Source organism: Zobellella denitrificans, assembly GCF_002237365.1.
Taxonomy (GTDB): domain Bacteria; phylum Pseudomonadota; class Gammaproteobacteria; order Enterobacterales; family Aeromonadaceae; genus Oceanimonas; species Oceanimonas denitrificans.
Map to the genome: position 1 here is coordinate 1 of NZ_NMUO01000009.1, position 57,428 is coordinate 57,428.

The window sequence follows — 57,428 nt, forward strand, 5'->3', positions numbered from 1 at the left end:
CCCTATACCGCCCAGTGCGGCGGCTGTTCGCTGCAGCATGTGCCGCTGGTCGACCAGCGGCACATGCTGCAGCGAACAGCCGCCGCACTGGGCGGTATAGGGACAAAAAGGCTTCTGCCGCTGCGGGGACGCCCGCAGCACCTTGGCCAGGCTGGCGGTCCGGTACTTGCTGTTCTGTCCGGTCAGCCGCACCCGCACCCGTTCACCGGCCAGCACGCCGGGCACGAACAGGGGCTTGCCCTGGTGGCGGGCCACCCCCACGCCGTGGGCGTTGAGCTCGAGCACCTCGACCTCGAGCGGCGCCTGGGCCTGGACATCGGGCTTTTTGACCTTGAAGAACTGAACCATAAAACGTGGAGCCCTCGAACCGGCTATGTCATCATAAGCATCTGTTGATTTGAGCGCGTATTGTCCCACATTCACCCACTATGACCAAATACGGCCTGCGAGCCCGGGTACTGGCCTTCACCATCATACCGACCCTGATCATCGGCATATTGCTGGCCGGCTATTTTTCCGTGAACCGCTACCAGCAACTGGAAGAAGCCCTGATCCGCCAGGGGGTCAACGTCATCGAGCCCCTGGCCCTGGCCAGCGAACTGGCCCTGACCGGCCGCAACCGGGAAGCGCTCAACCGCCTGCTCAGCAACATTCACCGCAACAACAGCCCCCTGGTCAAATCCATCGCCCTGTTCGACCTGGAAGGCCGGCTGCTGGTCACTTCCAACTACCACCGCGACTTCAACGTCATGCGCCTGCCAGAGGGGCTGCCCCTGCCCCGGGTGACCCTGGTGGAAACCGGCCCCGAGGGCATCATACTGCGCACCCCGGTGGTGACCGACAGCATCCGTGCCGACGCCCTGTGGGAGGAGTCCTCCTCCACCCCCATCGGCTATGTGTCCATGCAGCTGACCAACGATTCTGCCATGCTGGTGCACTACCGGGACAGCTTCTTCGCCGGCCTCATCGTGCTGCTCGGGGTCTGCCTCAGCACCCTGTTCGGGGTGCGCCTGATCAAGGGGGTGTCCCAGCCGATCACCGACATGGTCAGCGCCGTGTACAAGATCCGCGAGGGCCGGCTGGATACCCGGGTCAATGGCGAGTTCACCGGCGAGCTCGAGGTGCTGAAGAACGGCATCAACGCCATGGCCAAGTCCCTGTCGGAATACCATGACGAGATGCAGCAGAACATCGACCAGGCCACCTCGGATCTGCGCGAGACCCTGGAGCAGATCGAGATCCAGAACATCGAGCTGGACATGGCCAAGAAACGGGCCCAGGAGGCAGCCCGGGTCAAGACCGAGTTCCTGGCCAACATGTCCCACGAACTGCGTACCCCCTTGAACGGCGTCATCGGCTTCGCCCGCCAGCTGCAGAAGACCCGGCTCACCTCCAATCAGCTGGATTACCTCAAGACCATCGAAAAGTCGGCCCAGAACCTGCTCGGCATCATCAACGACATCCTCGACTTCTCCAAGCTGGAGGCCGGCAAGCTGAAGATGGAGCAGATCCCCTTCTCCCTGCGCGACACCCTGCAGGAGGTGATGACCCTGCTCGCCCCCAGCGCCCACGACAAGGGGCTGGAGCTGTCGCTGCGGGTGGACGCGGCGGTGCACGACAGCCTGGTGGGCGACCCGCTGCGGCTGCAGCAGGTGCTCACCAACCTGGTGGGCAACGCCATCAAGTTCACCGAGCAGGGCAACGTGGACGTGCGGGTCGACGCCCGTCCCGCCGGCCACCCGGACAAGGCCGGCCTGTGCATCCATGTGCAGGACACCGGCATCGGCATCTCCGACAGCCAGCGCCGCCAGCTGTTCCAGGCCTTCAACCAGGCCGACTCCAGCATCTCCCGCCGCTACGGCGGCACCGGCCTGGGCCTGGTGATCACCCAGAAGCTGGTGCACCAGATGGCCGGCGACATCGAACTCTACTCCGAGCTGGGCGCGGGCTCGGTGTTCAGCTTCACCTTGGAGCTGGGCCGGGCCGCCCTGCCCCTGGCCGAACCCCTGCCCCTGAGTGAGCTCGCCGACAGGACGGTGCTCTACCTGGAAGAGGACAACTTCAGCCGCCGGGCCACCACCGCCCTGCTGCGGGAGTGGGGGGTGCAGGTGCTGCACGAGCCCTATCCGGGCATGCCCATCGACTGCGCCCTGCTGGGCTTCGGCCCCCATACCCTGCCCAGCCAGATGGAGCAGAGCATCCTGCGGCAAAAAGAGTACGACAACAGGGTGGTGGTGCTGCTCAGTTCCACCGATCCCACCCTGATCGACGCCCTGCTCAAGACCGGTGCCAGCCACTGCCTGAGCAAGCCGGTGCACTACCAGAAGCTGGCCCACGCCCTGGTGGAGCAGGCCAGCCCGGCCCCCGAGGCGATGCTGCAGATCACCCTGGCCCCCCCTTCCCACAAGCAGGTACTGCGGGTGCTGGCGGTGGACGACAACCCGGCCAACCTCAAGCTGATCAACGCCATGCTGAGCGAGCAGGTCAGCCAGGTGGAAAGCTGCACCAATGGGCGGGAGGCGCTGAACCTGGCCACCGTCAACCGCTACGACATCATCTTTATGGATATCCAGATGCCGGTGATGGACGGCATCCAGGCCACCCGCGAGATCCGCGCCCGGGGCGGCCTCAACGCCAGCACGCCGATAGTGGCGGTGACTGCCCACGCCATCGAGGGGGAACGGGACCGGCTGCTGCGCCAGGGCATGGACGACTACCTGGCCAAGCCCATCGACGAGGCCATACTGGCCCGCATCATAGAGCGCTTCAGCCACCGGCCACAGGCCCCGGGCCAGATCGACTGGCCCCTGGCGGTCAAACAGGCGGGCGGCAAGGAGCCCCTGGCGAAGGAAATGCTCACCCTGCTGCTGCAGAGCTTCGACGAATTCGCCCCCCTGCTGGACGCCGCCCTGTCCGGGGAGCTGGACGGTGAGCGGCTCTACCCGCCCCTGCACAAGCTGCACGGCGGCACCGCCTATTGCGGCGTGCCCCAGTTGCAGGCGCTGGTGGCCCAGCTGGAGCGGGCCCTGCTGGCCAAGCAGCCGGTGGAGGAGCTGGAACCCGAACTGCTGGAGCTGGAGGAGCGGATGGGGCAGATCCGGGAAGAGGCGAAGGAATATTTATAATCCGGTGAGGGGTGAGGGGTGAGGGGTGAGGAGTGAGGGGTGAGGAGTGAAGGGAGGCGTGAGGAGAAGCCTCACGCCGCTCCCCTCACGCCTCACCCTGACCGACGATCAAACGCCCTGGCGGGCTTCGCGCATCAGCCGCTTCATGTCGCGTACCGCCTTTTCCAGGCCGTCGAAGGCGGCGCGGGCGATGATGGCGTGGCCAATATTGAGCTCCAGCATCTCCGGGATGGCGGCGATGGGCTTGACGTTGTGATAGTGCAGGCCGTGGCCGCCGTTGACCTTGAGCCCCAGATCATGGGCGTAGGAGGCGGAGGCGGCGATGCGCTTGAGCTCCGCCAGCCGCTCGGACTCGCAGGGCGCGTCGGCGTAGTGGCCGGTGTGGATCTCGATATAGGGCGCCCCGGCGGCCACCACCGCATCGATCTGGGCCTTGTCCGCATCGATAAAGAGCGACACCTTGATGCCGGCCTCGGTCAGCCGGGTCACCGCGTCCTTGACCTTGTCGAGCTGGCCGGCCACGTCCAGGCCGCCTTCGGTGGTGACTTCTTCCCGTTTTTCCGGCACCAAGCAGACGAAGGCGGGCTTGATGCGGCAGGCGATATCGAGCATTTCCTCGGTCACCGCCATCTCCAGGTTCATGCGGGTCTGAATGGTCTGAGCCAGGATCTCCACGTCCCGGTCGGTGATATGCCGGCGATCCTCCCGCAGGTGCACGGTAATGCCGTCGGCGCCGGCCTGCTCGGCCACCGCCGCCGCCTGCACCGGATCCGGATAACTGGTGCCCCTGGCGTTACGCAAGGTGGCGATATGATCGATGTTGACCCCTAAATACAATTCACTCACTGCGACTTCCTCTCTTTCCTTTGACAAACAGGGCCCGGCTGCGCAGGGCGCGTCCTCCCAGGTAGGGTCCCAGGGCCTGGCGGCTGAAGCGTTTGGCGGAGACCAGCACCTCGGCCCGGCCGAGTTCGAGCCCGGCCAGGGCGTGGAGGTGCTCCCCCGGGTAGGCGCCCGGCTCGGGTCCCTCCAGGGCCACGAAACCGGCCTCCGGCTGGTAGCGGTACCAGCGATCCGGCAGCACCGTCTCGCCGCTCAGGGCGTCCTGGGTAAAATCCACGCCGTAGCCCAGTATATTTAGCATATAAAACTCGAAATGACGCAGACACGGCTCTATTTCCTCGCCGTTCGCCAGCTTTTTCAGCGTATCCTGATAAACGTCGAACACCTCGTCGAACGGCGTCTGGGTTTCCAGCAGGTAATAGATGAGTTCGTTAAGATAAAGGCCGCTGTACAGGGCCGTCCCCGCCAGGCGGATGGCCGGGCCGGTGGCCTCGGCGCTGTGCAGGTTTTTCAGTTCGCCCTTGCCGGCGAAGCCGAGCCGCAAGGGCACAAAGGGCTGCAACAGCCCCTTGAGGGGAGAACGGGGTTGACGGCTGCCCTTGGCCACCAGGCTCTGCCGGCCCTGCTCCCGGGTGAACACCTCGACCAGCTGGCTGGTTTCCCGGTAGGGCCGGCTATGGATGACAAAGGCGGCCTGGGCCATGGTCAGTCGTCACCATACCCCAGGCTGCGCAGGGCGCGCTCGTCGTCGGCCCAGCCGGACTTGACCTTGACCCACAGTTCGAGGAACACCTTCTGCTCCAGCAACTGCTCCAGCTCGATACGCGCTTCGGTGCCGATCACCTTGAGCTTCTCGCCCTTGTTGCCGATCACCATCTTCTTCTGGCCGCTGCGCTCCACCAGGATGAGGCCGTTGATGTGCACCACTCCCTTGTCGTCCACCTGGTAACGCTCGATTTCCACCGTCACCGAATAGGGCAGTTCCTCGCCCATAAAGCGCATCAGCTTCTCGCGGATGATCTCCGCCGCCATGAAACGGGAAGAGCGGTCGGTGATGTAGTCTTCCGGGAAATAGTGCAGCGACGGCTTGAGCCGCGAGCGGGCCAGCTTGGCGATGATGTCCACGCCGGTGCCCTTCTCCGCGGAAATGGGCACGATGTCGGCGAACGCCATCTGCTGGGACAGCCACTGGATATGAGGCAGCAGTTCGTCCTTGCTCTTGACGTTGTCGATCTTGTTGATCGCCAGCACCACGGGGCAGTGCACCCGGCGCAGCTTGTTCAGCACCATCTCGTCGTCGGCGGTCCATTTGGTGCCTTCCACCACGAACACCACCATCTCCACGTCGCCCAGGGAGCTGGTGGCCGCCCGGTTCATCAGCCGGTTGATGGCCCGCTTCTCCTCGATGTGCAGTCCGGGGGTATCCACGTAGATGGCCTGGTAGGCCCCCTCGGTATGGATGCCCATGATGCGGTGGCGGGTGGTCTGCGCCTTGCGCGAGGTGATGCTCACCTTCTGCCCCAGCAGCTGGTTGAGCAGGGTGGACTTGCCCACGTTGGGGCGGCCGACGATGGCGATAAAGCCGCAGTAGGTTTGTTGTTCGGTCATAGCAGGGTATCCAGGGCCTGCTCGGCGGCGGCCTGCTCGGCCTTGCGGCGGCTGGTGCCCACACCAACCACCGGCTCGGGCAGGCCGTCCACCAGGCAGTGCACGGTAAATTTCTGATTATGGGCCTCGCCGATCACGTCCACCACTGTGTAGGTCGGCAAGGGCTTGCGCTTGGCCTGCAGCCATTCCTGCAGGCGGGTCTTGGGATCCTTCTGGTCCACCCCGGGCTGGATGTCGCTGAGCCGCTCGTCGTACCAGGACAACAGCAACTCGCGGATGCGTTCGATGTCGGTATCCAGGTAAATGGCGCCGATCAGCGCCTCCACCGCATCCGCCAGGATCGACTCGCGCCGGTAGCCACCGCTCTTGAGTTCGCCCGGCCCCAGGATCAGGTAGTCGCCCAGCTCGAACTCCCGCGCCAGCTCGGCCAGGGTCTTCTCCCGCACCAGGGTGGCGCGCATGCGCGACATGTCGCCTTCGTTCACCTTCGGAAAACGATGGTAGAGGGCGTCGGCGATCACCATGCTGAGGATGGAATCGCCCAGGAACTCCAGCCGCTCGTTGTGGCGGGAGCCGGCGCTCCTGTGGGTCAGAGCCCGCACCAGCAGGGTTTCGTCACCGAAATCGTGGCCCAGTTTTTTCTGCAGAATGTTCAGTTTTTTCATCAATGAATGGCGCCTATGCGGCTGAAGCGCACGTCGCTCGGTACCCAGGCGGGCAACCAGCTGTCGGCGCTGCGTTCAAACTCAAAGCTTATCCAGATGGCCACGGCCCGGCCCACCAGGTTCTCTTCGGGCACGAAGCCCCAGAACCGGCTGTCGGTGCTGTTGTCCCTGTTGTCGCCCACCGCGAAGTAATGGCCTTCCGGCACCAGCCACTCGTCCCGGGCCGTGCCGGGCTGGCGATGGTACATGGAAACGCGATCCGGCAGCAGCGGGTTGACCAGGATGTCGTGGGGCTGCTCGGTCAGGTGCTCCCGGTAGCGCTCGAGCGGTATGCCCATCTGGGTAAACTCGCCGCTGCGCTCGAACTCCAGCGGCACGGGGGCGAAGTCGGGGCAGTCATCGCCGTCGCAGGCCGGCTTGATAAACAGCTGCTTGTCCCGGTAGACGAGGCGATCCCCGGGCAGGCCGACGATGCGCTTGATGTAGTCGATGCGGGTATCTTCCGGATACTTGAACACCGCCACGTCGCCCCGCTTGGGCTCGCCGGTGGCGATCAGCCGGGTGTTGGTCACCGGCTCCTTCAGGCCGTAGGAGAACTTCTCCACCAGGATGAAGTCGCCCACCAGCAGGGTGGGCATCATGGAGCCGGAGGGGATCTGGAAAGGCTCGTAGATAAAGGAGCGCAGCACCAGCACGGCGGCGATCACCGGGAAAATGGACTTGGCCTGTTCGATCCAGCCCGGTGCCGCGGCGGCCCTGGCCAGGGCGGACCGGTCCACCTTGTTGCCGTGGGCCAACTGGGCATCGGCAATTCTGCGGGCCCGCTGGGGGGCCCAGATCCACTTGTCACAGGCCCAGATGATACCGGTGACCAGGGTCACCAGCACCAGGATCAGGGCAAAGGTACTCGCCATGGCTACTTGTCCTTACCAACGTGCAATATGGCCAGGAAGGCGTCCTGGGGGATATCCACCCGGCCCAGGGACTTCATCCGCTTCTTGCCTTCCTTCTGTTTGGCCAGCAGCTTTTTCTTGCGGCTGACGTCGCCGCCGTAACACTTGGCGGTCACGTCCTTGCGCAGGGCCTTGACGGTGCTGCGGGCGATAATCTGGTTGCCGATGGCGGCCTGGATGGCAATGTCGAACATCTGGCGGGGGATCAGCTCGCGCATCTTCTCCACCAGTTGGCGGCCCCGGAACTGGGCGTTGTCCTTGTGGGTGATGATGGCCAGGGCATCGACCCGGTCACCGTTGATCATGATGTCCAGGCGCACCATGTTGGCCGCCTCGAAGCGCTTGAAGCCGTAATCCAGCGAGGCATAGCCGCGGCTGGTGGACTTGAGCCGGTCGAAGAAGTCGAGTACCACTTCCGCCATGGGAATGTCGTAGGTCAGCGCCACCTGGTTGCCGTGGTAGACCATGTTGGTCTGCATGCCGCGCTTCTCGATGCACAGGGTGATGACGTTGCCCAGGTATTCCTGGGGCACCAGTATGTGGCATTCGGCGATGGGCTCGTGGATTTCCTCGATGTTGTTCACCGCCGGCAACTGGGAGGGACTGTCGATATAGACGGTTTCGCCGTCGGTCTTGACCACCTCGTAGACCACGGTCGGCGCCGTGGTGATCAGGTCCAGATCGTACTCCCGTTCCAGCCGTTCCTGGATGATCTCCATGTGCAGCATGCCGAGGAAGCCGCAGCGGAAGCCGAAGCCCAGGGCATTGGAGGTTTCCGGCTCGTAGAACAGGGAGGCGTCGTTCAGGGACAGCTTGTCGAGGGCGTCACGGAAGGCCTCGTAATCGTCGCTGGAGATGGGGAAAAGGCCGGCATACACCTGGGGCTTGACCTTCTTGAAGCCGGGCAGCGGCTTGTCGGCGCCATGCTTGGCCAGGGTCAGGGTATCGCCCACCGGCGCGCCGTGGATCTCCTTGATGCCGCACACCACCCAGCCGACTTCGCCGCAATTGAGGCCGTCGGTGTCCTTCTGCTTGGGAGTGAAGATGCCGATGCGATCCACGCCCCACACCTGGCCGGTGCTCATCACCTTGATCTTGTCGCCCTTTTTCAGGCTGCCGTTCTTGATCCGCACCAACGACACCACGCCCAGGTAGGAGTCGAACCAGGAGTCGATGATCAGCGCCTGCAGCGGCGCCTGCGGATCCCCCTCGGGCGCCGGTATCTTCTTCACTATGGTTTCCAGCACCTCGTCCACGCCCAGGCCGGTCTTGGCCGAGCAGCGCACCGCGTCGATGGCGTCGATGCCGACGATGTCCTCGATCTCCTGGGCCACCCGCTCCGGCTCGGCCTGGGGCAGGTCTATCTTGTTCAGTACCGGCACCACTTCCAGATCCATGTCCAGGGCGGTGTAGCAGTTGGCCAGAGTCTGTGCCTCAACCCCCTGGCCCGCGTCCACCACCAGCAGCGCCCCTTCGCAGGCGGCGAGGGAACGGGAGACCTCATAGGAAAAGTCCACGTGTCCCGGGGTATCGATAAAGTTGAGCTGGTACTGGTTGCCGTCTTTGGCCTGGTAGTTCAGGGTCACACTCTGGGCTTTGATGGTAATGCCGCGCTCCCGCTCCAGGTCCATGGAGTCGAGCACCTGCTCCTGCATTTCCCGGTCGGACAGGCCGCCGCAGACCTGGATCAGGCGGTCGGACAGGGTGGACTTGCCGTGGTCGATGTGAGCGATAACGGAGAAGTTACGAATATGCTTCATGATGCAATAAGGAGTCCGTATTCTGAAAAGCGAGAGTCAAGGGCGAGATTCTACTGGATTCGCGGGACCGTGGCCAATCCTTAGTCGATCCTGGTGGTCGGGATCAGGGCGCCCAGGATCACCGGCTCGGACAGGGGGCGGCCCGCTCGGCGGGACAGGCGGGATGCCAGCCAGAAGCCGATGCCGCCGCCTGCGGCGGCGCCCAGCAGGGTACCGCCATCGCCCAGCCCCAGCCCCAGGCTGGCCAGCAGGGCGCCGCCCAGCAGCAGCAGCAGCGGCAGCAGATACAGCAACAGGGCGCTGGTGATCAGGCTGTGCTCGGGAATGCCGATGCGCACCTGCTCCCCCACCTCGAATTCCTGGGTGGTGGCGATAAAGAAGCGGTGCTCGCGCCCCGGCAGGGCCCTGGACACCAGGCCGGTGCCGCACTGGCTGCTTTGCCGGCATTGGCCACAGGCGGACTGGCTGAAACAGGCGACCTCGACGCCGCCCTCGCCCACCGCCACCACGGTGGCCACCTCCTCGATCATGGCTTGACGGCCCTGGGCTGGATCGACTCGGCGATACGGCGGGCGGTTTCGGCGGGAATGTCCCCGACCACGGTGATCTCCACCCGCGCCGGGCTGACCAGGCTGACCAGGTGAGTGGCACCCTGGCGCACCAGCTGTTGCTGGGGTTCGGTACCGGCGGCGGCCTGGGCCACGTAGACGGAGATATCCACCACGCCGTTGGAGGCCATCAGGTAGTCCACCGGCTGTTCGGTCACCGGCAGCTTGTGCTTGTCCTGGGATTTCACCTCGAAGCCCCGGGGCAACCAGCCGGTCTGCCAGGGCAGCGGCTGCTGGGGTGCCGGGTAGACTTCGGCCAGGGACATGGCCGGGGGCAGGCTGGCGGCTTTCAGCTCGCGCAGAAAGGTGGCCGGCTCTTCGCTGATGCGCAGCGCCACCCCCATGCTCTGCTCCACCAGGCCCGCGTCCTTGTCCAGGGTATCCAGCTTGAGCAGCAGGCCGGATTCCTGATCCAGCCAGAGCACATAGCCGTAGTAGTGATCCGCCCTGGGCACCAGCCGCACCACCTGGGCCACCCGGCCCAGCACCCGGCTGCGCCCGGCGATCACCGCATCGTAGTGCGCCAGCAGTTCTGTCAGCGGCATCAGTTGCAGCCGGTTGAACAGACCGGGCAGGCGCGAACGCTTGAGGGTATAACCGTCGTGGCTGGCGTCGAGGAAGCTCACCTCGTCGTCCCGCTGCACGTATTCCCGCGGCCGGCCGTTGAGGTGGGTAAGATGGGTGATCACCTGGCCGTTGAGGTGGCCGCGGGTGAGGCGCTTGGGCTCGAGCTGCCCCTGGCTGGATTCAACCAGGGTCAGTTCGAAATTGAGCTGACGGTAGGCCTGCTGCATCTGTTGCAACAGGGTTTCGGCCGGCCCCGTCTCGGCCATGACAGAAGAGGACAAGGTCCAGGCCAGCGCCAGGACAACGGCACGCAGTCCACTCATGATCAAATCGGGTTACCTTCAGTTCTGGCGCAGCCGTTGCTGCAGCTCATGATCCATCAGCAGGGCATGGATCCTGCGTTGCTGTTCGAGCAGGGCCTGCTCGTTCAGGGACTCCCGTCCGTCCGCCTGATAGTTGAGGCTGACCGGCGCGGCGCCGCCGCTCAGGGGCACGGTATTGAGCACCGGCGCCTGGGGATCGTTCTGGCTGTATTGCTGCACCCCGAAGATCACCGCCGCCGACACCGAGGCCGCCACCGCAAACTGGCCGAGTTGGCGTCCCATGGGCGCCAGCCGCCCGAACAGGGGCCGCAGCACCCTGGCCTGACGCGGTTCCTCCCCGGCCACCTTGGGGGCCGGCGCCGCCACCATGGCCGGCTCCTGCTCCAGGGCCGCGCTGATCTTGTCGCACAGATCGAGGTGCAGGTGCGTCGGCAATTCGTTGCGCATGGCATCGCCATAAAGATGATAACGACCGAAGGTGTCGGACAGCTCATGATCGCGCCCCAGTCGTTCCAACAGCACCTTGTCCTGGATTTCTCCGTCCACCAGTGCCGAGATGTGCTCTTTGTTCGCCATAAGACTTGTTCCCCGTTCAACCCTGAAGTAAAGGCTGGACCCGCTTGTCGATTGCCTCCCGTGCCCGGAAGATCCGGGAGCGGACCGTGCCCACAGGACAGTCCATCACGCTGGCAATTTCTTCATAGCTCATCCCTTCCAGCTCTCGCAAGGTAATCGCCGTTTTAAGATCCTCCGGAAGCGCATCAATGGTCTCGAATACCGCCCGCTTGATCTCGTCCGACAACATGAGGTTTTCCGGTGACGACAGCTCTTTCAGCGCCTCGCCACCGTCGTAATATTCCGCATCGTCAATTTCAACATCGGAGCCCGGAGGCCGCCGCCGCTGGGAGACCAGATAGTTCTTGGCGGTGTTCACCGCTATCCGGTACAGCCAGGTAAAAAACGCGCTTTCTCCCCTGAATCCGGGCAGGGCCCGGTAAGCCTTGATAAAGGCCTCCTGGGTCACGTCCGGCACATCGCCGGGGTTAGACACGTATCGGGACACCAGGTTCGCCACTTTATGTTGATATTTTCTTACCAGCAGACTGTACGCGTTCTTATCGCCACGCTGGACCCGTTCAACCAACTGCTGGTCCGTTAAATGATCGCTCATGCGAGCCGCGTAACCTCCGATTATTCCAGTGCCTTGCCACCGGCCCGTGATAAGCGCACCTTAGTAGACTCTGGGTGCGGGGAAAAGTTCTGAACTCATTTGAGAAAGATGATTCCGGCTGCGCCTGTGCTCAGCTTGGGATAACATAGAAATATTCTCCATTCCGGGCCAATGATACTTTATGAAGGATCCTGTTGAATACCTCTGCGACGTCCTCATCATCGGCAGCGGTGCCGCCGGCCTGTCCCTGGCGCTGAAACTGGCCGACCATGCCAGGGTGCACGTGCTCAGCAAAGGCCCGCTTGCCGAAGGGGCGACCCTCTACGCCCAGGGCGGCATCGCCGCCGTGTTCGACGAAACCGACAGCATCGAATCCCATGTCACCGACACCCTGATCGCCGGTGCCGGCCTGTGCGACGAGGAAGTGGTGGAATTCACCGCCCGCCAGGCACCCGGCGCCATCCAGTGGCTGATCGGCCAGGGCGTCCCCTTCGACACCGAGGAGTCGGCCGAGGGCGAGCCCTCCTATCACCTGACCCGGGAAGGCGGCCACAGCCACAGGCGCATCTTCCACGCCGCCGACGCCACCGGCCGGGCGGTGCAGATGACGCTCACCGAGCAGGTGCAGCGCCACCCCAACATCCACATCCTGGAGCGGGTCAACGCCCTGGATCTGATCACCACCGCCAAGCTGGGCCTGCCCGGCAACCGGGTGCTCGGCGCCTATGTCTGGAACCGCAACAAGGAGCGGGTGGAAACGGTGCGCGCCAAATTCATCGCCATGGCCACCGGCGGCGCTTCCAAGGTCTACCAGTATACCTCCAACCCGGACGTCAGCTCCGGCGATGGCATCGCCATGGCCTGGCGCGCCGGCTGCCGGGTGGCCAACATGGAGTTCAACCAGTTCCATCCCACCAGCCTCTATCACCCGGCCGACAACAACTTCCTGCTGAGCGAGGCCCTGCGCGGCGAAGGCGCCCTGCTCAAGCGCCCCGACGGCAGCCGCTTTATGCCCGATTACGACGAACGGGCCGAGCTGGCGCCGCGGGACATCGTCGCCCGCGCCATCGACCACGAGATGAAGCGCCTGGGCGCCGACTGCATGTACCTGGACATCAGCCACCAGCCGGCCGACTTTATCGTCAAGCACTTCCCCACCATCCATGAGCGCTGTCTCAAGGTGGGCATCGACATCACCAAAGAACCCATGCCGGTGGTGCCCGCCGCCCACTACACCTGCGGCGGCGTCATGGTCGACCGGCAGGGCCGTACCGACATCGAAGGCCTCTACGCCATCGGCGAAGTATCCTACACCGGCCTGCACGGCGCCAACCGCATGGCGTCCAACTCGCTGCTGGAGTGCATCGTGTTCGCCCGCGCCGCAGGCGAAGATATGCTGGCCAAGCTGGCGGACACCCCGGAGCCGCCCATGCTGCCCCTGTGGGACGAGAGCAAGGTGACCAACTCGGATGAAGAAGTGGTGATCCACCACAACTGGCACGAACTGCGGCTGTTCATGTGGGACTACGTGGGCATAGTGCGATCCGACAAGCGGCTGGAACGGGCCAAGCGGCGCATCGATCTGCTCAAACAGGAGATCCAGGAGTACTACGCCAACTTCCGGGTCAGCAACAACCTGCTGGAGCTGCGCAACCTGGTGCAGGTGGCGGAGCTTATCGTGCTCTCGGCCATGGAGCGCAAGGAGTCCCGCGGCCTGCACTTCACCCTGGACTACCCGGAGCAGCTGGCCAATCCCAAGCCCACCATACTGACGCCGGCCAACTATCCGGCCGGCTACCCGCCGCTCAGCACCAGCCGGGACAGGCGCCGGAACACCTCGTCCGGCACCGCGTCCTGGAACAGCCAGAACGGCGGCCAGGGGTCGCCTTCCAGCACCAGCAGCAAAAAGCCGGGCCCGGCCCGGCTGTGGCGGGACAAAACCCCGCTGCGTCCATTGAGGCGGAGCACCCCCTGGTTGAACTCCCCCTCCAGCCGGTAGGCGCCCCCCCTGCGTCCCAGCCACCACAGCGCCAGCAGCCAGCCGGGCAGGAACCAAGGCAGCCGGTCCGCCGCCAGCCAGAGCGAGGCGGGCAGCCAGAGCGTGCTTGCCGCCGCCATCAGGTAACAGCGGTGCAGCAGCGACGGCTCAGCGCTGATTGCGAACCTGGTTGCGTTCAAGGATATAGCCCACCATGGCCTGCAACTCGGCGTCCTTGGAGCGGTCGTGGCCCATGAACCAGGCGAACAGATCCGGATCGTCGCATTCCAGCAGGCGCCGGAACACCGCCTTGCGAGCCTCGTCCAGGGCGTCGTACTCGTGCTCGACAAAGGGGGCCAGGATCACGTCCAGCTCCAGCATGCCGCGGCGGCAGGCCCAGATCAGGCGGGGTTTATCGGAGGTATTGAGCATGGTGGCTTCCAGAAAAATAAAACAAAGCCCATGTTATAAGGTCGAATGAGTACTGACAAATATGTTGGCCATCTTTACCATGAGGGTCACACTTCTTTATAGACAACAGAGGATGTACCCGTGTTGACTATCGCCACTTCCCCCGTACTTTATCCCCTGAGCGACAGGGCCGTGCTCAGCCTGACCGGCGACGACAGAACCAAATACCTGCAGGGCCAGGTCACCTGCGACGTGGCCGCCCTCGAGGCCGGCGACGCCTGTCCCGGCGGTCACTGCGACAGCAAGGGCAAGCTGTGGGCGCCCTTCTGGCTGGCCAACCTGGGCGAGCGGCTGCTGCTGGTATACAACCGCTCGCTGCTGGAACGCCAGTTGCCCGAGCTGAAAAAGTTCGCGGTATTCTCCAGGGTGGAGGTCGAGGACGCCAGCGATCGCTGGCAGGTATTCGGCCTGGCCGGCGAGGGCCTGTCCCACTGGCTCAACAACCATGTGGGTGACGGCAACCTGTGGCAGGGCGGCATCGTCATACCGGTGGCGGCCGAACATGCCCTGCTGCTGTTGCCGCTGGACGCCGAGCTGCCCGAATTGCCGCGAGGCGACGAGCAGGAATGGCTGGGGCTGATGATCCAGGCCGGGCTGCCCGACATGAGCGCCGAACACCAGGGCGAATATATCCCGCAGATGCTCAACCTGCAGGCCCTCGGCGGCATCAGCTTCAACAAGGGCTGCTACATGGGCCAGGAAACCGTGGCCCGGGCCAAGTACCGGGGCGCCAACAAGAAGGCCATGTTCGTGCTGGGCGGCAAGGCGTCCGGCAAGATTGAGGTCAATCAGGATCTGGAACTGCAACTGGGCGACAACTGGCGCCGGGCCGGCACCGTGCTGAGCCACTGGCAGCGGGGCGAGGACTGCCTGCTGACCGCCGTGCTCAACAAGGATCTGGAGGCGGACGCCGTGCTCCGGCTCAAAGATCAGCCGGACAGCCGCCTGCATCTGCAGCCCCTGCCCTACGATCTGGTGGACTGAGCGCCGCTGATGGCCGCGTTTTTCAGCCAGGACGCGGCCTTGCCGAGGGGCCGCTGCTTGTGCCAGATAAGCTCCAGCGCCACCTGCCAGTCGGTCTCGTCGAACGCCAGCCGGGGCGACACCAGCAGCCCCTCGCCCAGGGCCCGGGCGACGATGTGTTCGGGCACATAGGCCCAGCCCAGGTTGCGCTGCACCAGCTCGACGATGACCCAGTGGCTCTCCACCCACCACACCTCCGAGGCCACCCGTAATCGCACCTTCTCCTCGCTGTCGTTGCGGGTCGCCACCATCAGCTGGCGGTGGCGCTTGAGCTCCTCCCAGTCCACCCGCTGACCGGCCAGGGCATGGCAAGGCGCACAGACGATCTTCATCGGCACCCAGCCGAGGGCATGGAAGTTGAGCGAGGAAGGCAGTATCTCCTGGCGCCACATGATGCCCAGATCGACCCGCTCCTCCAGCACCATGCGGCTGACGTCCTCCATCAGCGGAAACAGCAGTTCCAGCTCCACGCTGGGGAATCGGCGGGCGAACTCGTCCATCAGCCGCCCCAGTTGCTCGGAAGGATAGAGTTCGTCCACCGCCAGCACCAGCCGGCTTTCCACCCCCTCCCCCAGGCTCCTGGCCAGGCCGCGAAAGTGCTCGCAGCGCTCCAGGATCACCCGCGCCTCCGCCAGCAGCCGCTCCCCGGCCGGGGTCAGCCGGGGATAGCGGCCGTCACGGCTGAACAGCGGGTTGTCGAGATCGATCTCCAGGTTGGCGACGGCGGTGCTCACCACCGACTGGGCCTTGCCCAGGCGACGGGCGGCGGCGGAGAAGGAGCCGGTCTCCACCGTGGCCACGAAGGCCTGCAATTGTTCCAGGGAAAAGCTCATCTATCTTCAAATCCGATACAAGCTAACTTTTACTCTCGATATTAGCAGATAGAATCGCCATCAAAGCACTTCTTATTGCGGAGGAGACATGATGCGCACCACCAAAGACAGGGTTCGCCACGCCCTGGGATTCGAACTCATCGGCCTGCTGATCTTCGCCCCCCTGGCCAGCCTGGTGTTCGGCTACCAGCTGTTCGACATGGGACTGATGGCGCTGGTCGGCTCCATTATCGCCACCCTCTGGAACTATGTGTACAACCTGCTGTTCGACCATGCCCTGCTCAGGCTGAGGGGAGATGTGCGCAAGACCACGCCGATCCGGATCGCTCATGCCCTGCTGTTCGAGGGCGGCCTGCTGCTGCTGTTCATGCCGATGATCGCCTGGCACCTGGGCATCACCCTGTGGGAGGCGTTCGTGATGGACATCGCCATGGCCAGCTTCTACCTGGTGTATGCCTATCTCTACAACCTGGCCTACGACCGCGTTTTTCCCATTCCCCCCACCATGCGGGCGCCGGCGACCGGCCAGGGATAAAAAAACCGCCGGCCGGCGGTTTTTTCTTTACCCTTTATTTTGGTTCCTGCGCCGGGGCCAGCCCGGCCGCCTCTTCCAGGCTGTCCGGGTTGCCTTCCATTTTGGCCACTATGGTGTTGACCGCGGTGTCGCCCACCACGTTGGAGGCGGTGCAGAACATGTCGTTGATGCGATCCACCGCCATGATGATGGCCATGGCCTCGATCGGCAGCCCCATCTGGTGCAGCAGTACCCCGGCCATCACCACGGCACCGCCGGGCACGCCGCCCACACCCACGGACATCAGCAGCACGGTCACGCCCACGGTCAGCAGATCACCGGCGGGAATGGGGGTACCGGAAATATTGGCGGCGAAGATGGCGGCCAGGGTGATGTAGATGGCGGAGCCGGACATGTTGATGGTGGCGCCGAGCGGCACCCCAAAGCCGGCGATGGCACGGGATACCCCCAGCTTCTCGGTCAGGGTGCGCATGGTCACCGGTATGGTGGCGTTGGAGCTGGCGGTGGACAGGGAGAACAGCAGCTGCTCCCGGGTGGCCTTGCGGAACGCGCCGGGCCGGATACCGGTGGTCAGCCATACCGCCAGCGGATAGGCCACCAGTATCCAGAAACCGAGCACCACTACCACCAGGGCCACGTAGCCGGCCACCGACATCAGGGTGTCCGCCTCCAGGGTGGCGCCCAGGCTTATCATCAGCGCGAACACGCCGTAGGGAGCCAGGGTCATCACCAGGCCCACCAGCTTCATCATCACCTCGTTGGCCATGCGGAAGGCACGGACGGCAGGGGCCGCCGTGGTCCCCAGCCCCTGGATGGCCAGGCCGGTGAGAATGGCCATGAAGATGATCTGCAGCATGTCGCCGGAGGCGAAGGCCTGCACCGGGTTGCTGGGCACTATGCCCACCAGCATGGCGCCGATATTGGGCGTTTCGGTGGTGGCCAGCTCGACGGCGTCGGAGGCACCGTGGGGCAGGCTGGCGCCCAGGCCGGGCTGGAAGATCACCCCGACCAGGATGGCGGCGGCGATGGACAGGATGGTGTTGACAATATAAAGCCCGAAGGTCTTGCTGCCCAGGCGGCCGAAACTGTTGATGTCGCGCAGCTCGCAGATGCCGGTGACGATGGAGATATAGACCAGGGGCACCACCATCAGCTTGATCAGCGACACGAACATGCCGCCCACCCCCTCGGCCAGGCCGACCACCCCGTCATTCAGGAAGGCGACGCCGGTAAAGAGATACTGAATCATGCTGCCGATGATCAGGCCGGCGAAGAGGCCGGCGAAGATGCGGGCAGAGAGAGAACCTTTCATATGTATTCCTCAGCAAGACCTGAACAGATTATCTGTTATTAGTTATTTTTATAGATAAGTTGACCAGCCAGTTAGCAAGTCGGCGGGATTTTACATTTAAAAAACAGCTCGGCAACCCTGGCGTCCGGGCGGGCGGCGGTTGCGTGACCTCACTCACAACATTTGATCATTTACAAAAAAGTTTAATACCCGGGTGGCACCCATAAAAATGCCGGCGATCGGCCGGCGCAGCAGTGCACTTTATCCTCCCTGACGCCCCGATGCCGCCTGCCGGCACCACCATCAGGCGACATCGGGGGCTGAAAGAGGCAGCAGGGATTGCCTCTTTTCTCGATTGCAGCAGACAATCCCCATCTGGTTAGATTTTAAACTGGTCGGAACCCCAGCAAGCCAGCGCCTGCCGTGCCAAGTGAAAATAGAAGCTGCTGCCCCAGGCCAGCAGGGGATCGGGAATGTCGAAACGGCTGTTGTGGTGCCCGCCCACCACCGGGCAACCGAACAGCAGGTGGCAGGCCTGGCCGCCGCCCTCGTTCACCGCCCGGGTCATAAAGGTGGCGTCCTCGCTGGCCGGCACCTGGTAGCTGTCCTGAATGTCCCCGGCCCCGAGGCCGAAGGCCAGCGCCTGTTCCTTGATCCAGGCCGCCAGCGCCGGGTGGTTGGGATGGTTCTCGAAGCGGGTAAGCGGGGTTATCTCTACCGTCACCTCCTGCATCGCCGCCGCCCCCTCGATCACCTGCCGGGCCCGCTGTGCCATGTAGTCGCGGATGCCGTTGTCGGCGCCGCGCACCTCGAAGCGCAGTCGCGCCTCGTCGCAGATGATGTTGTTGGGGTTGTCCGCATGCATGGCGCCCACGTTGACTCGCGAGGCGCCGCCGCCGTGGCGGGCGATGCCGTACAGGGCGGTCACCGCCTGACAGGCGGCCAGCAGGGCGTTGCGGCCGTAGTGGGGGTTGTTGCCCGCATGGGCGGGCCGGCCGCGGAACACCACCTCGAACACGCTGCCGGCAATCCAGGTGGCGTCGCACACCAGCACCGGCCGGTCGACGATGCCCACATGCACCGAATAGAGCCGGTCCGCCCCCTGCAGCTGGGGCAGACGGGCAAAGTGCACCCCGCCCCCGGCCACTTCCTCCGCCGGCTGGAACAGCAGGGTGAAGCGCCCCTTCAGCGCCGCCTTGTGCTCGGCCAGCAGCCGGGCCAGGCCCAGGCCGACCGCCATGTGGCCGTCGTGGCCGCAGGCGTGCATCCGGCCGTCCACCACGGAGGCGAAGCCGGCCCCGCAGGGCGAGTGGTCGCAGCCACCGCTCTCCTGCACCGGCAGGGCGTCGATATCGAAGCGGAAGGCCTGGTGGGGCCCACCGCCGCAGTCGAGTTCGGCCACCAGGCCGGTGAAGCCGCCCGCCATCTCCGCCAGGTAGGGATCCCCCTCCCCCAGCTCGGCCCGGGCGGCGGCGAAGGCCGCGTCCAGCTGTTCCCGGGGCGGCAGGTTGTGGGGCCTGAGTTCACCCCACAGCGGCCGTCCCCAGCGGACGCTGAAGCCCATCTGCGCCAGTTCCCGGCACAGCACCGCCGTGGTCCGGAACTCGCACCAGGACAGCTCCGGATGGCGATGAAAGTCGTGCCGCCGGGCGCGCACATAGTCGAGCACCGCCAGGCCGTGCTCGTCCAGCCGATCGTAATAGGCCATGTTCAGTCCTCCAGGGCGGCGCCGTTGATGTTGAGCGAGTTCTTTCTGCTGAAGGCGCGCAGCCCTTCCGGCGACAGCGCCAGGGAGCCGTTGCCGGAGTGGCGGTGGCCGATCCAGCCCAGGCGGGCGTCGACGAAGTTGCAGCGGTTCACGTAGAGGGTGCCGAAATCGAGCGCCTCGATAAAGGCATTGGCCCGGGCGCGCGAACGGGTGAAGATGGACGCGGTCAACCCGTAGCGGGTGTCGGCGACCAGGCCGAAGGCCTCTTCGTCGCTGCGTACCTTCATCACCGGCAGCACGGGCCCGAAGGTTTCCTCCTTCATGATGCGCATGCCGTGATCCACCCCGGCCACCAGGGTCGGCTGGATGAAGTCGCAGCCCGCCAGGGTCTCTCGCGCCCCGCCGGTCACCAGGGTCGCCCCCCTGGTGGTGGCATCCGCCACCAGTTCCAGCAGGCCGTCGATGGCCGCCCTGCCGCCGAACAGGGGGCCCAGGGTGGTCTCTGGCCGCAACGGGTCGCCATTGACTTCGGCGGCCATGATGGCCCTGGCGCCTTCCACCACGGCGTCGTACAGGGACTCGTGCACGTAGAGCCGCTTGACCGCACAGCAGGACTGGCCGGCATTGTGCAGCCGGCCGATCTTCACCGCCCACAGCAGGGCCTGCTCCAGATCGGCGTCCTCGGCGATGTAGCAGGCGTCGTTGCTGCCGAGCTCCAGCGCGGCCTCGATAAAGGGGGAATCCAGCTGATCGTTGAGCGCCCGCCGGGCGATGCTCTGCTGGATCACCCGCCCGCCCTGCACCGAGCCGGTGAACACCACCTGGTCGATGTCACCCCGCTCGATGATCTCGGCGGACACCTCATAGTCGACGGTGATGTTGAACAGCAGATCCGCCTGATCGCCCAGGGTGTGGAAGGCCCGTTCGAACAGGCGCCCCACCGAGGGGGTGGTGGTGTGCTTGAGCAGCACGGCGCTGCCGCTCAGCAGGGCACAGACCACGCCGTTGATAGCGGTGAACAGCGGGTAGTTCCAGGGGCTGATGATATAGACGATGCCCTTGCCCCGGTAGCGGATGCGGCCCTGGAAGTCGGCATCGTGATAGGCCGAGAGATCCAGATCCGCCAGCGCCCCGTCCTCGGCGAAGCGGCACAGGTATTCCGCCCGCTCGATCATGTAGCGCAGCTCTTCGGCCGCCGCCGTCTTCGGCTTGCCCATCTCCCGGGCGATGGCGATGCTGATCTCGTCCTCTGCCGCCCGGAATACCTCCAGGGCGGCGCGCACCCGGCGTGCCCGCTCCGGCGCCGGTACCCGCGACCAGCGCCGGTAGGCGGCCCGGGCCAGGGCCAGTTTTTCCGCCACCGCGCCGAAGCTGGCCGAGTCCTGTTCGAAGACGGTTTCGCCGGTGAAGGGGTTGTTCAGTCGTACCATCGCCATCGTTGTCTCTCCTTGGTTGTTCTGGTTCCCGCTCGGGCCGATGCCTGCGGTTTACTGTTCCTGTGCGGCCAGTTGTCCCATCCGCGCCACAAAGGCGTCGACATGGGCGCGCTCGATATCGAACGACATCACCAGCCGTGCCTCGGAGCGGCCGGGACTGCTGTCGGCCCGCCAGACATGGAAGTAGGCCTGCTGCTGCAGCGGCGCCAGCCAGTCGTTGGGCAGTTCCACGAACAGCATGTTGGTCTCTACCGGCGCCACCAGCCGGGCCTGGGGCACGGCCTTGAGCCGCTCGGCCAGGTAGGCCGCCATGGCGTTGGCCTGGGCGGCGTTGTGCAGCCAGAGATCGTCCTCGAAATAGGCCAGGAACTGGGCGGCGAGGAAACGCATCTTGGAGGCCAGGTGCATGCCGTGCTTGCGGATCACCGGGTACTGGGCCTGCAGGGCCGGGTTGAGCACCACCACCGCCTCGCCCATCATCAGGCCGTTCTTGGTGCCGCCGAAGGACACCACGTCCACTCCCAGCTCGGTAAAGAGCCGTTTGCAGTCGCCCCCAAGCGCCGCCACCGCGTTGTGGATGCGGGCGCCGTCGATATGCACGTAGAAGCCGTGGGCCCGGGCGAAGTCGCAGAAGGCCCCGAGTTCGTCCGGGCGGTAGACGGAACCGCGCTCGGTGCACTGGGCGAGGGAAATCACCCTGGGCTGGCTGCGGTGCTGGAAGCCGATATCGCCCAGGCGCGGGCGCATGTCGTCGATGCGGATTTTGCCGTTGTGCGCCGGCAGGGTGATCAGCTTGGCGCCGAGGAACTGTTCGGGGGCGCCGGCCTCGTCGATCCACAGGTGGGACTCGGCGGAGCAGAACACGGCCTCGAAAGAGCGCACCAGCCCCTTGAGGGCGATGACGTTGGCGCCGGTGCCGTTGTACACCAGGAAGCTTTCGGCCTGATCGCCGAACAGCTGCTTGAAGGCCCGGTTGGCGCGGGCGGTCAGTTCGTCGGCGCCGTAGCCCAGGGCATGGCCCCGGTTGGCGTCGGCCAGCGCCGCCATGATGGCGGGGTGCACCCCGGAGGCGTTGTCGCTGGCAAACATGGGAGCTTGGGTCATGAATCCTCCAGTGGGCGCCGGCCGGGGCCGGCGCCGTGCGGTCAGTCGATGATAAAGAGCGCCCGCGGGGTGTTGCACAGGCATTCCACCCCGGTCTTGGTGATGCGGATCGACTCGGTGATGGCCACGCCCCAGTCATCGAACCAGACCCCGGGCATGAAATGCATGGTGACGTTCTCGGTCAGCAGGGTGTTGTCGATGGGCCGGAAGCTGATGGTGCGCTCGCCCCAGTCGGGCGGGTAACCGATACCGATGCTGTAGCCGCAGCGGGAGTCCTTGACGATGCCGTGTTTGGAGATCACCGCATCCCAGGCGGCATGCACCTCGTGGGCATAGACCCCTTCCCTGGCGGTGTTGAGCACCGCCTCTATGCCCTCGAGCACGATCTGCACGGTGTCGTAGGCCTTGGGGTTGGGCTTGCCGAGGAAGACGGTACGGCTCTGGGGCGCGTGGTAGCGGGCCTTGACCCCGGAGATCTCCAGGGTAGAGCAGTCGCCCTGCTGGTAGACCTCGTCCCGCCACATCACGTGGGGGCAGGAGGTGCCCACCCCGGCCGGGATCAGCGGGGCGATGGCGGCGTATTCGCCGGCGTATTCTTCCAGCCCCGCCACCGAGGTGGCATAGACCTCGGCAGCCACGTCCGCCAGCCGGACCCCGGGCTTGATCCTGTCGATGGCCTTGGTCATGGTCAGTTCGGTCAGGCGGGCGGCCTGGCGCATGTAGCCGATCTCCGCCTCGGACTTGACGCTGCGCACCCAGTTGACCAGGGCGTCGGCATCCACCAGGGTGGCGTTGGGCAGGTGGTACTGCAGCTGGTTGAGGCTGCGGCCGCTGAAGAAGAAGCTGTCGCCCTCATAGCCTACCCGGGCGCTGCCCTTGCCGCGTTCGGTAAGCAACTGGGCGACGAACTCCATGCAATGGGCGGCCGGGTTCTGGATGTAGTGATCCGAATAGCCGAGGATGAAGTCGTCGGTCAGGTAGCTGGTCAGGCGGGCGCCGTTCACGTCCTGGCCGCGCACCACGCACAGGGGCCTGTCCCAGTCCTGGCTGACCAGGGCGTACTGGGGGGTGTAGAACGACCAGGCGTCGTAGCCGGTCAGGTAGTAGAGGTTGGCAGGCTCGCTGACGATCAGCACGTCGATGCCCTGCTCCAGCATGCTCTGCTGGGTCTTGTGCAGACGGACCTGATATTCTTCGAGGCTGAATGGCTGTTGGTACTTCACAGACGGACACTCCAGGCACGAGGTTGCGGGTGCAACCGGGTATACCGGCAACCGCGGTTGCCGGTGGTTTGATTAAACAGGATTCGGAACGGGCTTACTTGGCGAAGGCCAGATCGCGCAGGAACAGGGCGATCTGCGGAAACAGGATCAGCAGGCCCGCCACCAGCACCAGGATCAGCACGAAGGGCAGGGATCCGCGTACCACATCCACGTAGCGCCGGCGGAACACCGCCACCGCGGTGAAGATGTTGCAGCCGAAGGGCGGCGTGACCGCGCCGATGGCCACCTGCAGGGTGATGATGACCCCCACCAGCACCTTGTCCAGCTCCAGACGGTTAATCTCGGGCAGGAAGATGGGCACCATGATCAGGATGACCACGATGGAGTCCACGAACATGCAGCCGACGAAGAAGGCGATGGAAATCGCCAGCAGCAGGCCGATCTCGTTGGTCTCGTTCAGTCCCAGCCCGGCCATGATCGCCTGGGGGATCTGGGCGAAGGAGATCACCCAGGAGAAGGCGCTGCCCGCCGCCACCAGGATGAACACCACGGCGGTGATAAGCCCGGTGGATTTGGCGATATCCAGCACATCCCTGATCTTCAGCTCGCGGAAGATCACCACCTCCAGCAGCAGCGCATAGAGCACGCACATCGAGGCGGCTTCGGTCGGGCTGAAGATGCCGCCGTAGATGCCGAACACCACTATGACGGGGAAGCCCAGGGGCCAGATGGCATCCCGGGTCGCCTTGAGCCGTTCGGCCAGGCTGGCCTTGGGCACGGTCGGCACTTCTTCCTTGATGGCAAAGAACACCGAATAGATGGAGAACAGCACCAGGATCAGCAGGCCGGGGACGATGCCGGCGATAAACAGCTCGGAAATCGAGGTCTGGGCGATGCCGCCATAGATGATCATGCCGATGCTCGGCGGGATCAGCAGGGCGATGCCGCTGGAACTGATGATCAGCGACAGGGAGAAGGAGTCCTTGTAGCCATTCTGGATCAGCTTGGGGTGTAGCGGCGAGCCCACCGCCACCACTGTGGCCTGGGTGGAGCCGGACACGGCGCCGAACATGGTGCAGGCGGTGGCGGTACTCACCGCCAGGCCGCCCTTGTAGTGGCCGATATAGGCCATCACCATGTCGATAAGCTTGGTGGCCGAGCGTCCCTTGGTCATGATGTCGGCGGCCAGGATAAACATGGGCACGGCGATCAGCGATGCCGGCCGGATACCGGCGAACATCTGCTGGATCATGAACTGGGAATTGCCGAAGCCGTTAAACTGTACGTAAAAGCCGATCAGGGTGGCCACCATCATGGGCACCATCATGGGGAAGCCGATCAACAGCAGCACCACCATGGCCATCAGCATCAAAGAGGTCATATCCATTGGTCCAGCCCCTAAATTTCCGCCACGTTTTCATACTCTTCACTGGTCACTTCACTGGCCAGGAAAATCTCTCTGTTGAACAGGTTCTTGATCCCGGCAACAAAATACTCGAAGCCGGTAATAAACAGGCTGATCGGCACCCACAGATAAATGGTGTAAACCGGAATTTGCAGGGCGGGCAGTACCTGGCCGCGCGGGGCCACCCACAGGATGTATTTCACCGAGAAGTAGCAGATGGTAAAGATGCAGGCCGAGGTCACGAAGGTAATGATGACAATCAGGCCTTTCTGAAGCTTCTTGGGCAGGGCGTCGAAGATGGCCGTCATCCGGATATGGCTGCCATGCCGGGCCGCAAAGCTGGTACCCGCGAAGGTCACCAGGATAATCAGAATGCTGTTCACTTCCTCGGCGAAGAACAGGCTCTGGTTGAAAATGACGCGACCGATAACGTTCGCAATATTGTTGGTCGCCATCAACAGGACGCTGGCAATAAGAATAGCGCCCTCCACCTTATTCAATATGCCGATAAAGTGATGGTAACCCGATTTGATCAGGCCGGGAGACGAGGTAGTCATCAGCAGCTCCTTGAGACTTGGCGCACGGGGTGACACGGGTTGCCCCGTGCCACCCCTGGTTTTTACTTGCCCTTGGCGTCTTGCAGATCCGCTTCCATCTGCTCGAGGATCGCCTTGCCGGATTGGCCGGTCATTTCCACGAACTTGGCCTTGACCGGAGCGGACGCCTCGCGGAAGGCGGCGCGCTTGTCTTCGGCGAGCGACACGAACTGGATGCGCGGCTTGGCTGCCTTGATCTTGGCGATGGACTCGTCCTCCAGCCCCTGCTGGTAGTCGAGGATGTAGTCGGTGGCCTCGGCAATGGCTTTTTGTACCAGCGCCTGATCGTCATCGGACAGGCCGTCATAGAAATCCTTGTTGGCCATCACCGCGGTGGTGAAGATGTTGTGGCCGATGTCGGTGATCACCTCGGTCACCTCGTACATCTTGGTGGACTCGATGAAGAACATGGGGTTTTCCTGGCCCTGGATCATCTTGGTCTGCAGGGCGCCGAACACTTCACCCCAGGGCAGCGGGGTGGGCACGGCGCCGAAGGACTTGTAGGTTTCCACAAGCAGCGGCGAGGTCATTACCCGGATCTTGACCCCGTTCAGCTCGGCCGGGCTCTCGAAGGGCGCCTGGGTGGTGATGTGTACCCGCCCTTCCGGGAACATGCTCAGCAGCTCCAGCCCCTTGTCGGCGTACAGGGCCGGGAAATGTTCGGTAATGACCTTGGAGTTCTTGAAGAAGTAGTTGATTTCACTTTGCTTTTCCGGGATCACATAAGGCATCAGGAAGACCTGGGCCTCGGGGATCAGGCTGCCGGTAAAGCCGGGGGACTGGTCCACGAACTGCAGTATGCCGGCCTGGGCCTGCTCCATCACGTCCACCGACTCGCCCAGGGTGCCGAAGGGGTAGATCTGCACCTTGTGATCCGAGTTGGCCTCGATCACTTCCTTGAACTTGGTGGCGTACACTCCCTGTACTTCGGTCAGGCTTTCCTCGATCGCGTACTTCCAGGTGGCGGCACTTACCTGCAGTGAGGCCAGGGCCAGGGCGGCGACGGACAGCTTGGTGGTCAGACCCGGTGATTTCTTGCTCATATCAGTAGTCCTTCTGATGGTTGGTTCCACGTTACACAAATGTAAAAAGCGACTTCATTGACAGACAGCTTCTCGAACGACCTCCGTTCAATTTGTCCTGACATTGCCTTGTGACAATTTTATAACATTCATACTAACCGGAGCCTGCCGTCGTTTTTTTTCGTGTCGGGCCCGGCCAGCTTGCGACTTCTTCTGTAATCGCCCCTCACAACAGAAAATGTGTGGGCGGCGGCGGCGCGTTGAGCATGTCCGCCAGCAACTGCAGGCCATGACGCACCCGTTGGCGGCTGCTTTCACTGCCCAGGCTGAGCCTGACCCGGCCGAGCCGGCGTTCCGGATCGACCACGAAGGGCTGGTAGCCGGTGATCAGGATATTGGTCTGCAGGGCGGAACTCACCAGCTCATCGGCGCCCCAGCCTTCCGGCAGGCGCAGCCACAGGTGCATGCCGTGTTCGTGGCAGTCGTACTCGAAACCCGACAGTATCTCCCGCGCCAGCCGCTGGCGGACGGCGAACTCCTGCTGCTGGAAGGCGATCTGCCGCGCCAGGCTGCCATCCTGGATCCAGCGGCTGGCCACCTCGAACACCAGGGGGGTGGCCATCCAGCTGGAGGCCGCCAGCCGTGCCACGCAGTGCTGCATCAGGTGGCGCGGGGCCACCAGAAAGCCGCAGCGCAGGCCGGGCGCCACCGTCTTGGTCAGGCCGGTGACGTAGAACGCCTGATCCGGCAACAGGCTCGACAAGGGCGGCAGCCGGTCCGGCTCCAGGGCACCGTAGACGTCGTCCTCGATCACCATCAGGTGATGGCGCCGCGCTATCTCGGCAATGGCCTCGCGCCGCTCCGGCCCCATATGGCAACTGGCCGGGTTGCTCATGCTGGGGGTACAGCACAGCACCTTGATTTTTTTCTTGCGGCAGGCCTCTTCCAGGGCGGCGGGAATGATGCCCTCCCGATCGGTGGGCAGGCCGCACAGGCGCACGCCCAGCATGCGCGAGCGGGCGATCAGGCCGTGATCCACCAGCTCCTCGCAGGCCACCAGATCTCCCGGTTGCAGCAGCACCCCCATGGCCAGCATCAGGCCCTGGGAGGCGCCGTTGCACAGCAGCACCCGCTCCGGCTCCGCCGGCAGTTTCTGGCTGTCCAGCCAGTGGGCGACCGCCTCCAGGTGGGCGCGCTGGCCCTGCACCGGACGCATGGCCCCGATCAGGGCGTCGGTATTGCCCTGGCCGATACGTACCAGGGTGTCGCCGAACAGCCGGGACAACTCGCTGGTGCAGACTGGATGGGCGATGGACAGATCGATGGCCCGGCCCTCGGTATCCTTGTCCTCGACCAGCATCAGCTCGGTTTCCTTGCCGGCGCCGTAGTCGCTGACGAAGGTGCCGCTGCCCACGCAGGCGGTGACCAAGCCGTGCTTCTCCGCATAGGCATAGGCGTTGCTCACCGTCTGCACGCTCACCTGCAGTTGTTCCGCCAGCACCCTGTGGGTGGGCAGGCGGGTGCCGGGCAGCAGCTCTCCACGGGCGATAGCCTCTTCCAGCGCCTTGGCGATGGCCAGGTATTTGGGCATTCCGGTTTTCAATAACGGTTGAATATTAATTGTCATAGTTCAATAAATTCATTGACACAAATAAATGCACTGATGTGTACTAGCGCCCGAAGCAACATACTAGGACAATAAGCGGTACCAATCCAGTCTTTTGGCCGATTGTCATGATTGCAGGGACGAATTGTATTAGTTAGGCGCTATGGGCCCCGGCCCGACGAGGTAACACTCATGGATAACCACAGCCTGAACCCCATCCTGCTTCTGCCAGCCTTGGCGACGGTATTCCCTTCCCTTCTGCGTGAGCGAACGCGAGGCCAGCTTCCGCTGGATCGCTGAGCAGCGGTTGTGTCGGCATCGCCGGCACAACCGCAGTACCCAACTCCAAAAAAACCGCCATCAAGCCGCTGTCTGCCCCCTGGGCCGGCAGGGATTGGTGGTCCCGATTGCCAGACATAGAGATAGCTCTCATGCATAACCATGTACCCAACTTCTCCCTCGAGGAGTACCAGACCCGGCTGGCCAAGGTGCGCGCCGCCATGGAGCGGCACGAAATCCAGACCCTGATCGTGCACGATCCGTCCAACATCGCCTGGCTCACCGGCTACGACGGCTGGTCCTTCTACACCCCCCAGGTGGCGGTGGTGGGGCCGGCCGGCGAGCCGATCTGGTACGGCCGGCAGATGGACTCCAACGGTGCCAAACGCACCGTCTACCTGCAGGAGGAGAACATCACCTGGTATCCTGACTACTACGTGATGAACCCGCCCCTGCACGCCATGGAGTACCTGGCCAACCAGATCCTCAAGCCGCGCGACTGGGCCCGGGGCAATATCGGCATCGAGATGGACAACTACTACTTCAGCCCCACCGCCTACCTGGCGCTGAAGGAAAACCTGCCCGAAGCCCAGCTGGTGGACGCCACCGCCCTGGTCAACTGGTGCCGGGCGGTGAAATCCGAGGCCGAACTGCGCTACATGCGCATCGCCGCCCGCATCGTGGAGAACATGCACCAGGCCGCCTTCGAGATGATCGAGCCCGGCCTGCCCAAGAACCGGCTGGTGGCCGAGATCTACCGGGTGGCGATGGAAGGTCACGAAGGTCATTTCGGCGACTACCCGGCCATAGTGCCCATGCTGCCCTCGGGCAAGGACGCCTCGGCCCCGCACCTGACCTGGGACGAACGCCCTTTCAACAACAACGAAGGCACCTTCTTCGAAATCGCCGGCTGCCACCGCCGCTACCACTGCCCGCTGTCGCGCACCATCTACCTGGGCCAGCCCAGCGATGACTTCCTGCGCGGGGAAGAGGCGCTCAACGCCGCCCTCGAAGCCGGCCTGGCCGCCGCCAAGCCCGGCAACCGCTGCGCCGACATCGCCGATGCCCTCAACGCCGTGTTGTCGGACTACGGCTTCAACCGGGAAGGCGCCCGCTGTGGCTACCCCATCGGCCTGAGCTATCCGCCTGACTGGGGCGAGCGCACCATGAGCCTGCGCAACACCGACCAGACCATACTGGAGCCGGGCATGACCTTCCACTTCATGCCGGGACTCTGGCTGGACGACTGGGGCATAGAGACCACAGAGAGCATGGTGATCACCGAGACCGGGGTGGAAACCCTGTGCAACTATCCCCGCAAGCTGTTTGTAAAGAGGTAACCAGACAATGCAGGCAACCACCATTACCCCCACCGTCGACTTTGAGCGGGACGGCAAGCAGCACGGTTTTCTCAAGCTGCCCTACTCCAGCGATCAATCCGCCTGGGGCTGCATCATGATCCCGGTCACCGTGGTGAAAAACGGCGAGGGCCCCACCGCCCTGCTCACCGGCGGCAACCACGGCGACGAATACGAGGGCATCACCGCCCTGTTCAAGCTGGCCAACAGCCTGGAGCCCGAGCAGGTACGGGGCCGGGTGATCATAGTGCCGGCCATGAACTACCCGGCGGTGCGCAACGGCAGCCGCACCTCGCCCATCGACAAGGGCAACATGAACCGCAGCTTTCCGGGCAACCCGGCGGGCAGCATGACGGAGCGCATCGCCGACTACTTCAACCGCTACCTGGTACCGATGTGCGACTACGCCCTGGACATCCATTCCGGCGGCAAGACCCTGGACTTCATCCCCTTCTCCGCCGCCCACCGGCTGCCGGATCCGGCCCAGGAGGCCGCCTGCATCGAGGGCGCCAAACTGTTCGGCGCCCCCAACGTGGTGGTGATGTTCGAGCTGGACACCGCCTCCCTCTACGACACGGCGGTGGAATCCCAAGGCAAGGTGTTCGTCACCACCGAACTGTGCGGCGGCGGCACCAGCAGCCCCGAGACCATCGCCCTGGCGGACCGGGGGGTGCACAACTTCCTGATCTTCGCCGGTATCACCCGGGGCGACTACCGCCTGCCCGACACCCCGCCGCGCCTGCTCGACATGCCCGACGGCTCCTGCTACATGATGAGCGAGCACCAGGGCCTGCTGGAGCTGTGTGTTTCCCTGGGCGACCGGGTCAGGGCGGGCGATCTGGTGGCACGCATCCACAGCCTGGAGCGCACCGGCCAGCCGCCGGCGGAATACCGGGCCAAACGCGACGGCATTCTCGCCGGCCGCCGCCACCCGGCGCTGATCGACATCGGCGACACCTTCGCGGTGCTGGCGGTCGAGCTCGACGCCTGAACATCACTTAAGATAAGTACTTGAGCAAAAAGGGCTGCTGGTTGCCACCGGCGGCCTTTTGTATACTCAAGCCATCAAGATTGCACAGCAACAAGCAGGAAGCCCCATGCGTCTGGATCGCTACGACATCAAAATTTTGCAAATCCTGCACCAGCAGGGCCGCATCACCAAATCCGGCCTGGCCGAGGCCATCAACCTCTCGGTCAGCCCCTGCTGGGAGCGGGTCAAACGGCTGGAGGACGCCGGCATCATCCAGGGCTACGGCGCCCGCATCAACACCGAAGTGCTGTTCAGGCGCTCGCCGGTGCTGGTGGAAGTCAGCCTCAAGCAGCACAGCGCCGAAGCCTTTAACCGCTTCGAGCAGGCCATGCTGCAGTGCGACCAGGTAGTGGACTGCTACGCCACCGGCGGCGGCGTCGACTATATCCTCAAGGTGATGTGCGACGGCATCGACCAGTACCAGCGGCTGATCGACAGCTGGCTCACCTCCGGGCTCGGCATAGAACGCTACTTCACCTATATCGTCACCAAGACCATCAAGCAGCAGCAGCCCAGGCTGGAATTCGCGGCGGAATACAAGGAGTAGGACGGGGATCAACAGTCTCCAGTTTGTGGACGACCTGTCTGTTATAACCCGGGAAGCCGGCCAAAGGGCCAGCTCCGCCGATACGCCGCGGTAGATGACACTCGCCGCTTCAGCCAGCTGCGAACATTCACTGGATGTTCGGTCAGGCTGAAGCAACTCGTCACGGCGAGACAAGCTCGCCCCAGGTGGGCTCGAAATGCCATCCATGGCATTTCATGGTCGGCGGAGCCGTTCCCTTTGTCCGCCTGTTTTAACATGGGTGTTGCCTGTTTACGTCAGCCCGGGCTGGGACAGTAGTCCGTTATCCCCCACCTTTCTCTCCCCTCCAGAAAAAAACAATTTTTTAACCTCGGTTATCAGAAAAATCGCCCCGCCAACGCCGGGGCAACAAAAAGTATCTCCCCGCCATCGCTCCTAGAATGACCTCATAGCAACAACCTGTACCCAAACAACGAATTGGTGGTGTTTATGAGCCTTACCCTCAAGCATGTATCAGACAGCAAGGTCACCGAAGCCATTATGCCCTATCTCAAGGATCCCCGGCTGGTTCGCGAACTGGCCTATGTCAACGGCAAATGGGTCAACGGCAACGACGATCTGGCCGTGATCAACCCGGCCACCGACGACATCATCGGTCACTGCACCCAGCTGCAGCCGCTGCAGGTCAGCCAGGCCATCGACGCCGCCGAACGCGCCTTCCCGGCCTGGCGGGCACTGCTGGCCGACGAGCGCGCCGCCATCCTGATGCGCTGGCACGATCTCATCCTCGACAACAAGGAAGACCTGGCGGTGCTGATGGTGCTGGAGCAGGGCAAGAGCCTGAGTGATGCCCGCGGCGAAATCGACTACGGCGCCTCCTTTATCCGCTGGTTCGCGGAAGAGGCCCGTCGCGCCTACGGCGAGACCATTCCCAGCCATATTCCCAACGCCCAGCTGGCCACCCTGCGCGAGCCCATCGGCGTGGCGGCGTTGATCACGCCCTGGAACTTCCCCAGCGCCATGATCACCCGCAAGGCGGCGGCGGCCCTGGCCATCGGCTGCACCGTGCTGGTCAAGCCGGCCAACGAAACCCCCTTCTCCGCCCTGGCGCTGGCCGAGCTGGCCGAGCGCGCCGGCTTCCCGGCCGGGGTCTACAACGTGATCACCGGTGACGGCGCCGAGGTGTGCGACGTGCTGTGCCGCTCCGACAAGGTCAAGGCGCTGTCCTTCACCGGCTCCACCCGGGTCGGCAAGCTGCTGCTGGAGCAGGCCGCGGCCACCGTCAAGAAGTGCTCCATGGAGCTCGGCGGCAACGCCCCCTTCATCGTGCTGCCGGACATGGACATCAGCGCGGCCGCCAGGGCGGCGGTGGACGCCAAGTTCCAGACCGCCGGGCAGGACTGCCTGGCCGCCAACCGCATTTTCGTGCCGCGCGCCAGGTATGAAGACTTCCTCGCCGCCTTCGCCGCCGAGATGGCCAAGATCCAGGTGGGCAACGGCTTCGACGAGGGCGTGACCATGGGCCCGCTGATCTTCCGCCAGGCGGTGGACAAGGCCCAGGCCATCGTCGATGACGCCCTCGCCAAGGGCGCCCGGCTGATTGCCGGCGACCAGCGCCAGGCGCCGGGCACCAACTTCTTCATGCCGACCCTGCTGGCCGACGTGACCCCGGAGATGAAGGTATTCCGCGAGGAGAACTTCTGCCCGGTGGCCGGGGTGCTGCCCTACGACAGCATCGACGAGCTGATCCCCCTGGCCAACGACACCGAATACGGCCTGGCCGCCTATGTGTACGGCCACGACATCCGCCATATCTGGCAGCTGATGCGCGGCCTGGAGTTCGGCATGGTGTCGGTCAACTCGGTGAAGATGACCGGCCACCCCATCCCCTTCGGCGGGGTGAAGCAGTCGGGCCTGGGCCGCGAAGGCAGCCGTCACGGCTTCGATGAATACAGCCAGATCAAGTACTACTGCCTGGGTGCCATGCCGACCGTTAGCGGCAGCTGAGACCAGGACTGAACACCCATACCGGATTGAACGCTATCAAGGGAGCGACCACCATGACCATAGATACCAAAAAGCTGCTCGAAATCGACCGCAACACCGTGTTCCACGCCTCCACCCACCTGAAGCAGTACGCTCATGGTGAAGTGGGCGGCCGCATCATCACCGGCGCCCAGGGCATCCGCATCCAGGACTCCGAAGGCGTGGAGCTGATTGACGCCTTCGCCGGCCTGTACTGCGTGAACATCGGCTACGGCCGCACCGAAATGGCCGAGGCCATCTACGAGCAGGCCAAGAAGCTGGCCTACTACCACACCTATGTGGGCCACACCAACGAGGCGCTGATCGAGCTGTCCGACCGTATCATCAAGATGGCCCCCGCCGGCATGAGCAAGGTGTACTACGGCATGTCCGGCAGCGACGCCAACGAAACCCAGCTCAAGCTGGTGTGGTACTACAACAACGCCCGTGGCCTGCCCCAGAAGAAAAAGGTGATCTCCCGGGATCGCGGCTACCATGGCTCCAGCATCGCGTCCGGCTCCATGACCGGCCTGCCGCTGTTCCATGCCCACTTCGACCTGCCGCTGGAGCGCATCAAGCACACCATAGCGCCGGTCTACTACCGCCGCCCCGACGACAACATGAGCGAGCTGGAGTTCTCCAGGTACTGCGCCGCCAAGCTGGAAGAGATGATCCTGGCGGAAGGGCCGGACACCGTCGCCGCCATGATCGGCGAGCCGGTACTGGGCACCGGTGGCATAGTGCCGCCGCCCGAGGGCTACTGGGCCGAGATCCGCAAGGTGCTCGACAAGTACGACATCCTGCTGATCGCCGACGAAGTGGTGTGCGGTTTCGGTCGCCTGGGTGCCGACTTCGGCTCCCTCTACTACGACATGAAGCCGGACCTGATGACGGTCGCCAAGGGCCTGACCTCCGCCTATCAGCCGCTGTCCGGCGTGATCGTGGGCGAGAAGGTATGGAAGGTGCTGGAACAGGGCACCGATCAGTGGGGTGCCATCGGCCACGGCTACACCTATTCCGGCCACCCCATGGGTGCCGCTTCCGCCCTGTGCAACCTGGACATCATCGCCCGTGAAAACCTGGTCGGTAATGCCCGTGACACCGGTGCCTACCTGCAGCAGCGCATGCAGCAAACCTTTGCCGAGCACCCGCTGGTGGGCGAAAGCCGCGGCGTGGGCCTGCTGCACGCCCTGGAGTTCTCCAGCAACAAGGCCAGGCGCGAGCACTTCGATCCCAACCTCAAGGTGGGCCCGCAGATCGCCGCCGCCTGTCTGGAGCAGGGCCTGATCGCCCGCGCCATGCCCCACGGCGACATCCTGGGCTTTGCCCCGCCGCTGGTGGTCACCAAGGGCGAGGTGGATGACATCGTCGAGCGCACCGCCAAGGCGGTGAACAAGGTCACCGACAAGCTGGTCCGCAGCGGTGAGTGGAACGCCAAGTAAATAGACGAAAGCCGGAAGCTTTCAGCTTTCAGCAAATATCACTCAGCCAGGTTCGCCCGCCGAACCTGGCTTTTGCGGTCATCACCACCAGAGAGGCAAAGGATGCCAGCAACGGATGTACTCCCCGACCTGTCGCGGATCTATCGGGCCCGGCAGGCACTGCAAGGCCAGGTGGCGCGCACGCCCCTGATCCGCTCCGAGGCCCTGTCGCGCCGCTTCGCCTGCGAGGCCTGGCTCAAGCTCGAAACCCTCCAGCCCATCGGCGCCTTCAAGCTGCGCGGCGCCACCTTCGCCATGAGCCGGCTCGGCCCGGAACAGCGCCAGGCCGGCGTGGTCACCTGCTCCACCGGCAACCACGGCCGTGCCATCGCCTATGCCGGCCAACGGCTCGGCATTCACACCGTGATCTGCATGTCCCGGCTGGTCCCGGCCAACAAGGTCGAGGCCATCCGGGCCCTGGGCGCCGAGGTGCGCATCATCGGCAATTCCCAGGACGAGGCCGAGGTGGAAGCCCTGCGCCTGGTCGAAGAGCAGGGCATGGTCTACCTGCCGCCCTTCGATCACCCGGACATCATTACCGGCCAGGGCACCATCGGCCTGGAGATCCTGGAGGACCTGCCGACCGTCGACACCGTCTTCGCCGGCCTGTCCGGGGGCGGCCTGGTGGGCGGCATCGGCATCGCCCTCAAGGGCATCAAGCCCACGGTGGAGCTGGTCGGCGTCACCATGGACAGGGGCGCGGCCATGGTGGCCAGCCTGGAGGCGGGCCAGCCGGTGCAGGTGACCGAATACGAATCCTTCGCCGACAGCCTGGGCGGCGGTATCGGCCTGCACAACCGCTACAGCTTCGAGGCGGTGCGCCGGCACATGGACAGGGCCTACCTGGTCAGCGAAGCCGCCATCGCCAGCGCCATGGTGCACTTCGTCGAGCACGAGAAGATGCTGGTGGAAGGCGCCGCCGTGGTGGGCGTGGCCGCCATCGAGCAGCACAGCCTGGACGTGCGCGGCAAGCAGGTGGTGTTCGTGGTCAGCGGCCACAACGTGGCGCTGGACACCTTCGACCGGGCCCGGGCGCTGGCGGCGGCATCGCGCTGACCGACACCCCCCATCAGGACATTCCGCTTTGGAGCAAAACATGAAGATTTATCATAAAGCGCAAATCACCGAGGTCACCGGCCTGACCGACGACGCCCTGGCGGCGGTGGAAGCCGGTTTCGCCGCCCTAGGCCGGGGCGAGGTCACCATGCCGCCGGTGCTCAGCATGAACATCGGCGAGAGCAACGGCGAGGTGGACGTCAAGACCGCCCATATCCGCGGCCAGGAGCGGTTCGCCCTCAAGATAAGCTCCGGCTTTTTCGACAACCCCAAACTTGGCCTGTCCAGCCTCAACGGCCTGATGATACTGTTTTCGGCCAAAACCGGGGTGGTGGACTCGGTGCTGTTCGACGAAGGCTATCTCACCGACATCCGCACCGCCCTGGCCGGCGCCATCGCCGCCAAACACCTGTCGCGGCCGGACAGCGGCTCGGTGGCGGTGATCGGCGCCGGCCTGCAGGCCGAACTGCAGGTTGCGGCCCTGGGCCTGGTGCGCCCGATACGGGAAGTGCATGTGTTCGCCCGCAACCGCGAAAGGATGCTCGCCTACCAGGACACCATGGCACACCAATACGGCCTGCCGGTAACCCTGCACCAGAGCGCGGCCGCCGCCTGCGCCCGGGCCGACATCGTCGTGACCACCACGCCGGCCTCCAGCCCGGTGCTGCACTGGGCCGACCTGCGCCCCGGCACCCACGTGACCGCCATGGGTTCGGACAACGGCCACAAGAACGAGCTGGAGCCGGCGATACTGGCCAACGCCGACGCCCTGGTGGTGGACAGGCGCAGCCAGTCGGAGACCATCGGCGAGCTGCACCACTTCCCCGGTCCTTTTACCAAGCCGGTGTTTGAGCTGGGCCAGGTGATTGCCGAGGGGCTTGGCCTGCGCACCGCCCCCGAGCAGATCACCGTCTGCGACCTGAGCGGCACCGGGGTCCAGGACACCGCCATCGCCAACTACACCGCCGCCCGCCTGGGTGGCTGAAGGGTAACATTAGCGAAACAGAGTCAAAGTGGGCAGGTGGCCGAAACCACCTGCAGCTGGCCGATCCCCTCGGCCCGGATTGCGCAAGGACACGCATCATGCCTCAAGCCCAAGACGCCTTTTCCGCCCTGGAACGGCCCTATACCTTTACCACCCAGCCGCGCCAGGCCCGGGCCCGTATCGGCCTGGTACAACTGGCCAGCGACTACACCCTGGAGAACGACTGGCACCGCCTGGCGGAAGCAGGGATAGAGATCTACAGCACCCGCATGGCCTACAACAGCGTGATGACGCCGGACTCCCTCAGGGCCACGGCGGACAGCATCGCGGACGCCTCCGCCCTGGTGGCCCCTGGGCTGGAGCTCGATGTGATGGCCTTCGGCTGCACCTCCGCCAGCATGCTGATCGGCAGCGACGGCGTGGCCGAACGCCTGACCCGGGATCGTCCCGGCCTGCCCGCCACCAACCCCTGGCAGGCCAGCCTCTGCGCCCTGCGCCACCTCGGCATCCGGCGGCTGGCGGTGCTCACGCCCTATAACACCGAGGTCAACCATTCCCTGTACCGGGGCCTGCAGGACGCCGGCTTCGAGATAGTGGCCTTCGGCGCCTTCGGCCTGACCCTGGACACCGAGATCCCCGCCATCCATACCGACGCCATCATGGCCGCCACCGCCGATCTGCTGGCTGGCTGCCGGGCCGAGGGGGTCTTCTTCTCCTGTACCAACCTGCGGGCGATGGCGATACTGGAAGAGATGGAACGGCGTTTCGGCCTGCCCATGGTGTCATCCAACCAGGCGCTGTTCTGGCACGCCCTGCACCTGGCCGGCCAGCAACCGGAGATCGCCGGCTTCGGCCGGCTGTTGCGCACGCCATCCACGGAGGTGGTGCCATGAATCCGAGGCTCAACGGCATGCTGCTGTCCACCGCCGGGGTGGTGCTGCTGTCGCCGGATATCCTGGTGGTACGCTGGGTACCGCTGGATCACGGCTCCCTGCTGTTCTGGCGGGGGATATTGCTGTTTTTCGGCTTCGGCGCCGTGGCCCTGTACCGCTACCGCGGCCAGCTGGGGCCCAGGCTGCGGGAAGGCGGCCTGGCCGGCCTGGGCTGCGCGCTCAGCTTCGCCCTCACCACCTACTGCTTTACCCAGTCGATGAAGCTGACCAGCCCCACCGCCGCCATGATGATCATCAGCACGGCACCGGTGTTCGCCGCCGTACTGGCCTGGCTGTGGCTGCGGGAAAGCGCCAGCCGCCGCACCCTGATCACCATCGCCATCACCCTGGCCGGCATCGGCATCATAGTGGCGGACAAGGACGGCCACAACAGCCTGGCGGGCAATCTCTACGCCCTGGGCGCCGCCCTGTTCATGGCGGTCAACTTCAATATCGCGCGCCGGGCCGCGCCCCGGGATCTCAGCCCCATGCTGATCCTGGGCGGCCTCTTCGCCTCCGCGCTGGCGCTGCTGCACACGCCGGTTCCGACCCTGCCGGGCGCCACCGAGCTGGGGGTGATGGCGCTGACCGCCGCCTTGCTGATGCCCATCGGCTTCACCCTGCTGCAGCTGGCGCCGCGCTATATCCAGGCCACCGAGGTCAGCCTGTTCCTGCTGCTGGAGGCGGTGCTGGGACCGCTCTGGGTCTGGCTGGTGCTGGGCGAGGCGCCGGGCGAGCGGACCCTGCTGGGCAGCCTGGTGGTCTGCGCCGGCCTGCTGTTCCACTGCCTCGGCCAGTTGCCGAGAAACCGCGCCGGCCTGCCCCCCGCCGCCAGCCCGCCCATGGTTTGAAGACCAGTTATGACTGTTTAGGATCATTTGCAAAGCTTGCTCTGTCACCACTCAGCAAAGAGTCAACAGGGCCACCTCCACCGACACGCTGCGAGCACATCCCTGTGGCGCTCGGCACATGCCGTCCCTGGCATGTGACGGTCGGTGGGGGCAATCCCTGTTGCCTCTTCCAAGCTCCAGCGCTGTCTAACGCCCGAGTCAACAGGCGACAATGAAACGTTGGGGAGGACAACAGTCCTCAAACCGGTTCTAAAAACAAAAAAGCCGGTCGAGGACCGGCTTTGAACTATCCCGCGGTATGCCCGGACTCAGCGCTGTGGGCGCAGGGTCGGGAACAGGATAACGTCGCGGATGGTGTGGGAGTCGGTCAGCAGCATCACCAGGCGGTCGATGCCGATGCCCTGGCCGGCGGTGGGCGGCAGGCCGTGCTCCAGGGCGGTGACGTAGTCCTCGTCGTAGAACATGGCTTCGTCGTCGCCCGCTTCCTTCTGCTCCACCTGATCGCGGAAACGCTGGGCCTGATCCTCGGCGTCGTTCAGCTCGGAGAAGCCGTTGGCGATTTCGCGGCCGCCGATAAAGAACTCGAAGCGATCGGTGATGCTCGGGTCGTTGTCGTTGCGGCGCGCCAGCGGGGACACTTCCGCCGGGTACTCGGTGATGAAGGTCGGCTGGTTCAGGCGGTGCTCGGCGGTCTCCTCGAAGATCTCGGTGATCACCCGGCCCAGGCCCCAGGACTTCTCGACCTTGATCTTGAGATCCTTGGCCACTTCGCAGGCGCCGTCATAGGTGGCCAGTTGCTCCAGGGTCACCTCGGGGTTGTACTTGAGGATGGCGTCCTTCATGCTCAGGCGCGCGAAGGGCTTGCCGAAGTCGAACACTTCCTCACCGTATTTCACCTCGGCGGTGCCCAGTACCTGGGTCGCCACGGTGCGCAGCATCTCTTCGGTGAAGTCCATCAGGTCGCGGTAGTCGGCGTAGGCCCAGTAGAACTCCATCATGGTGAACTCGGGGTTGTGGCGCGGCGACAGGCCTTCGTTGCGGAAGTTGCGGTTGATCTCGAACACCTTCTCGAAACCGCCCACCACCAGCCGCTTGAGGTACAGCTCGGGGGCGATGCGCAGGTACATGTCCAGATCCAGCGCATTGTGGTGGGTGATGAAGGGGCGGGCCGAGGCGCCGCCGGGGATCACCTGCATCATGGGGGTTTCCACTTCCATGAAGCCGTGGCTGTTCATGAACTGGCGGATGGCCGCCATCACCTGGGAGCGCACCTGGAAGGTGCGGCGGGAGTCTTCGTTGGTGATCAGATCCAGGTAGCGCTGGCGGTAGCGGGTTTCCTGATCCGACAGGCCGTGGAACTTCTCGGGCAGGGGACGCAGCGCCTTGGTGAGCAGCTTGAATTCATCCAGGTTGACGTAGAGATCGCCCTTGCCGGACTTGTGCAGCACCCCCTTGACCCCGATGATGTCGCCGATGTCCAGGCCGCCGTACTGATCCTTGATGATCTGCTGGGCTTCCTTGGTGGCGTAGGCCTGGATGCGGCCGGACATGTCCTGCAGGGCCAGGAAGGGGCCGCGCTTGGCCATGATGCGGCCGGCCACGGACACCACCTTGCCCAGGGCTTCGAGGGCGTCCTTGTCGTGCTCGCCGAATTCGGCCTGCAGATCGCCGGCCAGGTGTTCGCGGCGGAAGTCGTTGGGGTGCGCGTTGGCCGGGCAGTCCTTGCGGATCTGCTCGAGCTTGGCACGGCGCTCGGCAATGAGTTTGTTCTCGTCTTGTAGCTGCTCTGTCATGATTAAGCCTTGTTTGAATCTTGTTTTGAGCCCTTCTGCCCGCCAGGGCCGGGGGCAGCCACGCCAACACGCAGCAAGTACATCCATGTATGCTCGACGATGGCATCCCTGCCATCGACGGTTGGCTTAGGCTGCCCCCGCCCCGGCTGACCGGTTCCGGGGAATTACAGCCCGGACTTGAGGCTGGCTTCGATAAACTTGTCCAGGTCGCCGTCCAGCACCGACTGGGTGTTGCGGGTTTCGACCCCGGTGCGCAAGTCCTTGATGCGGGCGTCGTCCAGCACGTAGGAGCGGATCTGGCTGCCCCAGCCGATGTCGGACTTGCTGTCTTCCAGCGCCTGCTTCTCGGCGTTCTGCTTCTGCAGCTCCAGCTCGTACAGCTTGGCCTTCAGCTGCTTCATCGCCTGATCCCGGTTCTTGTGCTGGGAGCGGTCGTTTTGGCACTGCACCACTATGCCGGTGGGCTCGTGGGTAATGCGCACCGCCGAGTCGGTTCTGTTGACGTGCTGACCGCCGGCGCCGGAGGCGCGGTAGGTGTCGACCCGCAGATCCGCCGGGTTGATTTCGATTTCGATGTCTTCATCGATCTCGGGGTACACGAAGGCGGAGCAGAAGGAGGTGTGGCGACGACCGCCGGAGTCGAACGGCGACTTGCGCACCAGCCGGTGCACGCCGGATTCGGTACGCAGCCAGCCGTAGGCGTATTCGCCGCTGAACTTGACGGTGGCGGACTTGATGCCGGCCACTTCCCCTTCGGACAGTTCGATGATCTCGGTCTTGAAGCCGCGGGCCTCGCCCCAGCGCAGGTACATGCGCAGCACCATGTTGCACCAGTCCTGGGCCTCGGTGCCGCCGGAGCCGGCCTGCAGATCCAGGTAGCAGTCGGATCCGTCCTGTTCGCCGGAGAACATGCGGCGGAATTCCAGATCCGCCAGTTTCTTTTCCAGCGTGTCCAGTTCGGCCTTGGATTCCTCGAAGGTGTCTTCGTCTTCTTCTTCCACCGCCAGCTCGACCAGGCCACCGATATCCTCTATGCCCTGATCCAGCTCGTCCAGGGTGCCGACCACCCCTTCCAGGGCGGCCCTTTCCTTACCCAGTGCCTGGGCGCGCTCGGGCTGGTTCCACACATCCGGCTGTTCCAGCTCGGCGTTTACCTCTTCCAGACGCTCTTTCTTGGCATCGTAGTCAAAGGTACCCCCTAAGGAGCTGTGCCCGTTCAGACAGCTCCTTGAGTTTGTTGTACACAGGGTTTACTTCAAACATGGGTCGACTGACTCTCTGTTGTGCTGAGTGAGTGTGTTTGGCGGCTCGCCAAAATCAGGGCGCTTATTCTACCGAAAGCCGGCCCTGAACGCAGCAGGCCATGACCAGATTCCGGGCAACTATCAATATTTAGTTTCGATTAAGTTTTACCGGGCTGCCGTCGATATAATGAGTCACCGCCACCAACCAGAATAAAAAAAGTGAACAACCTTAAATTAAAGCACAAGATTCTGTTAAGTTTTGTCGCTGCCATTGTTATTACCGCCCTGACCCTCAGCGGCCTCGGCTTTCGGGACATGAAGGCACAGCTCTATCAGGGCAGCGAGGCGCTGGTGTCCGGCCTGGCGCAGAAGGAAGCCGAAAAGGTGGCCGAATGGCTGGGCAGCCGCCAGGCCATGCTGGGCGCCGCCGCCAAACAGCTGGGAGACAATCCCCTCTCTCCCCTGCAACTGGTGCAGGAGGCCGGTGATTTCCAGCTCGGCTTTTACGGCACGGCCGCAGGTGTCATGCACGACAGCGACCCCGGCATCGATCGCTCCGGTTACGACCCGCGCAGCCGCCCCTGGTATCAACAGGCGCAACAGGCAAACGGCGCCATCGTCACCCCGCCCTATCTGGACGCCGCCTACAAGGTGCTGGTGGTCACCCTGGCCCGGCCGGTGCAGCAAAACGGCCGTCTGGCCGGGGTGATCGGCGGCGATGTGGCCATCACCAGCCTGATCGAGGACATCAACGCCATCCGCCTGCCGGCCCGGGGCTACGCCATGATGCTCGACAGCAACGGTACCCTGATCGCCCACCGGGATCAGGCCCGGGTGCTGCAGCCGGCCACCGGCCTGGACGCCAACCTCGGCACCGCCAACCTGAGCCGCTGGCAGCAGGACAGCCGCCTGCACCCGGTGACCCTGGCCGGCGAGCACAAGCTGGTTTATGTGCAGCCGGTGCCGGGCAGCGACTGGCAACTGCTGTTCGTGCTCGACAAGGCCGCCCTGGAAGCGCCGCTTGCCACCCTGCTGTGGCAACAGCTGGGCCTGGCCGCCCTGGTGATCGCCGCCGCCGTGGTGCTGATCGGCCTGCTGGTGCAGGTGTTGCTGGCCCCCCTGGTCAGGGTTTCCCGCGCCCTGGCCCAGATCGCCGACGGCCGGGGCGATCTCACCCAGCGCATCCGCCTCAACAGCCAGGACGAAGTGGGCCAGCTGGCCGCCAGCTTCAACCGCTTCGTCGGCAGCCAGGCGGAGTTGATCCGCCAGATCCGCAGCCAGGCCGGGCACCTGGGAGCCAATGCCGAGCAGGCCTCGGTGCGCGCCAACCAGACGGTGACCGAACTCGGCCGCCAGCAGCAGGAAGTGACCATGGTCGCCACCGCGGTGACCGAAATGGCCTCCGCCACCCAGGAGATCGCCCACAACGCCGAACAGACCGCCACCGCCGCCCAGCAGTCCACGGCCAGCACCGAGCAGGGCAAGCAGCTGGTGCACAAGACAAGGGATTCCATCCAGTCCCTGGCACGGGAAATGGAACAGGCCTCCTCGGTGATAGTGCGCCTGGATCAGCACGCCAAGGACATTTCCAGCGTGCTGGCCACTATCCAGGGCATCGCCGAGCAGACCAACCTGCTGGCGCTCAACGCCGCCATCGAGGCGGCCCGGGCCGGGGAACAGGGGCGCGGTTTCGCGGTGGTGGCGGACGAGGTGCGGGTACTGTCCCAGCGCACCCACGCCTCCACCGAGGAAATCCAGGACACCATCAGCACCCTGCAACAGGCCACCAACGAGGCGGTGAAACTGATGGACACCAGCCGCAACCTGGCGGAGCTGAGCGTGGAAGATGCCGAGGCCGCCGCCCAGGCGCTGGCGGAGATCACCACGGCGGTAGGCCTGATCTCGGACATGGCCAGCCAGATCGCCACGGCGGCGGAAGAGCAGAGCCAGGTGACCGGGGAGATCACCCAGAACACCACTGCCATCAAGGACGTGGCCGACGAGCTGGCCGAGGACGCGAGCCAGTCCCTGCAGCAGTCGAAAGAGCTGCACAAACAGGCGGGCGAACTGAACGGCCTGGTGAGCGCCTTTACCCTGTAACAAGGTAAGGGGTGAAGGGGTGGAGCAAGGATCCAAGCCCCATCCCTCACCCCTCACGCGACCTACAGCGGGGCCAGCTGCTCCACCAGCAATTGCAGCTGGCGCCGCCCCTTCCATTCGTTCACGTCCAGCTTGTACACCAGTTCCACCTTCTGGATGGCGGCGTTGGGCCACGTGGCCAAATCCACGTTGAAGGCGATGCCGTCGAACAGGGTGCGCCCCTCGTCCGGACTCAGCACCAGCTTGAGGTGCTTCTCGCCCACCAGCCGCTGCTGGATGATGCGGAACTCGCCGTCGAACAGCGGCTCGGGAAAGGCCTGGCCCCAGGGGCCGGCGAAGCGCAGCTGCTCGGCCAGTTCCAGGGTCAGCTCATGGACCGCCAGTTCGCCGTCGGTGAGGATGTCCCCGGCCAGCAGCTCGGGGCTGACCCAGTCGTCCACCATCCGCTCGAAGGCGTCCTTGAACGGGGCCAGCGCCGCCTTGGTCAACGACAGCCCCGCCGCCATGGCGTGGCCGCCGAACTTGGTGATCAGGCCCGGATGGCGGCTGTTGATGGCCTCCAGCAGATCCCGCAGGTGTACCCCGGGAATGGAGCGGCCCGAGCCCTTGAGTTCGTCCTCGCCCGCCTCGGCGAAGGCGATCACCGGGCGGAAGTAGCGTTCCTTGATGCGCGAGGCCACCAGTCCCACCACCCCCTGGTGCCAGTCGTCCTGGTGCAGCACCAGGCCGGCGGGCAGCTCGCCGTCGTCGATACGCACCCGGGCCAGGCTGGCCAGGGCCTCCTGCTGCATGCTGGCCTCGATGGCCTTGCGCTCCCGGTTGAGTTCGTCCATCAGCGCCGCCAGCCGGCGGGCCTCGTCCAGGTTGTCGCTGAGTAGGCAGGCCACCCCCATCGACATGTCGTCGAGCCGGCCCACGGCATTGAGCCGGGGACCGAGGGCGAAGCCCAGATCCGAGGCGGTCAGCCGGGCCTGGCTGCGGCCGGAGATGTCGATCAACGCCTGGATGCCGGGTCGCACCCGGCCGGCGCGCATGCGCTGCAGGCCCTGGTGCACCAGCACCCGGTTGTTGCCGTCCAGGGCCACCACGTCCGCCACGGTGCCGAGCGCCACCAGATCCAGGTAGTCCGCCATGTTGGGCGCCGTGATCCCCCGTTGCTCGAACCAGCCCTGCTCGCCCAGGGCCGAACGCAGCGCCAGCAGCAGGTAGAAGGCCACCCCCACTCCGGCCAGGTTCTTGGAAGGAAAGTCGCAGCCGTGCTGGTTGGGGTTGACGATGGCGTCCGCCTCGGGCGTCTCCTCGCCGGGCAGGTGGTGATCGGTGACGATCACCTGCATGCCCGCCGCCCTGGCCGCCGCCACCCCACTGATGCTGGAAATGCCATTGTCCACGGTGATCAGCAGTTCGGCGCCCAGGGCCGCCGCCTCGTCCACCACCTGGGGGCTCAGGCCGTAGCCGTAGTCGAAGCGGTTGGGCACCAGGTAACCGACCCGCCGCGCGCCCATGGCGCGCAGGCCGTGCACCATCAGCGCCGAGCTGGTGGCGCCGTCGCAGTCGAAATCGCCCACGATCAGTATGCTGCGCTGCTGCTCCAGAGCCTCGGCCAGCAGCCGCACCGCCTCGGCCATGCCCTTGAAGCCGGGCTTGAGCAGGGCCCCGGCCTGCAGGTTGAGCTGCTCGGGTTGCACCAGGCCACGGCTGGCATAGAGCCGCTGCAGCAGCGGGGAAAGCTCGGCGGGCAACCGATGGGGCACGACTTCACGCCGGCGGATGGGCAATCGGGAACGGACGGACATGGGCAAGACTTGTTTTTAAACGGGCCGACCACACTAACCGCGCCGGGGGGAATTTGCAACGACCCGCCGTAGACAGAGCCGGAAGCGATAAGCTTGAAGCGGGAAGCCATCTCTTCCAGCCTCCGGCTTATGGCTTCCAGCTTCTATCCCCTGGGATGATGCTGCTCGTGCAGGACGCTGAGCCGGTGGTTGGCCACATGGGTGTAGATCTGGGTGGTGGACAGGTCCGAGTGGCCCAGCAGCAGCTGCACCACCCGCAGGTCGGCGCCGTGGTTGAGCAGGTGGGTAGCGAAGGCGTGGCGCAGGGTGTGGGGCGACAGCTCCATGGTGATGCCGGCGCGCAGGGCATAATGCTTGATGCGGTGCCAGAAGGTCTGGCGGGTCATCTGCCGGGCCCGGCGCGAGGGGAACACCACGTCCGACGGCTGCTCGCCCAACAGCACCGGCCGCGCCTCCTTGAGATAGCGGGTCAGCCAGTACAGCGCCTCCTCCCCCATGGGCACCAGCCGCTCCTTGTTGCCCTTGCCGGTCACCCGCACCAGGCCCTGGCGCAGGCTGACGCTCTCCATCGACAGGCTCACCAGCTCGCTCACCCGCAAGCCGGTGGCATAGAGCAGCTCCAGCATGGCCTTGTCGCGCAGCTCCAGGGGGTCGCCCACCTCCGGCGCCTGCAGCAGGCGGGACACCTGCTGCTCGCTCAAATCCTTGGGCAAGCGTTTGGGCAGCTTGGGGCCGGCGATCAGCACGCTGGGATCGTCGGCGCGCAACTGCTCCCGGTGCAGGTACTGGAAGAAGCGGCGCAGCACGCTCAGCATGCGCGCCGTGCTGCTGGCCTTGAAGCCCAGATCCAGCCGGTGCGCCAGGTACTGCTGCAGGGTGAGGCCGTCCACCGCCAGCAGGCTGCCGCCCTCGCCGTCCAGCCAGGCGGCGAAGTGGGTCAGATCGCTGCGGTAGGAAGCCAGGGTGTTGTCCGACAGTCCCTTCTCCAGCCAGAGGGCGTCGACAAATTGTTCCACCAGGGGATGGCTCATGCTTACTCCGGGCTCTGCCCTGTACGCGGGCTTCTGTTATGATAGGGCCCTTGTCTGCTGAGATGACGGAACCCCATGAATATCGGTCTCTTTTACGGCTCCACCACCTGCTATACCGAGATGGCCGCCGAGAAAATCCGCGACCAGCTCGGCGCCGAGCTGGTCGATCTGCATAATATCAAGGATGTGCCGCTCAAGCGCGCCGAAGACTATCCCATTCTGATCTTCGGCATCTCCACCTGGGATTTCGGCGAGTTGCAGGAAGACTGGGAATCCCACTGGGACGAGGTGGACGAGCTGGATCTGGACGGCCGGGTGGTGGCGCTGTTCGGCATGGGCGATCAGCTCGGCTACGGCGAATGGTTCCAGGATGCGCTCGGCCTGCTGCACGACAAGGTCGCCGCCCGCGGCGCCACCCTGGTCGGCTACTGGCCCAACCAGGGCTACGAGTTCGAGGCCTCCAAGGCGCTCACCGACGACGGCCGTTACTTTGTCGGCCTGTCCCTGGACGAGGCCAACCAGTACGACGACACCGATGCCCGCATCCAGGCCTGGGTGGCCCAGATCCTGGAAGAAATCGCGGCTCTGTGAGCCGCCGTTACCCGCGCTCCGTCCGCGGGTAACGCCTCTCTTAATCTTTTATTCCACGTCCTGCCTCAGACCTCCGTTCAGGGGATCAGGGTGCGGGATACCGCCAGATAGGCCTCGCCCCTGTCCTTGACCAGCTGCGGCTGGTTGGTCTCGGAGGCGACATGCACCTCCTCCAGGGTCTGTGCCAGGGCTGCGGTTTCTTCATTGATTTTGGCCAGGGCGTTTTCCAGGGTGTAGGTGAGCTGGTGCACCTCGCTCAGGGCCGCCGGTGTCAGCTCTCCCGCCAGCAGTTCGGCCAGCTTGGCGTTGTACTCGGAGAAGTTGGTCACCGCCTGCTCCAGAGTCTCGGCGGGCTCTCCCTGGTAATGGTCCGGGCGCGTCTCGGCCTGAACATGGGCCGCCAACAGCAGGGTCAGGGCGGAAAAAAGGGACAGCGGAAGGGATTTCATCATGGTTTCCTCGCGTTTGAGTGGAAGGTCCCCATCAAGCTAAATCAAACGATAACCATTATCAATTTTATCCGCATAATGCTTGATCGGGATCAAACGACGACTTTTCCGACCGGTTGTCCTGCCTTGCTTGCCAAAGCAAAAGGGGCGGCTCGATGCCGCCCCTTGGGATCCAGGGTTAACCCTCGCCGGCTCAGGCCAGGGCTTCTTCCCGGGCCTTGCCGATCACCAGGCCGGCCAGGGCGGCGACGGCGGTGGGCAGCACCCAGGCCATGCCGACGCCGAACAGCGGCAGGAAACCAAACAGGCTCATGTTCAGGCCGGCGGCCTGCAGGCCGTCGAGCAGGCCGAACACAAAGGAAACCCCGATGATCAGGCGGAAGGCGAACACCGGCGACTTCATCAGCGGCCGCAGATAGGTCGCCAGCACCAGGGCGATCGCCACCGGATACAGGGCCACCAGGATCGGGATGGACACGCTGATCAGGGTGTTCAGGCCCACATTGGCCACCAGCATGCAGGCCAGGGCGATCAGCACCACCCAACGGCGATAGCTGCCCTTGCCGGTCAGGTTGTGGAAATAATCGGCACAGGAGGAGATCAGGCCCACTGCGGTGGTCAGGCAGGCCAGGGTGACGATGCCCGCCAGTATCCACAGGCCGGGGGTGCCGAACAGGGCCAGTACATAGGCGCTGATGATCTCGCCGCCGTTGCTGGCGGACTCCACCACGCCCAGGCTGGTGCCGCCCAGGATGAACAGGGAAATGTAGACGAAACCCAGGCCGGCGGCGGCGATCAGCGCCGCCAGGGTCAGGTAGCGGGACTGGGCGCGGGTATCGGTCACGCCTTTCTTGCGCAGCACGTCCAGGATCAGGATGGCAAACAGCAGGGACGCGAAGGTGTCCATGGTGTTATAGCCTTCGATAAAGCCCTTCACGAACGGCTGGCTCATATAGGCTTCGGCCACCTCGGGCTGGGAGCCCTGGGGATTGACGAAGACGGCGATGGCCAGCACCACCAGCAGCACCAGCAGCACCGGGGTCAGCAGCTTGCCCACCGCTTCCAGCAGCCGGCCCTGGCTGAGGGAGAGCAGCAGCGCCACCCCGAAGAACACCAGGGTATAGAGGGTGAGGCTGGCCTGGCCCGGATTGTCGAGGAAGGGTTTGATCCCCATCTCGAAGGCCACCAGGCCGGTACGGGGGGCGGCGAAGGCCGGGCCTATGATGATGAAAATGGCGCACGCCATGACCGTCACCACCAGCGGCGGCAGGTAGCGTCCCATGGTGGGCAGGCCACCACCGGCCAGGGCGGCGGCGACCAGGCCCGCCAGGGGCAGGCCCACGGCGGTGATCAAAAAGCCGAACATGGCACTGGTCAGGTTTTCACCGGCCAGGAAGCCGGCCAGGGGCGGGAAGATGATATTACCGGCGCCCAGGAAGAAGGCGAAGGGCATGAACCCCAGGCCCAGGATGTCAAAGGTGGATAAGGATCTGTTCACAGCAAACCTCGTTGCGGTTGCCCGCACTGTGCCAGCTTCGTTTGGAAACTAAGCGAGATGACGATACGACATGCTGCCAGCAAAGAATTGTAAAATACTAAAAACTGGCGAACGTCGAGCTGGCGAGTAGCATAATGATGTGAAAATCAGATTCAAGGCGAAATTTACATCTTCAAATAGAAGGGCGAGACCATTCCCTTATATATGTCGCCATGGTCATTATTTACAGTATTAATGATAATTTCACCCCACTTTAAACAGTGTTTGATTCTGCAAAAGTGCAATAAAAAACGACCAGGCTTTTTTCCCTCGCGGGTCACGACATCCCGCCTTTCGGCAAGATGAAAGCCGAGAGACTCCGCCTGCAGCATGGCCTCCTCCAATGCCTGCACCGGCAAAACCAGGGATAATCCACCATCTTCACCGAGCAAACGTTTGGCATGAGTGAACAGCTCGGCCAGGGTCAGGCTGCCGGTATGGCGGGCGCTGGCCCGGGCCTGGCAATCGAAGCGCTGGCCGTGGCCGAAATAGGGCGGGGTGGACACGATAAGATCGAAGGGCGAAGCCTCGAACGCCTGCAGGCTGCCCTGGACAATATCGACCCGCTCCGGCCAGGGGGAGGCGGCCACGTTCTCCGCCGCCTGGGCGGCGGCGGCCTGGTCCAGTTCCAGCCCGGTGATCCTCACCCCGGGATCGCCGCGCTGGGCCAGCATCAGTGCCACCAGGCCGGAGCCGGTGCCCACGTCCAGGATGCGGCGGGCCCGCCCCAGGGGCGCCCAGGCCCCGAGCAGGATGCCGTCGGTGCCCACCTTCATGGCGCAACGATCGTGATCGACATGGAATTGCTTGAAGGTGAAACCGCGACTGCTCATGACTTATCCTGACAGGTTTTTTTATCCGAGTTCGCCTATAATACCCGCCTTTTAGGCTGACGAGATCGATCATGAGCAGTATGAGCTTCGAGCAACTGGAACTGGATCCCATTCTGGTCCGCGCCCTGGCACGCATGGGCTATGCCAGACCCACCACCATTCAGAGCCAGGTCATCCCCGAAGCCATGAACGGACGGGACATCATGGCCTCGGCCCCCACCGGCACCGGCAAGACCGCCGCCTTCCTGTTGCCGGTCTGCCAGCACCTGCTGGATTTTCCCCGTCGCCAGGCCGGCCCGGCCCGGGCCCTGATCCTCACCCCCACCCGCGAGCTGGCCAAGCAGATCGCCGACGACGCCAAGGCTCTGCTCAAGGACACCGGCCTGCGGGTCGAGACCATCACCGGCGGGGTGGACAGCGAAAAGCACCTGCCCGCCCTGACCAAGACCACCGACATAGTGGTGGCCACCCCGGGCCGGCTGCTGCAATACATAGAAGAAGAGTCCTTCGACAGCCGGGACATCGAGATCCTGATCCTGGACGAGGCGGATCGCATGCTCGACATGGGCTTTATCGGGGATGTGGACCGCATCGCCGCCGAGGCCCGCTGGCGCCGCCAGACCATGCTGTTTTCCGCCACCCTGGAAGGCCGTGGCCTGATGAAGTTCGCCGCCGACATCCTCAAGGAGCCGGTGGAGCTGTCCGCCGAGCCGCCGCGCAGCGAACGCAAGAAGATCAACCAGTGGCTGCACCTGGCGGACAACCCCGAGCACAAGTTCGCCCTGCTGGTCCACCTGCTGCGCCAGCCGGACGTGACCCGCAGCATCGTCTTCGTGAAAACCCGGGAGCGGTTGATGGAGCTGGCCAGCCGGCTGCAACAGGAAGGGCTGGACAACGCCTGGCTGCGCGGCGAAATGGATCAGGACAAGCGCTTCGAGGCGCTGCGCCGCTTTCGCAACGGCAAGGTCAATATCCTGGTGGCCACCGACGTGGCGGCCCGGGGCATCGATCTGCCCGAGGTCAGCCACGTGATCAACTTTGACATGCCACGCACCGCCGACGTCTATGTGCACCGCATCGGCCGCACCGGCCGGGCCGGCCGCAAGGGCACCGCCATCAGCCTGGTGGAAGCCCACGACATGCCGATGGTGGTGAAAGTGGAGCGCTACACCGACCAGAAGCTCAAGCGCCGGATCATCGACGAGCTGCGCCCCAGGCACAAGGAAGCCAGCGTGGCGCCGCGCAAGAAAAAAGAAGCCGACAGCAAGGTGAAAAAGGCCGAGCAACCCAAGCAGAAGAAACGGCTGCGGGATCAGAAGGCCAAGGGCAAACCCAAGTGGGCGAGGGAGAAAAAAGCCGACCAGTAACGGCTCGGGCCGCGGCCGGCGCGGTACCGATGGCGCCAGGCCGGCCTGGCGCCAATAAAAAACCGGCCCTGGAGCCGGTCAAAATGAAGAAGAGTATCTGAAAATTCAGTAGACACGCCTAGTAAGAGGGCGGCCGGAGCAAAAGGTTCCGGCCGCTTTTTATTTTTTATTGCTCTTCCCGCTTGAACACCAGCTCGGTCGGGCTGGACTCGGCCTCGACGAAGTAATAGCCGGCGCTGTCGAAGGCGGTCAGCTGGCTCACCTCGGTCAGCCGGTGTTCGATGATGTAGCGGGCCATCATGCCTCTCGCCTTCTTGGCATAGAAACTGATCACCTTGTACTGGCCATTCTTGCCGTCCTTGAACACCGGGGTGACGATCTGCCCGTCCAGCCGCTTCGGTTTCACCGCCTTGAAGTACTCGTTGGACGCCAGGTTGATCAACACGTTGTCGCCCTGCTCCGCCAGGGCCTGGTTGAGCTTGTCGGTGATGAGGTCGCCCCAGAACTGGTACAGATCCCGTCCCCGCTCGTTGTCGAGCCGGGTGCCCATCTCCAGCCGGTAGGGCTGCATCAGATCCAGCGGCCGAAGCACCCCGTAAAGGCCGGACAGCATGCGCAGGTGGCGTTGGGCGAAGGCGAAGTCGTCCGCGTTCAGGGTCTCGGCGTCCAGCCCGGTATAGACGTCGCCCTTGAACGCCAGTATCGCCTGCTTGGCGTTGGCCGGACTGAAATCCGGCTGCCAGTCGGCGAAACGGGCGGCGTTGAGCCCCGCCAGCTTGTCGCTGATGCTCATCAGCTTGCCGATCTCGGCCGGGCTCAGCCGACGGGCCCGGGTGATCAGCTCAGCGGCATGATCCAGCAGTTCGGGCAGGCTGTATTCGCCAATCACCGGCGGCGTGTCGTAATCCAGGGTCTTGGCGGGGGAAACCACTATCAGCATGAGGGTCCTCTAAGATTCTATCGTCACGTTATCGAGCATGCCCGCATCCAGTCCGCCACCGCCATGCAGCTTGATCATCAGCCGCAGGTCGTTGGGCGAGTCGGCATAGGCCAGGGCTTCGGTGTAGCCTATATGGTGCTGGGCATAGAGGTCAAACAGCGCCTGATCGAAGGTCTGCATGCCGAGCTCCCGGGACTTGGCCATGACCTCCTTGAGCCGGTGCATCTCGCCCTTGCGGATCAGATCCGCCACCAGGGGACTATTGAGCAGTACCTCGAAGGCACCCCGGCGGTGCTTGCCGTCGCGGGTGGGGATCAGTTGCTGGGCCACGATCGCCTTGAGGTTGAACGACAGATCGAACAGCAACTGGCGGTGCTTGCTTTCCGGCACCAGGTGCATGATCCGGTCCAGCGCCTGGTTGGCGTTGTTGGCGTGCAGGGTGGCCATGCACAGATGGCCGGTCTCGGCGAAGGCCAGGGCGAACCCCATGGTCTCCTCCGAGCGGATCTCGCCGATCAGGATCACGTCCGGCGCCTGGCGCAGGGAGCTTTTCAGGGCGGCGTCGAAGGACTCGGTGTCGATGCCCACCTCCCGCTGGGTCACGATGGACTGGCCATGCTGATGAAGGTATTCCACCGGATCCTCGATGGTGAGGATATGGCCGCCCGCATGGCGGTTGCGGTGACCTATCATGGCCGCCTGGGTGGTGGACTTGCCGGTGCCGGTGCCCCCTACGAACAGCACCAGGCCACGCTTGGTCATGGCCACCTCGCGCAACACCTCGGGCAGGTACAACTCCTCGAAGGTGGGGATGCGGCTTTCGATGCGCCGGATGACCATGCCCGCCTTTTCCTGTTGCCAGAAGGCACTCACCCGGAAGCGGCCGGCCTGCTCGTCGGTAATGGCGAAGTTGGCCTCCTTGTGGCGGTGGAAACGCTCCCGCCAGTCATCGTTCATGCAGGACTCCACCAGCGCCAGGGCCTGAGCCTCGGTCAGCGGCTCCCCACCGAGCGGTTGCAGCCGTCCCTGGGTCTTGATGGTGGGGGCTATGCCCACCGAGATATACATGTCCGAAGCCTGCTGTTCCAGCATGGCCTTGAGCAAGGGGGTCAGTTCCATGTCACCTCCGGTTGTCAGATACTCTGGGGATCCACTGCCTTGGCCCGGGCGTCCACCGGCGCCACCATGCCGCTGCTGACCAGCAGCTTGAGGCATTGATCCATGGTCTGCATGCCGTGCGCCATGCCGGTCTGGATCACCGAGTACATCTGGGCCACCTTGTCCTCGCGGATCAGGTTGCGGATCGCCGGTGTGCCCAGCATGATCTCGTGGGCGGCAACCCGGCCGCCGTTCACCTTCTTGAGCAGGGTCTGGGAGATCACCGCACGCAGGGATTCGGAAAGCATGGAGCGTACCATGTCCTTCTCGGCCCCGGGAAAGACGTCGATGATGCGGTCTATGGTCTTGGCCGCCGAGGAGGTATGCAGGGTACCGAACACCAGGTGGCCGGTTTCGGCGGCGGTGAGCGCCAGGCGGATAGTTTCCAGATCCCGCAGTTCTCCCACCAGTATGATGTCGGGATCCTCCCGCAGCGCCGAGCGCAGGGCGTTGCTGAAGGAATGGGTGTCCCGGTGCACTTCCCGCTGGTTGACCAGGCACTTTTTGTTGCCGTGCACGAATTCGATGGGGTCTTCGATGGTGAGGATATGCTTGTTGAAACTCTCGTTGATGTGGTCGATCATCGCCGCCAGGGTGGTGGACTTGCCCGAGCCGGTGGGGCCGGTGACCAGCACCAGGCCGCGCGGGTACTCGGCGATGCGGCGGAAGATATCGGGCGCTCCCAGCTGTTCCAGGTTCCATACCTCGCTCGGGATCACCCGAAAAGCCGCCGCCGCGCCGCGCGACTGATGGTAGGCATTCACCCGGAAGCGGGCCAGGCCCGGCAACTCGAAGGAAAAGTCGACCTCGAAGTTTTCTTCCAGCTCCTTGCGCTGGCGATCGTTCATGATGTCGTACACCAAACGGTGCACGTCCCTGTGCTCCAGTACCGGCAGGTTGATCTTGCGCACCTCCCCGTCCACCCGGATCAGCGGCTGCACCCCGGCGGACAGGTGCAGATCCGATGCATTATGCTTTACACTAAACGCCAAAAGTTCCGTAATATCCATAATAAACTCTCCGTCGCCCCTGGTTACTTATTATATGAATACTATCGTACAGCACCTGACAGAGGTTCACGACAGAATCGCCGCCGCCGCCGGCGCCTGTGGCCGCCGCGAGCACGACATTCAGCTGCTGGCAGTCAGCAAGACCAAGCCCGTCGCCGATATCGAAGCCGCCTACGCCGCCGGCCAGCGCCAGTTCGGTGAAAACTATGTGCAGGAGGCGGTCGACAAGATAATGGCGCTGAAAACCCGCTGTCCGGAGATCAGCTGGCATTTGATTGGCCCGCTGCAATCCAACAAGAGCCGGCTGGTGGCCGAGCATTTCGACTGGGTGCAGACGGTGGACCGGCTCAAAATCGCCCAGCGGCTCAGCGATCAGCGCCCGGTGCACATGCGCCCGCTCAACATCTGCCTGCAGGTCAACGTGAGCGGCGAGGCCAGCAAATCCGGCCTGGCACCGGATGAGGTGGAATCCCTGGCGGAACAGGTCAGCGCCTTGCCGGGCCTGTGCCTGCGCGGCCTGATGACCATCCCCGAGGACACCGGGGATGAGCAGCGGCTCGGGACACAATTGCTAGAGTTGAAGCAACTCTTTGATAGAATGGCGGAAAAATACCCCCAGCTGGACACCCTGTCGATGGGGATGAGCAACGATTTAGAACTCGCAGTGGCCTGTGGCAGTACCCTGGTAAGGGTTGGCACGGCTATATTTGGCTCTCGCAACCCTTGAGTGATCATTGATGGAACACAGAAAACTCGCCTTTATCGGTGCGGGCAACATGTCTCGCAGCCTGATCGCCGGGCTGATCAAGTCGGGTTACCCGGCCGATCTGATCCTGGCCGCCAATCCCTCCCGCCCCAAGCTGGACGCCCTCGCCGCCGACTTCGGCATCCGCACCACCCAGGACAACCTGGAAGCCGCCGGCTGGGCCCAGGCCCTGGTGCTGGCGGTCAAGCCCCAGATGATGGCCGCCATGCTGGCGGAGCTGGTACAGGCCGGCGCCAACTTCAAGGGCAAGCTGCTGATCTCCATCGCCGCCGGCGTCAGTGTGACCCGGCTGGAGCAGATGGCCGGCGGCCACGACAACCTGATCCGCACCATGCCCAATACCCCCTCCCTGCTGGGCTTGGGCATGACCGGTCTCTACGCCAGGTCCCATGTGAGCCAGGTCGATCGGGACTACTGCGGCCAGATGATGGCCGCGGTGGGCAAGATCCTCTGGGTGGCCGAGGAGGATGGCATCAACCAGGTGATCGCCGCCGCCGGCAGCGCGCCGGCCTATTTCTTCCTCTTTATGGAGGCCATGGCGGCGGAGGCTGAAAAACAGGGGTTTTCCGCCGAGGAAGCCCGCCTGCTGGTGCAACAGAGCGCCCTGGGCGCCGCCCAGATGGTGGCCGCCAATCCCGGGCTGACCCTGGCCGAGCTTCGCGCCCAGGTCACCTCCAAGGGGGGGACCACCGCCGAAGCCATTCGCCGTTTCCAGGAAGGGGGACTGGAGCATCTGGTGGCCGAGGCCATGGCCGCCGCCGTCGCCCGTGCCCGGGAACTGGAAACCCAGCTCTAAGGAATAATAATGAACACAGCCTATTACCTGATTAATACCCTCTTCGACCTTTACCTTATGGTGGTGCTGTTGCGCATCTGGCTGCAGTGGGTGCGGGCCGACTTCTACAACCCCTTCAGCCAGTTCGTGGTCAAGGCCACCAATCCGCCGCTGATGCCACTGCGCCGCTTCATTCCCGGTTTCTTCGGCATCGACTTCGCCGCCGTGGTGCTGGCGGTGCTGGTGGCCACCGCCAAGCTGCTGCTGTTCAAGGCCATGAACCTGCTCTACGCGGACTGGAGCACGGTGGTGCTGGTCGGCCTGATCACGGTGCTGAAGAAGGCCGGTGTCATGCTGTTCTGGATCCTGATCGTCCGCGCCCTGATGAGCTGGGTCAGCCAGGGCCGCAGCCAGATAGAATATGTGCTGCACCAGCTCACCGAGCCGCTGCTGGCCCCCCTGCGCCGCATCATTCCACCCATGGGCGGCCTGGATCTGTCGATACTGGTGGCCTTTATCGCCCTGCAGGCGCTGAACTGGCTGCTTGGGGACCTGATTGGGCCACTATGGTGGCAGCTGTGACCCAGGCGGTCCGGCTGGAGCAGGACCGGCTCTATCTCAGCCTGTACCTGCAGCCCAAGTCCAGCCGGGATCAGTTCCTCGGCCTGCACGGCGACGAACTCCGCCTGGCCATCACGGCGCCGCCGGTGGATGGCCAGGCCAATGCCCACCTGCAAAAATGGCTGGCCAAACAGTGCCGGGTGCCCAAGTCCCGGGTGGTGCTGCTGGCCGGCGAGACCAGCCGCCACAAGAAGCTGGTGATCGAGTCCCCCCGGGAAATCCCGCCGGCACTGGCGGAACTCCTGGCCAAGCCGGCCTAAACTAACAATAACGCTCCCAGCCATGTAAGGATTTGCCATGTTCAAAATCATCCTCTCCGCCCTGACACTGCTGTTTGCCTCCCAGGTGACCGGTGCCGAAACCCGGGTCGGCAAGTGGACGGTGCATTACAGCGCCTTCGCCTCCACCTTCCTCACCCCGGAAGTGGCGCGCAGCTACAACATAGAACGCAGCCGCTTCAACGGCCTGGTCAACATAGCGGTGACCGACGCCAATGGCGTTACCCAGCAGGTGAACCTGAGCGGCGAAGGCAAGACCCTGCTCGGCACCGTGCGCCGGCTGAACTTCCAGACGGTGCGGGAAGGCGACTCCATCTACTACATCGCCGAGTACCCCTACCGCAACGAAGACAACGTACTGTTCACCATCGATATCCAGGGCCCGCAGCAGGGCGGCCAGTTCTCCTTCCGCCATACCTTCTATACCGACTAAGGTCTTGCCGGTGAGGCTTCAGGGGTGAGGCGAGAGGGAACCACGTCTCACTCCTTTCCCCTCACTCCTCACTACCTCCCCCTCACTTCTGGCGGTCACGGTGTTATCATGGCCGCCAACGGTATCCCGACAGGAACACAAGGTGAGCAAACAAATCGTCCTGGCTTCCGGCAACGCCAAGAAAGTTGCCGAACTGCAAAGCCTGCTCGGCGGGCTTGGTATGAAGGTGGTGCCCCAGAGTGAATTCGGCGTGGCGGACGCAGACGAAACCGGCACCACCTTCGTGGAAAACGCCATCATCAAGGCCAGGCACGCGGCGCGCGCAACCG

At 64.2% G+C, this 57,428-nt stretch carries 53 protein-coding genes and 1 pseudogene (1 of these 54 running past the window's edge); 22 read left to right on the plus strand and 32 right to left on the minus strand.

Features of this window, described 5'->3' with window-relative positions; translation table 11 throughout:
* Positions 1-348, minus strand: a 348-nt coding sequence (locus CGX12_RS03455) for a TRAM domain-containing protein (RefSeq protein WP_142995568.1), incomplete at its 3' end; no start/stop codon positions are given.
* An 80-nt stretch (positions 349-428) separates the two neighbouring features.
* Between CGX12_RS03455 and barA the strand changes: the two genes are divergently transcribed.
* Positions 429-3,125, plus strand: a complete 2,697-nt coding sequence (barA, locus tag CGX12_RS03460) for a two-component sensor histidine kinase BarA (RefSeq protein ID WP_094038510.1) — start codon at positions 429-431, stop codon at positions 3,123-3,125.
* Between the two features lie 108 nt (positions 3,126-3,233).
* Here barA and pdxJ read toward each other — a convergent pair whose 3' ends face one another.
* The 10 genes from pdxJ to rpoE all read right to left on the minus strand — a co-directional run bounded on the left by pdxJ (position 3,234) and on the right by rpoE (position 11,623).
* The gene (gene pdxJ, locus CGX12_RS03465; RefSeq protein WP_094038511.1) at positions 3,234-3,971 is read right to left on the minus strand and encodes a pyridoxine 5'-phosphate synthase; all 738 of its coding nucleotides are present in this window, start codon (positions 3,969-3,971) and stop codon (positions 3,234-3,236) included.
* Positions 3,964-4,671: a DNA repair protein RecO gene (gene recO / locus CGX12_RS03470; RefSeq protein ID WP_094038512.1), complete on the minus strand. Its 708-nt coding sequence runs from the start codon at positions 4,669-4,671 to the stop codon at positions 3,964-3,966. The genes pdxJ and recO overlap by 8 nt, the downstream gene beginning before the upstream one ends.
* 2 nt (positions 4,672-4,673) lie before the next feature.
* Entirely contained in the window at positions 4,674-5,576 is a 903-nt protein-coding gene (era, locus tag CGX12_RS03475) for a GTPase Era (RefSeq protein ID WP_094038513.1), read from the minus strand.
* Entirely contained in the window at positions 5,573-6,241 is a 669-nt protein-coding gene (gene rnc, locus CGX12_RS03480) for a ribonuclease III (protein WP_254918194.1), read from the minus strand. The genes era and rnc overlap by 4 nt, the downstream gene beginning before the upstream one ends.
* Positions 6,241-7,155, minus strand: a complete 915-nt coding sequence (lepB, locus tag CGX12_RS03485) for a signal peptidase I (protein WP_094038515.1) — start codon at positions 7,153-7,155, stop codon at positions 6,241-6,243. The genes rnc and lepB overlap by 1 nt, the downstream gene beginning before the upstream one ends.
* A 2-nt stretch (positions 7,156-7,157) precedes the next feature.
* On the minus strand, positions 7,158-8,954 hold the full coding sequence (gene lepA / locus CGX12_RS03490; protein ID WP_094038516.1) for a translation elongation factor 4: 1,797 nt from the start codon (positions 8,952-8,954) through the stop codon (positions 7,158-7,160).
* A gap of 80 nt (positions 8,955-9,034) precedes the next feature.
* Positions 9,035-9,484, minus strand: coding sequence for a SoxR reducing system RseC family protein (locus CGX12_RS03495; protein WP_094038517.1), 450 nt, complete (start codon positions 9,482-9,484; stop codon positions 9,035-9,037).
* Complete coding sequence (locus CGX12_RS03500) at positions 9,481-10,452, minus strand: MucB/RseB C-terminal domain-containing protein (RefSeq protein ID WP_094038563.1); 972 nt, start codon at positions 10,450-10,452, stop codon at positions 9,481-9,483. Before CGX12_RS03500 ends, CGX12_RS03495 begins: the two co-directional genes overlap by 4 nt.
* Positions 10,453-10,470: 18 nt before the next feature.
* Complete coding sequence (locus CGX12_RS03505) at positions 10,471-11,028, minus strand: sigma-E factor negative regulatory protein (RefSeq protein ID WP_094038518.1); 558 nt, start codon at positions 11,026-11,028, stop codon at positions 10,471-10,473.
* A gap of 16 nt (positions 11,029-11,044) precedes the next feature.
* Entirely contained in the window at positions 11,045-11,623 is a 579-nt protein-coding gene (rpoE, locus tag CGX12_RS03510; RefSeq protein ID WP_094038519.1) for an RNA polymerase sigma factor RpoE, read from the minus strand.
* Positions 11,624-11,804: 181 nt separating this feature from the next.
* Between rpoE and nadB the strand changes: the two are divergent.
* A pseudogene (nadB, locus tag CGX12_RS03515) lies at positions 11,805-13,400 on the plus strand (L-aspartate oxidase); the annotation flags it as partial.
* Between the two features lie 369 nt (positions 13,401-13,769).
* Here the strand turns inward: nadB and CGX12_RS03525 are convergent.
* Complete coding sequence (locus CGX12_RS03525) at positions 13,770-14,033, minus strand: FAD assembly factor SdhE (protein ID WP_094038521.1); 264 nt, start codon at positions 14,031-14,033, stop codon at positions 13,770-13,772.
* 120 nt (positions 14,034-14,153) lie between these two features.
* Here CGX12_RS03525 and ygfZ point away from each other — a divergent pair, with 120 nt between their 5' ends.
* Complete coding sequence (ygfZ, locus tag CGX12_RS03530) at positions 14,154-15,056, plus strand: CAF17-like 4Fe-4S cluster assembly/insertion protein YgfZ (RefSeq protein WP_094038522.1); 903 nt, start codon at positions 14,154-14,156, stop codon at positions 15,054-15,056.
* Here the strand turns inward: ygfZ and CGX12_RS03535 are convergent.
* On the minus strand, positions 15,038-15,928 hold the full coding sequence (locus CGX12_RS03535) for a LysR family transcriptional regulator (RefSeq protein WP_094038523.1): 891 nt from the start codon (positions 15,926-15,928) through the stop codon (positions 15,038-15,040). The two genes, ygfZ and CGX12_RS03535, sit on opposite strands and share 19 nt — an antisense overlap.
* Before the next feature lie 91 nt (positions 15,929-16,019).
* Here CGX12_RS03535 and CGX12_RS03540 point away from each other — a divergent pair, with 91 nt between their 5' ends.
* Positions 16,020-16,463, plus strand: coding sequence for a PACE efflux transporter (locus tag CGX12_RS03540; protein ID WP_094038524.1), 444 nt, complete (start codon positions 16,020-16,022; stop codon positions 16,461-16,463).
* Between the two features lie 34 nt (positions 16,464-16,497).
* Here the strand turns inward: CGX12_RS03540 and CGX12_RS03545 are convergent, their stop codons facing one another.
* The 9 genes from CGX12_RS03545 to ehuR all read right to left on the minus strand — a co-directional run bounded on the left by CGX12_RS03545 (position 16,498) and on the right by ehuR (position 27,839).
* On the minus strand, positions 16,498-17,775 hold the full coding sequence (locus CGX12_RS03545; RefSeq protein WP_094038525.1) for a dicarboxylate/amino acid:cation symporter: 1,278 nt from the start codon (positions 17,773-17,775) through the stop codon (positions 16,498-16,500).
* Positions 17,776-18,133: 358 nt separating this feature from the next.
* On the minus strand, positions 18,134-19,462 hold the full coding sequence (locus tag CGX12_RS03550) for an amidohydrolase (protein ID WP_094038526.1): 1,329 nt from the start codon (positions 19,460-19,462) through the stop codon (positions 18,134-18,136).
* Between the two features lie 2 nt (positions 19,463-19,464).
* Positions 19,465-20,898, minus strand: coding sequence for an aldehyde dehydrogenase family protein (locus CGX12_RS03555; RefSeq protein ID WP_094038527.1), 1,434 nt, complete (start codon positions 20,896-20,898; stop codon positions 19,465-19,467).
* Between the two features lie 51 nt (positions 20,899-20,949).
* A complete protein-coding gene (locus CGX12_RS03560) occupies positions 20,950-22,002 on the minus strand; it encodes a threonine aldolase family protein (protein ID WP_237332700.1) in 1,053 nt (350 codons plus the stop codon).
* 41 nt (positions 22,003-22,043) lie between these two features.
* Positions 22,044-23,225, minus strand: coding sequence for a M24 family metallopeptidase (locus tag CGX12_RS03565; RefSeq protein WP_198401794.1), 1,182 nt, complete (start codon positions 23,223-23,225; stop codon positions 22,044-22,046).
* Positions 23,226-23,319: 94 nt separating this feature from the next.
* Complete coding sequence (locus tag CGX12_RS03570; protein WP_094038566.1) at positions 23,320-24,606, minus strand: TRAP transporter large permease; 1,287 nt, start codon at positions 24,604-24,606, stop codon at positions 23,320-23,322.
* Positions 24,607-24,623: 17 nt separating this feature from the next.
* Entirely contained in the window at positions 24,624-25,223 is a 600-nt protein-coding gene (locus CGX12_RS03575; protein WP_232513368.1) for a TRAP transporter small permease, read from the minus strand.
* A gap of 26 nt (positions 25,224-25,249) precedes the next feature.
* The gene (locus CGX12_RS03580; protein ID WP_094038529.1) at positions 25,250-26,269 is read right to left on the minus strand and encodes a TRAP transporter substrate-binding protein; all 1,020 of its coding nucleotides are present in this window, start codon (positions 26,267-26,269) and stop codon (positions 25,250-25,252) included.
* A gap of 205 nt (positions 26,270-26,474) precedes the next feature.
* Positions 26,475-27,839, minus strand: coding sequence for a MocR-like ectoine utilization transcription factor EhuR (ehuR, locus tag CGX12_RS03585; RefSeq protein ID WP_198401793.1), 1,365 nt, complete (start codon positions 27,837-27,839; stop codon positions 26,475-26,477).
* A 446-nt stretch (positions 27,840-28,285) separates the two neighbouring features.
* Here ehuR and doeA point away from each other — a divergent pair, with 446 nt between their 5' ends.
* From doeA to CGX12_RS03630, 9 genes are all read left to right on the plus strand, one after another.
* Entirely contained in the window at positions 28,286-29,473 is a 1,188-nt protein-coding gene (gene doeA / locus CGX12_RS03590) for an ectoine hydrolase DoeA (protein ID WP_094038530.1), read from the plus strand.
* 7 nt (positions 29,474-29,480) lie between these two features.
* Positions 29,481-30,482 carry a N(2)-acetyl-L-2,4-diaminobutanoate deacetylase DoeB gene (gene doeB / locus CGX12_RS03595; protein WP_094038531.1) on the plus strand — a complete coding sequence of 334 codons (1,002 nt, stop codon included), beginning with the start codon at positions 29,481-29,483 and terminating at the stop codon, positions 30,480-30,482.
* Positions 30,483-30,588: 106 nt separating this feature from the next.
* Positions 30,589-31,068 (plus strand): Lrp/AsnC family transcriptional regulator, encoded by a 480-nt coding sequence (locus CGX12_RS03600; protein ID WP_094038532.1) that lies wholly within the window; start codon positions 30,589-30,591, stop codon positions 31,066-31,068.
* Positions 31,069-31,536: 468 nt separating this feature from the next.
* Entirely contained in the window at positions 31,537-33,054 is a 1,518-nt protein-coding gene (locus tag CGX12_RS03605; protein ID WP_094038568.1) for an NAD-dependent succinate-semialdehyde dehydrogenase, read from the plus strand.
* A 53-nt stretch (positions 33,055-33,107) separates the two neighbouring features.
* Complete coding sequence (locus tag CGX12_RS03610) at positions 33,108-34,514, plus strand: aspartate aminotransferase family protein (RefSeq protein ID WP_094038533.1); 1,407 nt, start codon at positions 33,108-33,110, stop codon at positions 34,512-34,514.
* Between the two features lie 102 nt (positions 34,515-34,616).
* Entirely contained in the window at positions 34,617-35,609 is a 993-nt protein-coding gene (gene eutB / locus CGX12_RS03615; protein WP_094038534.1) for a hydroxyectoine utilization dehydratase EutB, read from the plus strand.
* 40 nt (positions 35,610-35,649) lie between these two features.
* Positions 35,650-36,594: a cyclodeaminase gene (locus tag CGX12_RS03620; RefSeq protein ID WP_094038569.1), complete on the plus strand. Its 945-nt coding sequence runs from the start codon at positions 35,650-35,652 to the stop codon at positions 36,592-36,594.
* A gap of 98 nt (positions 36,595-36,692) precedes the next feature.
* A complete protein-coding gene (locus tag CGX12_RS03625; protein WP_094038535.1) occupies positions 36,693-37,487 on the plus strand; it encodes a maleate cis-trans isomerase family protein in 795 nt (264 codons plus the stop codon).
* Positions 37,484-38,377 (plus strand): DMT family transporter, encoded by an 894-nt coding sequence (locus CGX12_RS03630; protein WP_094038536.1) that lies wholly within the window; start codon positions 37,484-37,486, stop codon positions 38,375-38,377. Before CGX12_RS03625 ends, CGX12_RS03630 begins: the two co-directional genes overlap by 4 nt.
* 308 nt (positions 38,378-38,685) lie before the next feature.
* On the opposite strand, the gene lysS is transcribed toward CGX12_RS03630, so the two are convergent.
* Positions 38,686-40,170 carry a lysine--tRNA ligase gene (lysS, locus tag CGX12_RS03635; protein ID WP_176441991.1) on the minus strand — a complete coding sequence of 495 codons (1,485 nt, stop codon included), beginning with the start codon at positions 40,168-40,170 and terminating at the stop codon, positions 38,686-38,688.
* A 164-nt stretch (positions 40,171-40,334) separates the two neighbouring features.
* Positions 40,335-41,433 (minus strand): peptide chain release factor 2 gene (prfB, locus tag CGX12_RS03640; protein WP_096778432.1). Its coding sequence is split into 2 segments (ribosomal slippage): positions 40,335-41,357 and positions 41,359-41,433, totalling 1,098 coding nucleotides; the frame shifts between segments, so codons are not numbered across the junction.
* A 200-nt stretch (positions 41,434-41,633) separates the two neighbouring features.
* Between prfB and CGX12_RS03645 the strand changes: the two genes are divergently transcribed.
* Entirely contained in the window at positions 41,634-43,514 is a 1,881-nt protein-coding gene (locus CGX12_RS03645) for a methyl-accepting chemotaxis protein (protein WP_094038537.1), read from the plus strand.
* 62 nt (positions 43,515-43,576) lie between these two features.
* On the opposite strand, the gene recJ is transcribed toward CGX12_RS03645, so the two are convergent.
* Both recJ and xerD read right to left on the minus strand, forming a co-directional pair.
* On the minus strand, positions 43,577-45,316 hold the full coding sequence (gene recJ / locus CGX12_RS03650) for a single-stranded-DNA-specific exonuclease RecJ (protein WP_438273029.1): 1,740 nt from the start codon (positions 45,314-45,316) through the stop codon (positions 43,577-43,579).
* Positions 45,317-45,453: 137 nt separating this feature from the next.
* On the minus strand, positions 45,454-46,341 hold the full coding sequence (xerD, locus tag CGX12_RS03655; protein WP_094038539.1) for a site-specific tyrosine recombinase XerD: 888 nt from the start codon (positions 46,339-46,341) through the stop codon (positions 45,454-45,456).
* 75 nt (positions 46,342-46,416) lie between these two features.
* Here xerD and fldB point away from each other — a divergent pair, with 75 nt between their 5' ends.
* Positions 46,417-46,932 (plus strand): flavodoxin FldB, encoded by a 516-nt coding sequence (gene fldB / locus CGX12_RS03660; RefSeq protein WP_094038540.1) that lies wholly within the window; start codon positions 46,417-46,419, stop codon positions 46,930-46,932.
* Positions 46,933-47,009: 77 nt separating this feature from the next.
* On the opposite strand, the gene CGX12_RS03665 is transcribed toward fldB, so the two are convergent.
* From CGX12_RS03665 to CGX12_RS03675, 3 genes are all read right to left on the minus strand, one after another.
* Positions 47,010-47,384: a DUF6746 family protein gene (locus CGX12_RS03665; RefSeq protein WP_094038541.1), complete on the minus strand. Its 375-nt coding sequence runs from the start codon at positions 47,382-47,384 to the stop codon at positions 47,010-47,012.
* Positions 47,385-47,574: 190 nt separating this feature from the next.
* A complete protein-coding gene (brnQ, locus tag CGX12_RS03670; RefSeq protein ID WP_094038542.1) occupies positions 47,575-48,879 on the minus strand; it encodes a branched-chain amino acid transport system II carrier protein in 1,305 nt (434 codons plus the stop codon).
* Positions 48,880-49,043: 164 nt separating this feature from the next.
* Positions 49,044-49,751 carry a tRNA1(Val) (adenine(37)-N6)-methyltransferase gene (locus CGX12_RS03675; protein WP_094038543.1) on the minus strand — a complete coding sequence of 236 codons (708 nt, stop codon included), beginning with the start codon at positions 49,749-49,751 and terminating at the stop codon, positions 49,044-49,046.
* Between the two features lie 71 nt (positions 49,752-49,822).
* On the opposite strand from CGX12_RS03675, the gene srmB reads away from it, so the two are divergent.
* Positions 49,823-51,118 (plus strand): ATP-dependent RNA helicase SrmB, encoded by a 1,296-nt coding sequence (gene srmB / locus CGX12_RS03680; RefSeq protein ID WP_094038544.1) that lies wholly within the window; start codon positions 49,823-49,825, stop codon positions 51,116-51,118.
* A 166-nt stretch (positions 51,119-51,284) separates the two neighbouring features.
* On the opposite strand, the gene yaaA is transcribed toward srmB, so the two are convergent.
* Genes yaaA through CGX12_RS03695 form a run of 3 tightly spaced genes read right to left on the minus strand, consistent with a single transcriptional unit; the run spans position 51,285 to position 54,229 of the window.
* Positions 51,285-52,058, minus strand: coding sequence for a peroxide stress protein YaaA (gene yaaA, locus CGX12_RS03685; protein ID WP_094038545.1), 774 nt, complete (start codon positions 52,056-52,058; stop codon positions 51,285-51,287).
* A gap of 9 nt (positions 52,059-52,067) precedes the next feature.
* Positions 52,068-53,177 (minus strand): PilT/PilU family type 4a pilus ATPase, encoded by a 1,110-nt coding sequence (locus CGX12_RS03690; protein WP_094038546.1) that lies wholly within the window; start codon positions 53,175-53,177, stop codon positions 52,068-52,070.
* Positions 53,178-53,191: 14 nt separating this feature from the next.
* Positions 53,192-54,229 (minus strand): type IV pilus twitching motility protein PilT, encoded by a 1,038-nt coding sequence (locus CGX12_RS03695; RefSeq protein WP_438273030.1) that lies wholly within the window; start codon positions 54,227-54,229, stop codon positions 53,192-53,194.
* Positions 54,230-54,260: 31 nt separating this feature from the next.
* Between CGX12_RS03695 and CGX12_RS03700 the strand changes: the two genes are divergently transcribed.
* From CGX12_RS03700 to rdgB, 6 genes are all read left to right on the plus strand, one after another.
* Positions 54,261-54,953: a YggS family pyridoxal phosphate-dependent enzyme gene (locus CGX12_RS03700; RefSeq protein ID WP_094038548.1), complete on the plus strand. Its 693-nt coding sequence runs from the start codon at positions 54,261-54,263 to the stop codon at positions 54,951-54,953.
* Between the two features lie 10 nt (positions 54,954-54,963).
* Positions 54,964-55,788, plus strand: a complete 825-nt coding sequence (gene proC / locus CGX12_RS03705; protein WP_094038549.1) for a pyrroline-5-carboxylate reductase — start codon at positions 54,964-54,966, stop codon at positions 55,786-55,788.
* Between the two features lie 9 nt (positions 55,789-55,797).
* On the plus strand, positions 55,798-56,349 hold the full coding sequence (locus CGX12_RS03710) for a YggT family protein (RefSeq protein ID WP_094038550.1): 552 nt from the start codon (positions 55,798-55,800) through the stop codon (positions 56,347-56,349).
* Positions 56,334-56,648 carry a DUF167 family protein gene (locus CGX12_RS03715; protein ID WP_094038551.1) on the plus strand — a complete coding sequence of 105 codons (315 nt, stop codon included), beginning with the start codon at positions 56,334-56,336 and terminating at the stop codon, positions 56,646-56,648. Before CGX12_RS03710 ends, CGX12_RS03715 begins: the two co-directional genes overlap by 16 nt.
* 37 nt (positions 56,649-56,685) lie before the next feature.
* Entirely contained in the window at positions 56,686-57,099 is a 414-nt protein-coding gene (locus tag CGX12_RS03720; protein WP_094038552.1) for a DUF4426 domain-containing protein, read from the plus strand.
* A 142-nt stretch (positions 57,100-57,241) separates the two neighbouring features.
* Positions 57,242-57,428: the 5' end (the start) of an RdgB/HAM1 family non-canonical purine NTP pyrophosphatase gene (gene rdgB / locus CGX12_RS03725; RefSeq protein WP_094038553.1), read on the plus strand. It continues 413 nt past the right edge of the window; the window shows 187 of its 600 coding nt (coding positions 1-187); the start codon lies at positions 57,242-57,244; the stop codon falls past the right edge of the window.

Coding starts and splice junctions, on each gene's coding strand:
- CGX12_RS03600 (WP_094038532.1), top strand. CDS start 30,589: ATGCGTCTGGATCGCTACGACATCAAAATTTTGCAAATCCTGCACCAG.
- lysS (WP_176441991.1), bottom strand. CDS start 40,170: ATGACAGAGCAGCTACAAGACGAGAACAAACTCATTGCCGAGCGCCGT.
- CGX12_RS03720 (WP_094038552.1), top strand. CDS start 56,686: ATGTTCAAAATCATCCTCTCCGCCCTGACACTGCTGTTTGCCTCCCAG.
- CGX12_RS03625 (WP_094038535.1), top strand. CDS start 36,693: ATGCCTCAAGCCCAAGACGCCTTTTCCGCCCTGGAACGGCCCTATACC.
- ehuR (WP_198401793.1), bottom strand. CDS start 27,839: ATGCCCAAATACCTGGCCATCGCCAAGGCGCTGGAAGAGGCTATCGCC.
- CGX12_RS03545 (WP_094038525.1), bottom strand. CDS start 17,775: ATGAAAGGTTCTCTCTCTGCCCGCATCTTCGCCGGCCTCTTCGCCGGC.
- CGX12_RS03610 (WP_094038533.1), top strand. CDS start 33,108: ATGACCATAGATACCAAAAAGCTGCTCGAAATCGACCGCAACACCGTG.
- recO (WP_094038512.1), bottom strand. CDS start 4,671: ATGGCCCAGGCCGCCTTTGTCATCCATAGCCGGCCCTACCGGGAAACC.
- doeB (WP_094038531.1), top strand. CDS start 29,481: ATGCAGGCAACCACCATTACCCCCACCGTCGACTTTGAGCGGGACGGC.
- CGX12_RS03675 (WP_094038543.1), bottom strand. CDS start 49,751: ATGAGCAGTCGCGGTTTCACCTTCAAGCAATTCCATGTCGATCACGAT.
- era (WP_094038513.1), bottom strand. CDS start 5,576: ATGACCGAACAACAAACCTACTGCGGCTTTATCGCCATCGTCGGCCGC.
- CGX12_RS03555 (WP_094038527.1), bottom strand. CDS start 20,898: ATGGCGATGGTACGACTGAACAACCCCTTCACCGGCGAAACCGTCTTC.
- CGX12_RS03535 (WP_094038523.1), bottom strand. CDS start 15,928: ATGAGCTTTTCCCTGGAACAATTGCAGGCCTTCGTGGCCACGGTGGAG.
- CGX12_RS03700 (WP_094038548.1), top strand. CDS start 54,261: ATGAATACTATCGTACAGCACCTGACAGAGGTTCACGACAGAATCGCC.
- doeA (WP_094038530.1), top strand. CDS start 28,286: ATGCATAACCATGTACCCAACTTCTCCCTCGAGGAGTACCAGACCCGG.
- proC (WP_094038549.1), top strand. CDS start 54,964: ATGGAACACAGAAAACTCGCCTTTATCGGTGCGGGCAACATGTCTCGC.
- CGX12_RS03605 (WP_094038568.1), top strand. CDS start 31,537: ATGAGCCTTACCCTCAAGCATGTATCAGACAGCAAGGTCACCGAAGCC.
- CGX12_RS03710 (WP_094038550.1), top strand. CDS start 55,798: ATGAACACAGCCTATTACCTGATTAATACCCTCTTCGACCTTTACCTT.
- CGX12_RS03500 (WP_094038563.1), bottom strand. CDS start 10,452: ATGAGTGGACTGCGTGCCGTTGTCCTGGCGCTGGCCTGGACCTTGTCC.
- CGX12_RS03570 (WP_094038566.1), bottom strand. CDS start 24,606: ATGACCTCTTTGATGCTGATGGCCATGGTGGTGCTGCTGTTGATCGGC.
- barA (WP_094038510.1), top strand. CDS start 429: ATGACCAAATACGGCCTGCGAGCCCGGGTACTGGCCTTCACCATCATA.
- CGX12_RS03525 (WP_094038521.1), bottom strand. CDS start 14,033: ATGCTCAATACCTCCGATAAACCCCGCCTGATCTGGGCCTGCCGCCGC.
- yaaA (WP_094038545.1), bottom strand. CDS start 52,058: ATGCTGATAGTGGTTTCCCCCGCCAAGACCCTGGATTACGACACGCCG.
- fldB (WP_094038540.1), top strand. CDS start 46,417: ATGAATATCGGTCTCTTTTACGGCTCCACCACCTGCTATACCGAGATG.
- CGX12_RS03495 (WP_094038517.1), bottom strand. CDS start 9,484: ATGATCGAGGAGGTGGCCACCGTGGTGGCGGTGGGCGAGGGCGGCGTC.
- lepB (WP_094038515.1), bottom strand. CDS start 7,155: ATGGCGAGTACCTTTGCCCTGATCCTGGTGCTGGTGACCCTGGTCACC.
- CGX12_RS03690 (WP_094038546.1), bottom strand. CDS start 53,177: ATGGAACTGACCCCCTTGCTCAAGGCCATGCTGGAACAGCAGGCTTCG.
- CGX12_RS03620 (WP_094038569.1), top strand. CDS start 35,650: ATGAAGATTTATCATAAAGCGCAAATCACCGAGGTCACCGGCCTGACC.
- xerD (WP_094038539.1), bottom strand. CDS start 46,341: ATGAGCCATCCCCTGGTGGAACAATTTGTCGACGCCCTCTGGCTGGAG.
- CGX12_RS03630 (WP_094038536.1), top strand. CDS start 37,484: ATGAATCCGAGGCTCAACGGCATGCTGCTGTCCACCGCCGGGGTGGTG.
- CGX12_RS03540 (WP_094038524.1), top strand. CDS start 16,020: ATGCGCACCACCAAAGACAGGGTTCGCCACGCCCTGGGATTCGAACTC.
- CGX12_RS03665 (WP_094038541.1), bottom strand. CDS start 47,384: ATGATGAAATCCCTTCCGCTGTCCCTTTTTTCCGCCCTGACCCTGCTG.
- CGX12_RS03560 (WP_237332700.1), bottom strand. CDS start 22,002: ATGACCCAAGCTCCCATGTTTGCCAGCGACAACGCCTCCGGGGTGCAC.
- eutB (WP_094038534.1), top strand. CDS start 34,617: ATGCCAGCAACGGATGTACTCCCCGACCTGTCGCGGATCTATCGGGCC.
- srmB (WP_094038544.1), top strand. CDS start 49,823: ATGAGCAGTATGAGCTTCGAGCAACTGGAACTGGATCCCATTCTGGTC.
- CGX12_RS03580 (WP_094038529.1), bottom strand. CDS start 26,269: ATGAGCAAGAAATCACCGGGTCTGACCACCAAGCTGTCCGTCGCCGCC.
- rnc (WP_254918194.1), bottom strand. CDS start 6,241: ATGAAAAAACTGAACATTCTGCAGAAAAAACTGGGCCACGATTTCGGT.
- CGX12_RS03505 (WP_094038518.1), bottom strand. CDS start 11,028: ATGGCGAACAAAGAGCACATCTCGGCACTGGTGGACGGAGAAATCCAG.
- CGX12_RS03715 (WP_094038551.1), top strand. CDS start 56,334: ATGGTGGCAGCTGTGACCCAGGCGGTCCGGCTGGAGCAGGACCGGCTC.
- rpoE (WP_094038519.1), bottom strand. CDS start 11,623: ATGAGCGATCATTTAACGGACCAGCAGTTGGTTGAACGGGTCCAGCGT.
- lepA (WP_094038516.1), bottom strand. CDS start 8,954: ATGAAGCATATTCGTAACTTCTCCGTTATCGCTCACATCGACCACGGC.
- CGX12_RS03550 (WP_094038526.1), bottom strand. CDS start 19,462: ATGGCCTATTACGATCGGCTGGACGAGCACGGCCTGGCGGTGCTCGAC.